Origin of the sequence: Microbulbifer echini, from assembly GCF_041447225.1 — a bacterium.
In the GTDB taxonomy this organism is placed as follows: domain Bacteria; phylum Pseudomonadota; class Gammaproteobacteria; order Pseudomonadales; family Cellvibrionaceae; genus Microbulbifer; species Microbulbifer echini.
The window spans coordinates 1-57,671 of sequence record NZ_JBGMEL010000018.1 but is presented as its reverse complement, the minus strand read 5'-3'; the positions used below and the strand labels follow the sequence as shown (position 1 = coordinate 57,671).

The following is a 57,671-nucleotide window of genomic DNA, read 5'->3' as shown; positions in this document are numbered from 1 at the left end:
ATGGTTCTTTACCCGACTCTACGAAAAGGGGTTGGTTTATAAGAAGAACTCCGCCGTGAACTGGTGCCCGCATGACCAGACCGTACTCGCAAACGAGCAGGTTGAAGATGGAGCCTGCTGGCGCTGCGGCACCACTGTGGAGCGGCGTGAACTGGCCCAGTGGTTTATCAAGATCACCGACTATGCCGAAGAGCTGCTCAACGACTTGGACAAGTTGCCGGAGTGGCCTGAGCAAGTGCGGACCATGCAACGCAATTGGATCGGTAAGAGCCGCGGTGTGGAATTGAGCTTCGCCCTGCCCACAACCGTCGCGGGCATGGACCACTTCGATGTCTATACCACCCGCCCGGACACCCTGATGGGGGTCACATACGTATCCCTCGCTGCTGAGCATCCGATTGCGCTGGAATTAGCCCAGGCTAACCCTGAGCTAAAAGACTTTATTGCAGAATGTAAAAAGCAATCCTTGTCTGAGGCCGATATGGCCACCATGGATAAAAGAGGCATGGATACAGGCCTTAAGGCCATCCACCCCATCAGCGGTGAAGAGGTTTCGGTCTGGGTGGCTAATTATGTGTTGATGGATTACGGTTCTGGCGCAGTGATGGCCGTACCCGCCCACGATCAACGTGACTGGGAGTTTGCTCAGAAATATCAGCTACCTATCACTCAGGTAATAGAGCCTGCGGACGGCCAAGAGATCGACCTGAGCAAAGAGGCCTTTACTGAGAAAGGCAATTTGGTAAATTCAGGGAGCTTCGATGGCCTGGATTTTGATGGGGCCTTTACCGCAATTTCTGAGGTATTGGCAGCGGCCGGCAAGGGCCAGGTAACGACCAATTACCGTCTGCGCGACTGGGGGGTGTCTCGCCAACGTTACTGGGGCGCCCCTATCCCCATGTTCAACCTGGCCGATGGCGGCGAAATCCCAGTGCCCGCTGAGAAACTGCCGGTTTTACTACCGGAAGATGTGGAGCTGGACGGGGTTCAATCGCCGATAAAAGCCGACCCCGAGTGGCGCAAAGACGAACTCAATGGCACGCCGGTAGAACGCGAAACCGACACCTTTGACACCTTCATGGAGTCCAGCTGGTACTACGCGCGCTACACCTGTCCTGATTTCGAAGAGGGGATGCTCGACCCAGATCGCGCCAACTACTGGCTTCCCGTAGACCAGTATGTGGGTGGTATTGAGCACGCTATTTTGCACCTGTTGTACGCACGCTTTTTCCACAAACTGATGCGTGATGAGGGCCTGGTCAACACCGATGAGCCCTTCAAACAGTTGTTATGCCAGGGCATGGTTTTGGCAGAGTCCTTCTTTCGGGAAGAGAGCGGCCACAAAACCTGGATCAACCCAGCCGACGTGGATGTGGAGCGGGATGAGAAGGGCAAAGCCATTAAAGCCATTGAGCGCGCGACCGGTGAAGAGGTAACCGCCGGCGGCGTAGTGAAAATGTCCAAGTCGAAAAACAACGGGATTGACCCCCACGCCGCAGTTAAAGAATACGGTGCTGATACCGTGCGGCTGTTCACCATGTTTGCAGCTCCTCCCGAACAGACTCTGGAATGGCACGAAACAGGTGTAGAGGGCGCCAGCCGCTTCCTGCGCAAACTGTGGAAAACCGTTCATAGCCATGTTGCCGCTGGCTCCTGCGAAGTGGAAATTCATCAGCAGTCACTGAGTGACAAGCAGCAGCAACTGCGTCGCAAGGCCCATGAGACCATCCAGAAAGTCGGAGACGATTACGGTCGTCGACAGACTTTCAACACTGCTATCGCCGCAGTAATGGAGCTTCTCAATGAAGTAAATAAACTGGCTGAGCGGGATAGCGAACAGGGTCTTGCCGTTGAGCGGGAGGCATTACAAGCCGCGGTACTGCTGTTGGCACCGGTTACTCCGCATATCTGCCACCAATTGTGGCGGGTACTGGGTAATTCTGACTCCCTAATTGATGCGCCTTGGCCCGCTGTGGATAAGGAAGCCCTGATCCGTTCAACTATTACCCTGGTAGTACAGGTCAACGGTAAAGTCCGTGCCAAGCTTGAAGCGCCAGCCGATGCTGGCAAAGAGAGCCTGGAAAAACTGGCGCTGGACAATGAAACCGTGCAGAAATTTATCGGCGATACCACAGTACGCAAAGTGATTGTTGTACCGGGCAAGCTGGTAAACATTGTTGCCAAGTAGGCCCCAGCCCACCTGCCGGGAGCACCATGCTCCCGGCTAGCTTCTGCACAAACCCGTTTGCCGGTACAAACAAATCAGGTAGTTTATGAAAATAACCACAAGCCGAATCCTCGTCCTACTAGCCACCCTTACTCTGGCCAGTTGTGGCTGGCACCTGCGCGGAGCACCGAAAAACTTCCCCCCAGGTAGCACTATATATATTTCCAGTGAAAACCCGCGAAGTGACATCGCAGATGAAATCAGCCGGCTCCTGGAAAACGGCGGAGTCCCCGTTGCCGCGTCTCCCATAGAGGCGGACTATCTGCTGACCATTCATAGGGAAACCGAACGAAAACTCACGGTTGCTGTGGATTCTGAAGGGCGAGCTTCTGAGTACGAATTAATTACTAGCGCTATTTACAGTGTTCGTACAAGTAGTGGCGAGGTTCTGTTAAATAAGGCCCAAGCCGATGTCTACCGTTCTCTAGAGTGGGATGTCTCAGAAATTGTCAGTAAGGGCGAAGAGGAGCGACTCCTGCGCGCAGAAATGCGCCGTGAGCTGATCAGCCGGATGATTGATCGCCTGCGCCGTATCGATGTCAACGCCCCTCTGGAAGATAAAAGCTACTAGGCAGCTTGGCTTATGCGTATCAACCCTCAACAACTCTCTCAACAACTCAGGAAAGAGCTAGTAACGGCTTATATCGTTTCTGGCGATGAGCCCCTTCTCGTACAGGAGTGCTGCGATCAAATACGTGCAGCGGCACGGAAAAATGGCTTTGAAGAGCGAGAGATACTGCACGCTGAGCACAATTTCGATTGGGGGTCACTACTTGCCTCTGCCGGAAATATGTCACTCTTTGCAGAAAAAAAACTCATTGAAGTGCGCGCGCCGAGTGGTAAGCCAGGAGATAAAGGGAGCAAGGCCTTACAGGAGTTTGCCGCCCTTGCCAGCCAGGATTTGATACTACTGCTCATTCTGCCCAAGCTAGACAGATCCCAACTCAACAGCAAGTGGGTCAAAACCCTTGAAGGCCAGGGCGTATTGGTCCAGGTTTGGCCGGTAAGTGCTCAGGAAATGCCACACTGGATCAGCCAAAGACTTAGTGCGGCAGGGTTGTCCGCCGAAAAGGAAGCCGTGCGTATTCTCGCCGAGCGAGTGGAAGGCAATTTACTTGCTGCAAGTCAGGAAATTGAGAAGCTAAAATTATTAAACAGCGGCGAAACGATAACCGTTGAGCAGTTAGAGCATAGTGTTACCAGCTCCGCCCGCTATAGTGTCTTTGACCTCATAGACAGGGCGTTGGCTGGAGAGGCCGAGAAGGCTGTCAAAACTTTGCAGGGCTTGCGTGCCGAAGGAATAGAGCCGCCGGTGGTGCTTTGGGCCCTGGCCCGGGAGGTTCGATCCCTCCTGGAAATAACGGAAAAACTCGAACAGGGACAGCCATTGGCACGCTTGGTGCGCATCCAGAAACGTCAACCACTCGTTCAGTCGGCTTTATCCCGCCTCGGGCCCCCAAAGCTGGAAGCACTCTTACTGAAAGCACGAGCTGTTGATTCAGCCATTAAAGGCAACACCACCCATCAATCGCCTTGGATCGGCCTCCTAGAGCTCACACTGAATTTATGCGGGCAGCGGTGTGTTTAGCGCACAAATAAATGATGTGGTGAATTTTTTATCCAATAAAAAAGAACCCTCCCCGAATGGAGAGGGCTCTCATTAAAGAGGCAAGCGTTTCTTAGTTTTGAGAAACTGAAGCCAAATTATTATTGCCAACTTGATGAACACTGGCCATGTTAAAGTTGCCAGTCTGAGTAACAAAGGTGGCATTCTCGCTACCGGACTGCCCCAGGTGAGCGCCGTGTTCAAAGCCATCTTGAGTCATAACTATCAAATTGAATTCACCCAGATCCTGATGAATTTCAGCCAAGTTCAGCTCGCCAGACTGGTCAATATCTACCGTGTTAGCCATACCTTCGGTATAGCCAAAGGCTGAGTTAGCGCTACCAGACTGATCAATCGTTGCCACGTTCAGATCACCAGACTGAGAAAATTCGGTCCAGTTAAGATCACCATTTTGTACCAGGGTCGCAGCGTTACTGCTGCCATACTGATACATATCGCCGATGTTATTGGTTTCATTCTGAGTGACAGTGACAACGTTAGCGTCACCATACTGGCCGGCAACACTGGAGTTACCAGTACCCGTCTGGGCAACCGTGACAATATTACTGGCACCAACCTGAGACATATCCAAATAGTTGTAGTCGCCAGTTTGTACCAGATTTGATGTATTTTCGACGCCTTCCTGATAGACGAAGCCGGCATTTCCATTACCTACCTGACCACCCAGGAAACCATCGGCGGAAGCATACCAAGTACTGCTCCAGACACTGTTTCCATCACCAGACTGCGTGCTGACAAACTGGTTACCGTCACCGTCCTGGTGTAATGCGGCCATATTATCATTACCCTCTTGAACAGCATCGAGAGTGTTATCGTTAGCCTCTGAGTACTGATCTAGGTGCATGACATTTTCACTACCAATCTGCGTAGCGAAAGCAGCGTTTCTGGTACCATCCCACTGGTGAATGACCCCTTGGTTACCCTCTCCCTGCTGAAAAGTATATGCCTGTGAACCATCCTGATTAAACTGGCTGGTTTCAGAATAGTTACGATTACCTACCTGAGTCTGATCAATGTAGTTAGCATCAGCGGTAGACTGATTAGCGGTAGCACGGTTGTCATTACCTTCCTGCCACTGATAGGCAGCATTATTAGTGGACTCGGACACCTGATAAATATCAGCACCATTATCGTTTCCAACCTGTAGTTGATCGCCATAGTTACTATCGGCCATAACCTGTCCAGCACCAACAAGCATTGCAATCGCGGCAGCAAGTGAAAGCTTTTTCATTTATGTTTCTCCCTCAGACTAAGTAAACAAATACAAACAAAAAGAAAACAGCGCGTTAGTGTTGAACTACTTGCACTGCATGGTTGTCACCGAACTGCGCGACAAATCCAAAGAGCCCATCTCCGTTTTGGATGATATTGGCTGAATTTCCATAACCTACTTGATTAATCAGGGCGATATTATTCACCCCATTTTGAACGGCAGTAGCCTGGTTATAGGCTCCAGATTGGGAGATTGCGGCATAATTATACTCTCCCCCCTGCTGGACTAGGGCCTCGTTAGAATACCCATCCTGAACCAAAAAAACCTGGTTGTACTGTCCTGACTGAGAGACTTCGACGAGATTATAATCGCCCGTCTGTACAACCTCCGCCAGCTGGCCCGTAATGGACTCATTCCTCTTTAGTAAAAGATCTAGCTCTCCTTGCGCTGAAGACAGTTCATCATAATCATCTAGATCGCCTGCCCAGGCTGCGGAAGCACAAAAAACAAACAGGAGAAAAAAACAAACACCCGTTTTAATAGTGCCCACTCAAAACCCCCTCAAAAAAATTAAACAAAGATACCGTTTACCGATGGACACTATAGAAACATATGAGAAAGGATTAAATCAGAAGAAAGGGTATATTTTTCAGAAAGAAATGGGGAATAATTAAGACTTTTGTATGAGGGGGAAATATAGCTTGCTTATCTCGAATAAAAACAGCCCCAAATAAACAAGCAACGTAAATTACATGATATTTCACCACAGCACAACAGAAATACAAGACCACTTATACCACCGAAGAAAACAACACAGGAGGTGATTATACGTCACAAAAAGAACACACCCAGAAAACAAACAAAACTGCATCAATAATCAAAGAATTTTTACAGTAGCATCCGAATATTCGCTCAATACAGAAGCCGGGAATTCATTAACATCCTGCAAAGCCCAGAGATTGTTAGTGACACCATTGGCAATAAGATGTATCACTGCCGACTCAATAGCAGAAAGCACACAAAGTTGTGCCGGATCATTTGTCGTCATCCCGGCCTCAATTTCCAGCAACCGCTTATACTCCACAAAAGTATAAACATCACCCTGAACCTGGCGTGAAAGGATTTTTTTACTGGTGAGCACACTATTTAAAACGCGACCTGAGCGAACATCTACAGCACGTAAATTTACAGTCACCTCATCAACACGATACTGCTCAGAAAGGCCGATACCGAAATATCGAGCTCCGGCTCCACCAGTTTTTATGTTTGTATCATAAGCAATTATGCCTCCCTCCAACATAACATTGGCAGACATCAAGGAGGGCAGTTCAAATGGAAGAGGCGATTCCTGCTCTTTATTGGATGCCCTTATTATTTTTCTTTCGGTAAGTAAATTCTGTAATCCCTCCCTCTCCAAGGTGACAAACCACCCTGACTCGTTCAAGACCTGAACGAGCATAGAGGCTGCCCCTTGTGTAACAGCGGTTGAGAAAGAGCTTGAAGGAGCAGGTCTATACTGTCCAGTTTGATCACTGAAGCCATAAACGGCCACTACAATTTTCCCTCTCGGGGATGGCAAATTCAAAAGGTCGGCGTAGGTACTCATCCTATCTGTCAGAGTCGCCTTCTGCTCCCCTGGACCAAACAAAGCCTCCCCCGCACTCTGAAAAAAACTACAACCACCAAAAAATAAAACTGAAAATATGAATATTATTCTAACCACCATCACCGCCACCTCTAAAAAACACCATCCGCTGGCCAATTAAATCAGTTGCCCGGATTAAGACCAACAACCACAATCTCGGAAAGTTCCCCTGTAACAGCATCTGTAATAGTTATGGTTAATGTACCATCCACATCAAGAATATTGACAATGAAGTCATCCGTTACCAAGGTTCCATCATTTCCATTGCCAACATCTGTAAGCAGCTGGGATAACAATCTGGATTCCAGGGTATCCGTAAACCGATCAAGCGAGGACGAATCAGAGTAAGGAGACTTGCCAGCCTTAGGGTCCTTTTTACCATTTTGGGCACTGGCATTATTTAGCAAATAATTACCATTCAGAGGGTTGCCTCCGAAAGACGGATTTACTGGAGTATAAATAAGCTCTGTAGCAAAAGCGGTGCAAGATAGCGCAAAAATAATTAATAAATTTACATACTTCACTAGATTTCCTCCCCAGCCAAATCTAAATTCTGTGAAAACAATTCCTGTAGCCTTTGCTGTCGTACATTATTGTTTATTTGAGAAGCTGCCTGCTCGACTACTTGCCCAAATCGCCTGCGCCCAGGATAAATAACAGTCCTGAACATCTGTTTATTTTCATAAGTCACCCACACAACACTACCCCAGCGTGCCGAAGGTCTTTCATGAACAGTAAGGTTATAATCGAAATCTGTCAGATTTGAGGAGATGTACAGAGAGAGTGCGCGCGCAAATTCCTGACCTATACCACTCACCGTATTATCAATGATCAACCCTGTAAGAATTGAATCTTCACCATCACCAGAATCCAGGGTCTGAGAAACCGTGAAAGAAGACATGAAACATAGAGAAAGTACAAGGCACCTCCCCCAAAGAGAAAAATATTTTGATTTCATCTTACAAATTCTGACTCGCCCAACTACTTGCTTCCAAGCGATTTTTACAGCCTATCTTTCTATAAATTTTATATAGATGACTTTTCACCGTGTGTTCACTGACGCAGAGTACACTAGCAATATCTGCATTAGTCCGACACTCACAGATAAGTTCTAATATCTGCCGCTCCCTCTGTGTGAGGCTTGCGGTTGTATCCATCCATCTTTTGGGGCGTCTGTGCTGCCGAAGAAAATTATGCAAAACATCTCTAGGAAACCAATATTCCCCACAAAATATCCTGCCTAATCTCTCCATAATCACTTTCGCATCACTCTTCGAGGGCATCAGCCCTAGCACCTTTTCCCAATGCAATACAAAATCAAATTCACTTGTATCGTCTACGTTTAGTAAAATGACACTGGGAGCATCAATTGCAGCATGAATATCCCGTAAAAGTTGATCAAGTTCTAACTTAGAGAGATCTGCGCAATCGAGTAAAAGATAATCAGCAACCAAATACTCAAAAGAAACTGAGGGAAGGCGCTGAACAATAGAGCACTTGGTTTGAAATTCCGTTTCAATATGACCTGCAAAAATCGAAGTTTGCAAGTTGATTGAGGATGTTAAGAAAGCTACAGAAGGCCCCTTAAGAGTACTATCTGCCGCAACAATTTTTAAGCGTGCATAGTCCTTATGCAAATTCATCTGGGTTCCCCCAACATACGATCCTTTTTGATTCTACCTGATGACGGCTTCTTACTTTTTTATTCTTTTCATCCTGCGGTATCATTGCTGAGAACTAAATCTATTCGATCAACCCTCATACTGCAACAGGTAGTGATACAGATACCAAAAATTCAATCTTAAGTGTGCCAGCAATCCTTGCAAATGTTACTTTCTCATACAAAGGTATCGCTTTTAACTTGACCTGGAACAATTGTTAGCATCCTTTCGTATAGATTTCAAAGTAACGCAAAATCACCTAGAACAACAATAAATTCGCACTAGTCCGCAAACTTAATTGATATATATCGAGTAAAACCGTATGTTAACTCAGCTCAAATAACGCACACCGACCGAGTAAACACCACCATCTGTCAATTTAAAAAGATTCGGAAAGCAATTTAGTCGAGTCCTCTCAAATAAAGAAATTAATAGCGCCCGGAAAAGCAATATCGCTTTGATTAAAAACTTATTCACCTATGATTTTCTAGTACAGCGTAAGTCCAATCGAACTTACCCATGAAATATCAACATGCCCAAATAGTAATCAGGCGCTTGCTGATTTATGCTTCCATACTGGTACTCTCTAATCATTTATCACAGCCTCAACTTGAGAATACAGTACAAGATAGGCTTTCTAATAAGCAAAAATTCGCCTTAGCCGCAAAGGTTCAAGTCATGAGTGATCATTTACACCCTTCAACACATACAGCTACTCACATAGTCAGTAACCAAGTCTCTCCTCTCTGTGGACACAACCTATATGCCGGTGACCAAGCCTTAATTGATAATACGCATCTCAATGGTGGGCACTGGGCGGAAAATGACTTACAGCGTTACGGTGAAGTCTGCGGAAGACCAGAAATGATTGAGCGGGGTTATGCTGCGAATGAGTTTAAGCCAATATTTGAAAGTCATGATCGTATCGGTAATCGCATTGACTTAGTACGCTATCACCCCTCGTATCACCAGCTTATGCAGCTCGCACTATCAGAAGGGCTCCACAGCTCTCCCTGGACCACTCCTCGTCCCGGGGCCAATGTAACCCGCGCTGCGAAAAACTATCTTCATTGCCAGCTAGAGGCGGGGCACAGTTGTCCCGTTACGATGACCTTTGCCTCAGTACCCTCAATTAAGTTAAATCAGGGAATTGCTGAAGAGTGGATACCCAAGATTCTTAACCGGGGATATGATGGCAGCAATCGCCCATATTTTGAAAAGTCCTCCCTGACCATTGGTATGGGTATGACCGAAAAGCAGGGCGGCTCAGATGTTCGCTCAAATACAAGCACCGCATTATATACAGGTGGTGAGAGCTATGAATTGCTTGGTCATAAATGGTTTATGTCAGCCCCAATGTGTGATGGCTTCCTCGTATTAGCCCAAGCGCCAGGAGGGCTCTCATGTTTCCTGGTGCCCCGCTGGCGGCCTGATGGAAGCAAAAATGCGCTAGAAATTCAAAGACTTAAGATAAAGGCTGGTAATGTATCCAATGCCTCTTCTGAAGTGGAGATGCGAGGTGCTTTAGGTTGGTTATTGGGTGAAGAGGGGCGCGGCGTAAACGCGATCATCAAGATGGTCGCCCTCACACGCTTTGATTGTATGGTTGGCTCATCAGGTGGGCAGCGCCAAGCAGTGGTGCAGGCTATGTATCACACCTCTCAGAGGAAAGCCTTTGGTCAGAAACTGATTGACCAACCTTTAATGAGGAATGTATTGGGCGACCTACAACTGGAAGTTGAGGGCTCAATCGCTCTAACAATGCGTATGGCACGAGCCATGGATCAAGAGGATCAGGAGCACGAACAGATGCTATTACGTCTGGGTGCTGCCGTAGGTAAATATTGGATCTGTAAACGCAGCCCCCATCATGCCTATGAAGCAATGGAGTGCTTGGGAGGTAATGGGGTTATTGAAAACTTTATCACCGCCCGCCTCTACCGCGATGCACCAATTAATGCTATCTGGGAGGGGTCAGGTAACATTCAGGCTCTAGACGTGCTGCGAGCGATTACTAAGACGCCCAGTGTCGTCAACCATTGGTTGGATGAAATGGCATCGAGTGTCGGCGTAGATTCTCGATTTGATAAAGCAATAAATTTACTGAAAAATGAACTTGCAGACCTGGATCAATTTGAATATCGGGCACGTCATATAATCGACCAAATGGCGATTACGATGCAAACCCATCTCCTTCTTCAGGCTGGCAATGAAGCCGTAAGTAATGCTTTTATTCAATCTAGATTGGAAAGTAAGGGGGCACACAGTACCGGCACTCTTCCTAGAAATATTGATATAGAAACACTACTGAAACGCGGGGATCCACTTTCTTTATAATTAAAAATATTTTACGACACTTCCAGAATTAACAACACGGCTACTGCCGTGTTGTTTCTTTGAGCCACCAAAGCAAGTCGCTAAAAGAAACTATAGCGAAAACCAAATTGTCCACGCACTCCATAATATTCTAACTGCTTGGGCCTATTTTCATTACCAATATAATATGTTAGAGGTTCGTTAGTCAGGTTGAGAGCTTCTACAAAGACAACCAGACTGTCACTCAATGTATAATTTGCACTCATATCCAGACTGGTGTAGGCCCCATAGTATTGATCTCCATTTTTACTGGCTCCATGCTCCTCAATATACTCACCCTTATGATTTTGAGCCAAGCGTATGGAGAAAGCACCGTCGTCATAGTAGATAGAGAAATTATGTAACAAATCTGCTTGGCGGGAAATCGGCACAGATTCATCACGTCCTGGGATATGCATTTCTGACTCCATCAAGGTGATATTTGCCGATACCCCAATATTTGAAAGAAATCCAGGCAGAAAATCCAACCTACGCACCAAGTTAAACTCCAAGCCTCTCAGCCATGCATTGCCCCCATTTTCCGGGCTGTAGATATCAACTCCGGAAACCCCGTTATACTCGCCCTCTTTAACATCTTTAAAAATTGGATCGGTGATATCCTTATAGAAAACTCCAGTAGATAACACTCCGAATTCATTGAAATAGTATTCATACATCATATCCAGATTCCAAGAGTAAGTGGGATCAAGATCTGGATTACCACCTATAAATTCATTATCGTGTTCGGCGTAGTAACCTCCTGGATTCAGGTCACCAAAATCCGGCCTGGCAAATGTTCGGGTAACAGCAAACCGGATGTTACTATCTTCCGTAAGCGCATACTTTAGATGTACCGATGGCAGAATGGATAAATACTCTTTCTGGCCATTAAAAGGCACCAGGTAACCATTGTCAGATTCATCGGTGATAAACACCTGGCTATCCACCTCAGTTTGTGTCTGAGTCAGCCGCAACCCAGCTACAAAAGTCGCTCTCTCTGAAAAATCGTAAGTTCCCATACCATAAGCAGCCAGGTGACTTTCAGTTAGCTCAAAATTGCGTCCAAGAGCACCGCCATTTTCCACCAAAGCAGATTCTTCTGATACTAAAATAAATTTATCTCGATTTTCGTTCCAAAATTTTTCCAACTGCGACATTGAAGCCGATTGTGAGAACTGTGAGGCGTAATTAACATCCAGTTCAGATAAGAAATCACTTCTACCAGGCTGGTCAGACAATGTGAAATCAGCAAGAACCGGAGCAGAGCCGTAGTTCACCTCATCCCAGGCGTAAAATTCATCGGAAAATTCTGACACTCGCTCCTTATCCCGATATTTCATTCCGAACTTTAATTCCAACTCACTGGAAAGCTCCGAAGTAAAGTCAAAAGAAACAACTACTTTATCTTTTTCGTTGACATACACTTTATAAAGTTCAACCCAGGATAAATTGGACTGAGCCGGGTCCATCACAAAATGATCGGGAAGATGAGTCGGTATATTTTCTGCTGGATCATAGCCACCATCAATCTGGTTATAGGCCAGTCCATCCTCAGCCAAGCCAATATAACCCACATTCGCTTGGTCAAAGCGCATTACAAAATAAGAGTGATCTTCTTTATTAGGTGTATTCCCGTAGCGGAACTCATTATCATAACTGGCTAAACTCCAATTCAGCTGGTTATCAGCTCCTATAAAGCTTTCCCCACCAACTTCGAAGCCCTGCATACGAGTAATCAGCGTATTGTGTATGTGTTGAAGCTCCATTCTATCCTTATCAAACCTCAGCCTATGCTTATAATGGATTTCTTCATCCTCAAGTGTTCCATATAAACCACGTGCAAAAAGTTTGCCTCCATCGTCAAACCGGTATTCAGTAGCAATATTTAAGCCAAGGGTATCCCTTGTCCCAGTGTAATCTCGTAATTCCAGGCGATATATTCCCACACCTTTACGGCGGGGCTCATAATTATCTGTTGCCCAGTCCCTGCTCCACCCGGTCACATTAGCAAGAAATCCCCACTTACCTTCCTCGCTTCTATCTCCATATAGAATGCTCATGGATTTAATATCACCATCCGCTTTATCCGCATAGCCACCGGAGAGGGATAAATCCAGAGTGCGCTCTTCAGGCGCAGTGCGGGTGACAAAGTTGACATTACCTCCAATAGAGTCTCCTTCCTGATCGGCAGTGAGCGCCTTGGAAACTTCGATACGCTCAATCAATTCCGATGGGAAGAAATCAAAAGCCGTAGCCCTGCTGGTCGTTTCCTCTTCTGCAGATGGCAATCGGTGGCCATTGAGGCTGGAGGAGCTCCACTGGGATGGGAGACCGCGAACAGCTACAAAACGTCCCTCGCCCTGGTCACGTTCAATAGAAACACCTGAAACTCGTTGAACTGCCTCTGCAGCGTTACGATCGGGCAGCTTGCCAATACCATCTGCTGATACCACACTGACAATACGGTTAGATTCCCTCTGTATCTCCAGTGAATGCAACTCAGTATCAAATATGTGGCCTAGCACCACCACTTCTTCTATGCCGTAATCATCCAGAGCTCCCTGCTCACTACTTTCTTGAGCAAACACGTAACTACCCTGCCCAATTAGCAAAGCGATCGCTGCAGGCAATAATTTGACTCGAATCATTCTCCATCCCCTTATCAAATAAAATATGAAGGGCAAACTGTTACCGAAGTAAATTTAACGAGTTTGACCGCACCACAAACTGGACTAGACCAGAATGCTAGTGTGCAGGCATGACGTTTGTATAACAGAAGCATGAATATTTTCACGCCCCCACAGCACGATATATCTTTAGTGAAATCACTTAGTACAGCAGACAAACATTTCTGAATTTAAGAAAGATACGGTCACAAAAGTTTAATCGATAACCTTTAGAATCTGGACTAGACCAGAATATGATTACTGAACAGTATGGAAAATATCAGCAATAGAAAGGCACCCAATTACAGCAAAGATTTTATCAGCGAGCAGCTTCTACTGCTCTTTTCTGGAATCGCTGCCTTTTCTACTTACTTCTGCATGTATGCTTTTCGAAAGCCCTTTGCAGCCGCTTCCTATTCTGATATTCCAGGCTGGGAGTTTATTCTCGACTTCAAAACCGCGCTGATTATTTCCCAACTACTAGGCTATACATTTTCAAAAGTTATCGGGATTAAGGTCGTCTCAGAGTTGCGTCCATTACAGCGAGGCCGGTTACTTCTAGCCCTGGTCCTTGCCAGTCACTTGGCCCTGGTTGCATTCGCAATAACTCCTGCTCCCTATAATGTGGCCATGCTTTTTTTAAATGGCCTTCCCCTGGGAATGGTCTGGGGGTTGGTGTTCAGTTACCTGGAAGGCCGTCGCCTTACTGAAGCGCTAGGCGCTATTTTATGTGTTAGCCTAATCGTCTCTTCAGGAGCCGTAAAAGCGGTAGCTGCTTATCTTCTGCTGGAATGGAAAATTCCAGAACTCTGGATGCCTGCAGCGGCTGGATTACTATTCTTACCTGGCCTGCTGGTATCTACACTTGCACTCAGTAGAACCCCACAACCTAGCCAAGCCGACATTAGTGCACGCAAAAAAAGAACACCAATGACTGATGAGATGCGCAACCGTTTTCTCAATGAAACGCATTTTGGTCTGCTGGCCTTAATATTGACCTATGTATTTCTAACCGCATTTCGCGACTTCACCGATAATTTTGCTGCTGAACTCTGGCAAGCTCTGGGATATGGTGAAACACCTCATATTTTCCTCACCAGTAGTCTACTTGTTGCACTGGTGGTACTTGGCTCCCTGGCTCTACTTATTTTTGTACGAAATAACTATCGTGCATTGCAGCTAAATCAGTTATTTGTAGCGATTGGGGGAGCTACTTGCATTACAGCAACGCTGGTGTTCGAGACGGGCTCTATAACCGGCGCCACCTGGATGATCGCTATAAATGTTGGACTCTATATCGGTTATGTTCCGTTTAACTGCTTATTATTTGAACGTCTAGTCGCCTGTACCAAAAGTCTTGGCAATGCCGGATTCGTTATTTATCTGGCAGATAGTTCAGGCTATATCGGCAGTATTGGAGTCATGCTGTATAAAACATTCGCACAGCCAAATCTAAACTGGTTACAGTTTACCCAGCAGTTTTCCTACGCCACCGGTTTTGCGTGCATTCTGCTAATGCTGTTCTCACTTATCTCCTTCCGCCGCCTACGCCGTAACCATTGTCCACGGTCAGAGCTAGTTACTTCTCCAGTGTAAAAAGGGTTATAAGCAAGATATGAAATTCGATATCGCCATCGTCGGTGCCGGAGTGCTTGGTAGCTTTGCCGCTTACCATGCACTCAAGTCCGGAAAAAAGGTATTGCTCATCGATGCCAGTACTAAATCTCACGGCGCAACGGTACGGAATTTTGGGCAAATAGTGCCATCGGGTATGAATCTGAACTTATGGCGTAACCTGGGGCGGCGATCACTAGAGCTTTATGGCGAGCTGACATCATTAATGCCAGATGCACTTAAGCAACAAGGATCTCTCTATGTAGCTTCTTGTGCAGAAGAGACAAGTATCCTTGAGGAAATGCACGAGATTAATTGTGAAACGGACTACACCTCCAAGCTTCTTACACCCACACAGTGCCGAAAACGTATTGCCCCCCTGGCCCAGGGTTATTGTCACGGTGGTCTCCTCTACCCACAGGAAATGAGTTCAGAAAGTACTCTAATGATGAAATATTTCTGGAAACACCTGGATGATGAGGCCAACCTCCACTTTAAAAAAGCCACTCCGGTAATTGCCGTAGAAGAAGTTCATAGCGGTATTGGGGTTCGCTGCTCAACTGGAGAAATTCATCTCTCAGAGCGCGCACTGATTTGTTGTGGCCACCAACTTAGCCACTTGTTTCCACATTTATTGCAAACGAAAAAAATGCAACTTAGTAAGTTACAAATGTTGCGTACTCAGCCCTTCGAAAAGATCAAGGTTCCAGGAAATTTGTTAACAGCCCTGACTATACGCCGTTATGAGGCCTTCAAAAGCTGTCCCAACTATAAAAATTTACCGAAACCTCAGATCGATCCAGACTATAAAAAACTTGGAATCCACCTGCTATTTCGTCAGTCTGCCGATGGTAGCCTTATCATCGGTGACTCCCATGAGTATTTCTCTGCCCTAGACTCGGGCACGTTGGACTATGAGATCCGACAAGAAATCAACACACTGATAATGGCTGAAGCCAAACGTATCCTCAACCTTCCCCATTACAATATAGCCAGGGCCTGGAATGGCTATTACAGCCAGGAAAATAATCGAGGTATCTTCCTCAAATCGGCTGCTGAGCATATCCATTTAGTGACCGGTATTGGCGGAAAAGGCATGACGACTGGACCCGCATTAATGGAGCGGGTAGTGAAAAATATTTTTGAAGAAAATCCTCTTGAAGAGTGCCTTATCGATGAATATTGATGTTGTGGATGAAATAAGTCAGCTGTTTTTACAGTACGGTCATTTAACACTCGGGGAAAACTGTACACAACTACAACATGCTATCCAGTGTGCAACCCTGGCAGAACACACTGATAGCACTGACGAATTGATTGTGGCTGCATTTCTACACGATATCGGTCATCTCTACGCCATTAAGGAAAACTTACCCGGTATAGATTCCGAGGGCTATTGCAAACATGAACTTATAGGCGCAGCTCTGCTCGAAAAGTGGGGATTTCCCTCTAGTGTCACCATACCCATCGCCTTGCATGTTCAGGCGAAGAGATTCCTTAAGAATACGGATAGTCATTACGAAGCGCAGCTATCCAGAGCCAGCCGAAACACTCTGGTAAAGCAAGGCGAAGGCATGAGCAATCAAGAGCAAATTGGTTTTCTACAAAATCCCTTCGCCAGAGACGCCCTGCTCCTCCGCAAATGGGATGATGCCGGAAAGATTCCAGGAAGAGATATGGCCACTTTTCATCATTGGCTAAAGGTCTGTGCAAAGGTACGCAATAAATAATCTGTCGTTTCAATTCCATATCCATCACCTAAAAGAGAGAACACATGGAATCCCTACAATTAAAAGCAGTTATCCTCGACTGGGCCGGAACACTAGTCGACTTTGGCTCTCGCGCTCCTCTGCAAGCATTTATACAGGTTTTTTCTGATGCGAGGATTTCTGTCAATGAGGCGCAAACCCGCATTCCAATGGGTACCGAGAAGAAAGAGCATATTCGCCGGATGTTACAACAGGAAGCCATTCAAGCTGCCTGGCAAGAAGAGTACGGGCGCTCATCCCAGGAATCCGATATCGACGATTTGTATCGTCAGTTGACCCCAATACAAATTCAGGAAATTGATAAACACAGCCAAATAGTGCCAGGGGCAGACAAATTATTTGTTCGTTTGCGTGAGCGTAATTTACGTATCGGCAGTACCACCGGTTATAGCCGCATGATGATTGAGGGAATGCTGGCAAACGCTCAACAACAGGGCCTGAGGCCCGACTGTGTAGTTGCTGCCGATGAAGCTGTAGGCGCGAGACCCGGACCGGCCGCCGCATTGAAGAACGTTATTGAAATGGAAATCCCCTCCGTCAGCCTATGTGTCAAGGTAGATGACACCGCTGCAGGCATTCACGAAGGGCGAAATGCCGGTATGTGGACCGTTGCAGTGGTGCTTTCCGGAAACGCCTCAGGATTATCCCAGGAAAGCTGGCAGATGCTCTCAGAGGAAGAGAAAAATAGTCACCGTACTAGCGCCTATCAAAAACTGGAGAATAGTGGCGCCCACTACTTGATAGACGATATCAGTAAGCTTGAACCTGTACTGGTCGATATCAATCGTCGGCTGGCCCTTGGACAACGCCCCTGATAGGCTATCAACCTGCAACAATAATTCTTCGGTAGCCCAGGCTAAAGACCAAGTTTAAGAACAAACCCAAGAGAAGTACTGTGTCCTCCAGTTACGATGATATCAAGTCCTATGTTCAATTGTTGATCACTAATAGTCGCCTGGCCGCCAACCAGAAATTACCCGCCGAGCGTGAACTGGCAGAGCAACTGCAAGTCACGCGTATTACCTTGCGCGACGGATTAAACCGCCTTGAGGGAGAGGGGCTGATCTACCGTCAAAATCGGCGTGGCTGGTTTGTTGCCCCAAATCGCTTCGTAATGAATCCAGCCCAAAAGGTCAATTTTAATTCCATGGCTTGGCAACAGGGGTTCAGCCCCACCACCAATGTGCTGGGATTTCGCAAACTGATCGTACGCCGCGCTATTTACTCGGTCTTTAGCTCCAGTAAAAGCACTAAGTATTTTGAGATGCGAAGAGTACGCTACCTAGACCAGCGGGCAGTTATGGTAGAAGAAAGCTATCTTCCCGCAGAGCGCTTTTCTGGATTATCTGACTCCGATTTATCGGGATCGGTTACAGAAATATTAAAAGATCGCTACGCGGTAACTATTACTCATGAGCGCTGTACCATTCAGGTTGCCAACTTGGAATTACAGTGTGCAGAGCCCCTTGGCATTCCCGCTGGCGCCCTAAGCCTGAAAATAATACGACTCCGCTTTGATTCCAGTGAGCATTTGGTCGATTACAATATTGAATACTGGCTACCTCATGCCATAGAAATGGAAGTCGCCACCCAGTAATTCCCTCCCTTACGGTCTTGCTACTTTTTTCTGGCTTTTACCCAAGGGGGTCGGTTAGTTGTTCGCTTTTAATTAACCGTCTTTTCTTTGCAGTATCTCAGTCAAAACCCCTTCATTGGCATTTAACAACCATTGTCTATCCTAATAAATCTGGTCTAGGCCAGATACAATTTAAAATACAGGATATTCGATATGAAGAGGCTCATCTCCTGCCTATTGTGGATCATGCTGGTTTCCAGTACCCAGTACGTTTTTGCCCAGAACAATAAGAAGGTACTTCTTATTGGCGTTGATGGGCTACAGTACGAAAAGCTAAAGGCCTTAGACACCCCCAATTATGACCGATTAATTTTACACAAAGCCTATACCGGTGGCATCAACGGTACCCCCAACCAGCAAGATACTAAAAGTGGACCTGGCTGGTCCACTATTCTTACTGGAGTTTGGGTGGACAAGCACAAAGTTGCCACCAATGACTCTGGCCAAGCAAATGCTATATTTCCAAGTTTATTCAAGCGAATTAAAGAAGCGGACAATAACCTTTGGGTAGGCAGCCTATCGCACTGGAGCCCTATCAATACCAACTTCTTTACCGCTGACCTGGCGCAGGCCGATCTGGTTTTAAGTGGCCTTTCCGATGCGGATGTCACCGCTCGCGGAGTGCAGGAGATTTCTTCTGGCAAAGTAGATTTCCTATTCCTGCACTTGGATGATCCCGATGGTGCCGGTCATAGCTCTTGCTTTGGCGATCGCTATAACGAGAGCATTCACACAAGCGATACTCAGCTGGGTATGCTGCTAGATGCAGTCGAGTCACGTATTGCTCGCGGGGAGGAATGGTTGGTACTCGTAACCACAGATCACGGCCGTGATTCCCGTGGCTGCGGACACGGATCACAAACGACCAGTGAGAAAACTATTTTTATCGGCAGTAACCTGCCATTGAATGCCGAGCACAGTGAATATGTTGAGGATATCCACAATGAAGATTTTGATGGGATTTATGGCCATGCCGCACAAACTTCGATTGCACCAACGGTGCTCCGTTTTATGGATATCGACCTAAAAACGACCTGGAAGCTGGATGGTAATCCACTGATTGGTAGCCCTGGCATACGTAAATTGATATCGACCAATAATACAACGATTCAATGGTATTCAATGGATAGCGGTCCAGTTGAGATTTACCAAAATGATCAGCTTATTGATGTAACGGATGCGAGTTTACAGAGCTGGACCGATCGCACAAAAGCCCAGGGAATCCTCGATTATGTATTTGTGTATAACAATACCCCGGTCGCTCTGCGAAAATCCGCTCTGGACATTATCGCCGGTCTCGATTGGAGCGGTTCGCGTGCTTACTATTTCCGAAGCGACAATCAATATGTACGCTATAAAAAAATCCTGGACAGGGCTTCTAGCGACTATCCACGCACAACGGATAATAACACTTGGCCTGGTTTGGGAGACTATGCCAACCTTATTGTTGCCGCATTTAAAACCAGTAGCGAAAAAGGTTATTTTTTCTTAAATGATGGGCGCTATTTACGCTACGATCTCGATAAAGATCGCGTGGATTCCGGCTACCCAAAGTTGGTTGATAACAACAGCTGGCCGGGTATGGCCACCTACGCCAATAAAATTCGCGCAGCCCTGAAGTGGCCCAATAATAAAGTATATTTCTTTCTCAATGATGGGAATTATTTACGCTATGACTTGGAAGAAGATCAGCTTGACAGCGGTTACCCTCAAGCTGTCAATGACAACACCTGGCCGGGACTCGGCGCCTATGCATCAGAGATTACTGCGGCCCACCAATGGAACTCTATTCGCGCTTATTTCTTCCTGAAAAATCAACGCTATATACGCTATTCCATCACCTCGGATCAGGCGTATAACGGATATCCACGAACAACCGACGATGACACCTGGCCGGGCCTGATGACTCCCTGACTGCCTACCAGGGCAAGCGGCTACCATCCCAAAAAAACAAATTGCCACTATCGGCCGGCGCCAGTTGTTCTACTACATCCACAATACGCCCGGCACTCAGTGCCGGGCTATAGAGTTTACCGGGTGCTAGATTCCCCTGAAAAGGTTTGGAGAGCACTGTATCTGTGGTTCCCGGATGGACTGCCACCACACAACTACTTTCCAGTCGACGCCCCCATTCAATAGACAGGTTTTTTATCAACATATTGAGCGACGCCTTGCTGATACGGTAACTGTACCAGCCGCCCAACTCATTATCGCCGATACTACCGACCTTGGCAGATAGGGATACCCACAGCAGCGGCTGCTTGCGCAGCAACTTCCTATCCAATGCCTGGGCCAGGTGCAAGTGAGTGAGCAAATTGATGCGCATGGATTGTACCAGCCAGTCATCTTCACACTGGGCCAGGGATTTTTCCGGACCATGGAACTTATCGTGTAACAGCCCACAGCAGTTGATTACCCAGTCGGGCGGAGAGGAAAATTCAGAGAGAAAGGCCTCGACCGATTGAATCGAGTGCTCGTCCGCAAGGGATACCGTCAGGTGCCGGCGCTCACCGGCGTGCCCCGGCACCCGATCCACCGCAGCGCGGCTCAACGTGAGCAGCGCTATATCGGGATAGCGCCGAACAATTTCGGCGCCTATTGCGCGGGCCAGGTCGCCTGACGCGCCAGCAAGTAATACCGTCCTTGGTTGATCAAACATACCGGCCTCCATGCCGGATAGCTCGTGGGGTCTATTTTGCCTTTTTGCCGCCGGATTTTTTACCTGTGGCTTCCAGGGTCCCAGGTACTTCCCTGACCACACGCAACATGGGTTCATCGGAGCGGAAAATCAGGCCGTGAATTTCCGTAGTATTCTGCCCCTGCAATAACTGTTGCAGGTACTGCACAATCTGCGCGGAAATCTCCTGACCAGGCACCAGTACAGGAATACCCGGTGGGTAGGGCACAATCTCATCGGCGCTGGTGCGGCCGATCAGGTTCTGCGTCGCATCCACGCCGTTATCCATTAACGGAAGCTCTTCAGTCTCGGCAAAGTAGGCGTCTGCCGGCAGACAGGTAAAGCGGGTAAACTCCGGCAGTCGACGCGGAGTACCCACATGAATACGCTTATGGGTATTGCTCGCCAGTTGCTTGAGCGCATGAATCAGGCGCAACAATTTACTCTCGGTGCTGCCCAGAGTCACCAACACCGTGATGGTATTGTAGGTGGTCTTCTCCACCTGGATACCATACTGGTCGAACAGCTTGATCTGCATCTCATTACCCGAGTAGCCACTGCGGGAGATATCGATGGTCACCTTGGTGGGGTCCAAGCGAATATTGTCGCCGGCAAGTGGCTCGGCAATAAGATCGTCACGGGTTAGGGCGCGGAATACACCGGTTTCATTCACTGCGCGGCGCAGAGTTTCCACCATCTGTAAGCACTGCTTAAGACGCCCATAACCCTCCATCGCCATTTGCTTTCGCGCCACATCGAGGCTGGCGATCATGGCGTATTGCGGGCTGGTGGAGGCGTGCATGTTCAGGTTTTCGCGGAAGCGGAACTCGTCAAAGTCCGGGTCCTGCACATGAATCATACTGGCCTGGGAAAACGCCGATAGCATCTTGTGGGTGCTCTGGGTTACATAGTCGGCGCCACACTCCAGCGCGGTGGGACGCAGCTCAGGGTGGAAGAAACCGTGGGCAAACCAGGCCTCATCAACCAACACCTTAACGCCCCGCTCATGGGCGTAGTCGATGATGGGCTTCAGGTCGTAACGCAGGCCATCATAGGTGCAGGACGTGATGACCAGTAGACGCGCATCGCCGTGCTCATCCAGGGCCGCCTCGATATCGGAGCGCTTCACCGGGCCGTAGATACCGAATTCGGGGTGCAGTACCGACTTCAGGTAAACCGGCTCACAGCGATTCATCACTATCGCGTGGTGGACCGACTTGTGACAGGCCTGGTCGACAATAATCTTGCCACCACCGCCGAGGATCTGCTGAATCACTACCTTGTTAGCAGTGGAAGTGCCGTTGGTCAGGAAAAAAGTGTGGCGCGAACCAAAGGCCTGGGCGGCCAGATCTTGTGCTTCCTGGATCACCGAGTGTGGTTCCAGCAGGCTGTCCAGTATCTGCACCGAGACAGACAAATCCGTATTGAAAACGTGTTCGCCCATAAAGCGGTAGAAATCCCCCACCCAGGGGCTATTGCGCAGGCTGTCCCCTCCGGAGTGGCCCGGTGTGTGCCAGGCATCGCGCGCGGAGAATACGTACTCTTTCAAAGTATCGGCGAAGGGAGTGGAGGCCCGGCGGGCGATAAATGCCTGCACCAGACGGAACATATGGTTGAAGTTGCCCTCACGGCGGTCAAATAGTTCGTCGAAGCGCCTGCGCAGACTGGTCAGTGATTTGACGCCGCTTTTCCCTGCCAGTGGCGTACCACCGGCGACATCGCTTTGCGCCACCAGAAAAATATTGAGTTGAGAGCGAAGTGCATGAATCTGGTCAGCGAGCATATCCGCAGCTTCCAGGCCCTGGGCATCAGTACCCCCATCCACTATAACGGCCTGTAGACGCCCCTCTTCCAGCGCCAGCTGTTCCGCATCTGCGGGGATCACCGCTTCAAAAACCAGGCCGAAGGGATTCTCATGCAAAGCTGCGGTGCTGTTCAGGGCGCTGACCCAGTCTCCCGCCAACTTGCTGTCTGCACTCACCAGCGCCACATGGCATTCCAGCTTCTGTGCGCTGTGTTTCAGGTTGCCCAATTCAGGCATCTTCATGTCCAAACCCATATTCTTATCCACCAGCATAGCCCGCAACTTATCGGGGGCCGCCGCTTTAATTATTCAACTATTTGATTTTATTAACTTTTATTTAGTCCCCCGACAATCGCGGAGGATCTGGAATTCTTGGGTGAAAAACCAGAGGGCAAATACTAATAGAGAGGGCATCGGAATTCCGCGACGACAGCGCTTTTGGCGATATTCGCCAAAAGCAAGCTGACCGACCAGATCTATTGCCAAGGAAGAGTGGAAAGTTAGAACTTTGCGCTGCGCACACTGCCGTCGAATTCGAGGCAGTCCCTGACCCTGTGTCGCTGTACTTCGGGGAGCCGCTCTAGAGGGAAATAGGCTACCTCAGAGTGCTCATTCGACAGGGAGATATGCCTCCTGTCATCAAAGCGAGCGCGAAAAATAAACACATGGGAGTTATAAACTTTGTGGTAATAAACACCACTCAGGTACTCGATACACACCTCACGACCCAGCTCCTCCCGACATTCGCGCCGCAGGGCCTCGTGGATGGTCTCTCCCGGATCGAGAGCACCGCCGGGAAGTCCCCAGCTGCGATTGGCATAGGTGGCCAGCAACTGTAGGACTTCACCCGCATCATTGGTAATTACCGCGTGTGCGCTGAGCCGGTAGCTGTCTTCAAATCCCATCGATCCCATCCCTGACGATCCGATATTGATCTGACGATTCTATCTCTAAATGAGGGCTAGAATCCCTGAGCCAGGGTAAAACCAAAGCCCAGAGTCTGAACAGACTCATCGTAGTCGATCAGACTTTCGCCATAGCCATTAAAATAACGGATGTAACCATCCACCCGGTCGCCCAGGGGGAAACCCCAAGTCAGCTCAACCGCACCGTGATTTTCCGAGCGCAAATTATTGCGCACCATAATCGCCACCGTGTGATCGCCGTCGCGATAGCGCCCACTCAGTTCAAAATGCCCCAGGTAGTGCTCGATATCCGGGTTGTCGTCATCCTCGCGCTCCTCCGGTATGCGATACCAGGGTTTAACACCGAGGGAAAAGTTATCCCGCTCGAACAGAAAGTTCGCGTATACCCGGTTCCAGCTACGCGAGTAGGGTTCGCTGCGCCCATTGGACTGGTGATTAAAAGCGACCTGGTTGGCCACATTCTGCCAGCCAAAGAGGCTCCAATCATTGAGCCAGGTGAAAATCAGCTCCGGCTCGTGGTTGGTTTCACGAAATGGCGAGGAGTTATCAGAGTTATAGGCCTGCCAAAAACTGCGGTTAGTGTAGGCCACACTCATAAATGAAGCGCTCCCCAGAAAACCCCGCCACACAGGTACCTGAACCGATAACTGGAATTGCACCTCTAGGTTATCCAGGTCGGAACCTTTGCCTTCATAATCGGACAGTCCCCCTTTTTCCGGGGATGGATTGTAGGTCAATGGCAGGATGTAATTGGTTTTGTGGGAGGCCAGGGTAAAGGGGTTACTGGCGGCATCGCGAATAGCCTGAGCCCGTCCCCCGAGTAACACTTGATCGGTGGGCAGCTCCTCGGAATAGGCTTCAACCACCGGATCGACTTCAAAAAAATCTTCCTCTATCCCCAGATCCGCCCTTAAGCGATTGGCACAGAGCAGTCGAATATCGCGCAATGTGGTATCGGCGGAGGAGATCAGCAACTGCTCGCGTAAGCATTGTTCCTGCTGCTGCTCAGACTCCTGGTCCAGTTCCTGAATCTCTACCTCTGTATCCCCATCGATACTGGCAAAGGCGACGTTAAACGTTAACTGAGAAGTCACAAAAAGTGTGATCGCCAGTGGCATACCCCATCGGGGACTGGATTTGATAAAAGGCAAAATGGTTCCCCCATAAGCACAAAAGTGACGCAAGCTTACACTGCAGTACTGTAAAAATCCCGCCATATCATTTTCCAGGCACTCTCTTAAAGCCCTGTTACAGCCAGCATCCTAGGATGCCCACTGGGATTGGAAAGTTCAAAAGAGTGAGAAAAAGTACGTATTTTGGAGGTTTTTTTGAAGTGAAAAATTCAACCGGCACCCTTATGTACGAAGCGCCAACGAATAATCATTATTCACAAGGCCGATATAGTAGGGGTGTTCACTTTCAGGGACATAAGTGAACACAACCCAGGGTAAATATTAGAAGAGCAGACTGGTGAGACTGGGCGACCACTCGAGGTCTCTTAGGCGAACTTGCCACAGGCGCCCGGTGCTGGAGGGCCAATCATAACCGACCAACAAACTGCGGTTGTCCACATAGCAGTGGGCATCACGCTCCGCCTCGTCCCCCTGGTAGATATAACCGCTGATATCTGGCCCTAGATCCTGCGCCCGCTGGCTTGCCGAATCTCCCGCCATGACTCGCGCAGTACGATGACTGATCCTCGGAGCCAACAACTTGCCTCGCTGGGAAGGATCAACGATATCAGGAGAGACCACTTCCAGGCCCTCCCGGTGCTTCACCAGTGTTTTCAGTAGAGGCCCCATAAATACCCGCATCAGTGGAAACAGTAGGCGGTTGTCCCCACCTAATCGCAACGCCTGTGGACCGTTGGGTCCGCTCCACTTGGCTTCTATTTCATCGCCTAACCGGGGAGAATGCCCCTCTGCAGGGCATAAATGATAATTGGCACTGACCTCATCGACCTCATCACGCCAATTTAATTGGCACTCACTCACCAAACCGCGGCTTAATACCGCAAAGACCTCTATGCCGAAGCCCTGATCACCCACAAGCCTCTGGCTCACCAGAGAGCGGCGACCCTGAGCATCAAATCCCAGTTGCCAACTGTCTTGGACAGGCATTTCTCGCCCGTCACAACTGTAGTGATAACGCCCTTGTGCAAGGGTTGAATTTAAACGCATTACAGATTTCCTCCCTGCTCACTGCATGCACCAGACCGACGGTTCAGTACCCAAAAAGTATTGCACAAGGAGCATTGCGCACGCCGGCTTTGGCGCCACATTTAGCAAAAAATTGGGGCGCCTATTAAGCGTTTTTAAAATACATTTTTATGAAATTGATGTACCCACTGATCGCGGAGCAGGATAAACAGAAAATTACAGCAGGTAACATTTGCTTGCACAGACAGTGGAAAACGTAAAAATAGAGAAGCCCATATCGGCGGAAGTAAAGATCTAAAAACCTGAAAACATCTTCAAGCCAATCCCAGGTTTGTGATTGACCAGAGTGTAGCCATCACTTCGGCCACTTCGGCCACTTCGGCGCAGCCTGCACAAACGCATTCTTGTGCCGGATTTTTAATCCCCAGCTTATACCCCTACTTGATTAATTGCTGTAGAGAAATGCCAAAGTTATCGCAAACGACGTTCAGCCTGTGAATACCGACAGGAATAACGCAAAAAAGCCAACCGAATCAGTCCGTAGGAATCTTAGGCTTTACGCCCTAGAGTGTAATCCCCAAAGAAATACTGGCTTCCCTTATTAATAAACGGTATTAAATACATAACTTTACTCAATAACCTGATAAAAATGAGTGGCCAATATGCCAACCTTTGCCTACCAGTCCATAAATTCGAGCGCCAGTACCAATCACGGCGTTGGTGCCTCCAACAGCCAACATTTCACTCGTGTGACACATAACCATCAAGCCGCCAATCAGGACTCCTGGCATTTGGTCATGCCTACTGCCGATAGTGTGGAACCTCATGTTCCGATTTATGGCCCGGCCCAACTGGTAGCACAAGCACCGCGGGGGCATATGGCCAGGGGGCAACACAGTAACAGTCAATTTCTCAGTATGATTGAAGGCAAGGCGCGCCAAACCCATCAACACCTCTATCGCTCCTTCGGAAAACCCTGCGATCTATTGGTTTATGGCGAGATGAATGGCTCCAACAGCGAGTGGAGCACCATGCAGCAGCACGCTGGAGGCTTAGTGGGAGCGAGATCTACCGGAATGGCCTGTAACAGTTTTAGTGTACATGCAGCCAATACCTTGCAACACCAGATACTCAATTCCGGTATGGGTTGGATTGCGATTAAGACCGGTAACGTCAATGCTGTATTTGTACATGTTCCCAATAGGATTGCCAGAAATGAAGGGGAGGCAACGCTTTTTTACCAAAACATCAATAATTTCCTCCTCCAACAGGGGCACGGCGGTATCGATCTCGTAATGGGGGATACCAACCAGGGCAGTACCCGTTTTACACCCACTGTACTCAGCCAAGCGACGGGGAATGATTTTCTCGATGCGCACTCCGGTAATGAAGTGACACCATCAGACGCATACCAGCGCAGTTTTTCCGGCACCAATAGCACTGCCAGTAAAAAGTATGATGTGGCCGTTTACAATACGGCGACAATCAAAACCATTAATGTGGACTATATCTCACAAAGCACCGCCGTTAGTGTGAATGGTACAAATATGGCTGCGGCAGTCACTGATCACATGGGTATTTTTATTGATATTACCAAGTGATCTAAAGTGACTTAGGAAATCCGTAATCCGGGATTAACCATCAACAATAATTTCCTCATGGCCGAATCCATTACTGGGCATTCCAGCAAAAAATTCGGCCGAGGAATCGATAATCACACAAACCTTAATGGCGTGAACAATCGCGTTAAGCTACCGCTACCTGCGGAGCTTGTGAAGTAATCCACTTCATGAAGTTACCGGTTTGCTGATTGTCATACACAGCACTGTCATGCAAATCATTAACCACTTGCGCGGCGCGCCAGGCAGAGAGACTCAGCTGCGGCTCGGCAATACCATGACTGGTGCGACCGGTACCGAGGAAATAGAGTCGGCGCCCACTTTCATCACCAGACAGTTTTGCAGCAAAAGCATCATCAAGTAACAAGCGCCCCTCCCCATCCCGCGAGATTCTTTCCTGTAAAGGCGCCAGGCACGGTGGTAGCGCTTCGCACAAGCCAGTACACAAAATTACCACGTCAGCATTAATCCACTCGGCACCGTCAGCATCACCCAACAAATGGTTTTCCAACTGCAACTGGTAGTCGCCGCGGTGAGACATATCCACCAGCTCGCGATTGGGCATCAATGCCACACGTTCAGCATCTTTTTCCAGATGGACAAGGCGATAAAAGAGCTGGTAAAGCTCCTTGAGGGTATCTGGAGAAATTCCATCGGAAGCCAGCTTCTGTTCAGCGACAACCTGCTCACGACGCTGTGGGCTCAGCTGGCGGAAAACATCAACATACTCTGGGGTAAACCAATCATTAGTGAAAGGCGTTTCATCCAGTGGCAAATAATTGCTACGGCGGGAGACCCAAGTGACCTGTTGCGGGCGGCCCCATTGTTTGCCCAGAAGATTAATCACTACTTCTGCTCCCGTCTGCCCACCACCGATAACGGCGACGCGCTTACCACTTACATCCGGATTGCGCAGGGCAATTTCCAGTGCATGGAAGCAATTATCAGACAGCAGTGGACGACTGCACTCAGGGATATTTGGCTTTTTACCCGCAGCGATGCATAGATTCTTGGCAAGAATTTGTTCACGGCCATTCGGCCCATGAACATCCAGCTCAAAGAAATCACCATTATCCACTACGCTTTGCACACGACTGCTCATCTGGATAGAGTCCAAACGGCGCGCAGCCCAAGCCAGATAATCGGCAAACTCACGCCGTGTCACAGTGCGCTGTTCCGCATGGAGGAAATCATAAAAACGTTTGTTTTCCACCAGATACGCGAGAAAGCTACAGGGATTGGTGGGATCTACCGGTGTTACCAAATCCTTAAGGTAGGAGGTCTGCATCATAGCGCCCGGCAGCATTAACCCCGGGTGCCAGGAAAATTCCGCTTTGGCTTCAAAGAAGCGATGACTCAAGGATTTATCCCGCATTAAAGCGGCAACGGCCAAGTTGAAGGGACCGGCTCCGATACCGGCGAGATCTAGGAAATTACTCATGATTAAGCCTCTAAAGCGGCAGCGGTTTTTGGTTGTAGTTGATGTTGTTGTAACTCTTGCTCAGCGAGCCAAAGGGGATTGGCTAAGTCTCCACCGACAATGGGGACCGGGCGCTCGGCGCTATCGTCGTATCCCTGGCGCAGGCGTACGCGATTAATACAAACGCGCTCAATATGGGGGCGGAATAAATCGAATTGTTGAAAACGCTCTGCCATATGGGCGTTATCCTGTTGCGCGGACTCTTGATAACGGCGCAACACCCGAGCCAAAACCCCGTAGAAATCCAATTCCTGCAAGCCGCTCTCAGTCATTAATTGCGCAGACAGATATCGCAGCACTGTGACGAAATGGCCGGTAAACAGATCGTGAATAATATAATTGGCCGGCAATTGGTCGAGCGCTTGCGCAGCTGTTTCCGGCAGGTCGGCACGATCCGGGAAATCCCCTTGGGCTAGGCGCAGGTCTCCCTGGAAATCCTTTAGCAGTACGCGCACTACTTTGTCATCACGCAATACCAGGGTCAGATTCTGCGAGTGTGCCACCAGGCCTATGCCATAGCGGCTGAGGAGGTGATAGAGCGGCACCACTGTGGCGTCAAATAAATGCTCCAGCCATGCTTCCGCTGAAAGGCCAGAAGCTGCAATCAGGGCCGCCGCGACAGATTTACCACTGGCATCTCTCTGCAGCAAGGCAGCCATCAAAAGGTGGCGCTCCCCCTCCGCACACAAGCTCGCCGGACTCTGGCGCCAGGTGGCCCCCAGCAATTCGCGGTAGCGATAAGGAGTACCATCAATCATTTCGTGGTAGGGGTGCGGTACATGCAATCCCGCTACTTCCTGTAAAATCCCGGTGCCACGCATTTGCAACTGCGCATCGCGATCACAAAGTTGCTGCATCCACTCAGACAGCGCGGGGCCACAGCGCATAAACTTCCCTGGAATTCCCCGGTAGCAAGAAGTATTGAGCACCGTTAAGGGCAATTTCACATGCAGGGCGCGCGGGCGCGCCAAATTCGACAGGGTGCGCAGAGAAACCTGAGGCAAATAGTCATCGCCAAATTCACCGAGCAGGACCAAATCGCCGCAACTGATCTGCTGGGCATAGTGCTGGCGAATATGGTGCTGCCACTGCCAGGGATGCACCGGCACTGGCAAAAACGCCTGCCAATCAACCCCTTTTGCATGGCATGCTTCATCCAGCTGCCGCCGTTGCGTTTCATTCAGGCTTTCGGCTAACAATTGTGGCCAATCCCACGCATCGCTATTACCACTGACGGCCAATTCCCGTCTAACTCCCAACCACAGGAGTCGTACGCCCTGAGCAGCCTCTGTGCCATAAGCGTTAAATTCCTGCGCTCCCCAACCGATACGCCCTTTATTCACCATGGCCTTGGGGTGACCGTCGAGCAGGCACTGCAGCTGCTCGTCCGGTAGTGAGGCCAAAGCTGGTGCATCGAGGGACTCACGCTTTTGCAACAGGGCAACATCGGCTACCAGAGTATTGGCGAGCTCGTGCAGCAAGTTGCCCAGGGTGCTACTGGTGGCTTCCAGGTCTTGGCAAGCATCGATAAAAAACTGTGCCGCATCATCAGCGGACGTTACCGTTCCGCCGGCGACCCGCTCGATACTCTGTGCGTCAATCAACAGCCAATCCCAAATTGTTAACTGCCCCTTGAAACGGTAGATAATTCCCGTCGCAAGATTTACAGAAAACTGATTGTTCTGTTCTGCCGTTGCTGTGAGTGCCTGCTCGTAGCAAAGCTCGGCCAGTGACTTGACCAGCAGGGCTCTATTTGCCTGCTTCCAATATTGATCGCCGCTCATACTCCCCCCATATTCCGTAGAAATTCATCCCGTTTGCACATCACCAGAGCCGCACGTTTGTGCGGGAAATCAAATTCTTTAATTTTTTTCCAGCCAAAGGTGCCATTGATATATTTGAGTAGCGCACGGTTATCTGCACGAGGCTCTCCTACCAGGGTTTCGGTGCGTTTATCATCCAAAAACATAAAATGGGAAACACCGTTAAACCAAGCCTGGGCAAAACGCTTGCCCAGAAAGCGCTGATCGCCAACCAACATATGGGCACCTCGATCAAATGACTGACTGTCGTAGTAGGGTGCAATCCGATCTTCAAGAGCCCAGTAAATTTCGAAATAAGCAAAGGGCTCATCGTCAAAACACGCAATCAGCGGATGTTTATGAGGGTCCTGAATTACGGAATCGATAAACTTCCGCTGCTTTTCTGCTTCGCCCTCTTCCTCCCAAAACTGCGCGACACGCTCCTGATTCATCCAATCGGTAAAGCGCGCTAAATCCTTCTGTGGGTCCAGGTGACGCAGACTAAAATCCATCCCCAGTGTGTGAAAATAACGCCGATAGACTTCCCCTTCAGGCGGGTGTGCACGAAGGGGGTGACGTACCCCTTGTTCATTCTCCACCCACTGCAAGGGAAGCTTGCCTCCATTATTACCGCGATACCAAAGCTCTGTGCGCTGATAAAAACCACTGCGGGAGACCCGGCTTACAATGGTATCCACCTGGACAATATCTACCTTTTGCAGAGCAGGATTCAGCGCAAAGAGCCAGTCAAACCAAAGGTCCAAATCCGTGAGTTGAATATCACCGTGCGGTAAAATAAAGCGAGAGGACTCCCTCCCGGGAATATATTCAACTTGAAAATACGCCTCCGCACTTGACTGGCAACGATACCCTCCGGAGGCTATTTGCCATAAGCGACCGTCGGGTAGCTGACCACGCTCCCCTTGGCGATTCTCAAGCACAGCGGTTGAGCTGATCATAATTCTTTCCTTTCAATATTCATCTGCGCGTGGATCAGACGTCGACAACTTCGGATTCTGCTACGGCCTTCAGGGGGTTGGGCATTGTATGGTAGATCGAGAGCGGATCTTCGGTAGTCGTTTCATTCATACCGATAACGGCACACTGAAAATTACCCTTAGCCCATATCTCGTCAGAGTTGAGTAGGTATTCCAGGCAGCTGTGATCGCGACGCTGACCTTCATGCAGTAACTGCAAGCGCTCGCGTAACTGACGCAAAAGCGCCCGCTCAGAAATCAAACCCGCGGCGGAAAGTGCGCAAATCAAACCAAAACAACTGTTAACGATGAGGTAGTAAACAAATAGGCGATTTGCCATCTGCTCATCAATTACATTTTCACTGCTCTGCGCCAGGTTGGGCAGGTACGGCTTGAGCAGCTTTTCGCCGAGACGGCTATAACCGCTGCCCTGGCAGTCTCTGAAAAAACCGGAAACAGGCAAGGCACCGTCGAAGGACAAAATCAGATTTTGTTGGTGAGCACCGAATAAAATACCAAAATCGGCCTGGGCGATGAGTAAAGGTTCGATCACTGCATCGAGGAAAGCGTTAAACCACCGCTTACTCGCCGCTTCAATAGAGATACTCTCCTCCGCCGCAAGGCGTTGAACAAGTTGGGCCGCCCTGCAGGGAGATCCATCCGGGTGATCCTGGGTGAGAGTGGCCAGTAGGCAGGTATTTTCTGCCGACTCTGCCAGGAAAGGGTTTTCCCGGAACATCACCAGGCTTTCAATAATTTGCTCGCCTCGATTATCGGCAAGCATCAGATACGCTGGCTCGGCCAATACCTGAAACCGCGGATAGCGGCTGGAAAATTCCTGGCCCAGCGGCGTATCGCGTACCTTTAGTACCTCTAATCCACGCACCATTTCTTTGGGCTGTAGGGTGCGCACCGAATTCGTCAGCCGCAAACTAAGGGAAAACTTGAGCATATAAGGGCTCTTGCCGCTATAAATAGCACGCAGTGACGAGGTCGCGCGCCAGGATTCGCCGCCCTCACCCAGCTCAATAATTTTTCCGTGCGCAAGTAACTCGGCAACTCTGGGATCTTCACACAACTGGCGCCACTGCCAGGGGTGGGCCGGAATGGCAACAAATCCTTCTGGTGCCTCGGGAGCGCCATCGGCGTTGCGCACGACATCGGCAAACTGCGCCTCACTAATTTGCGCCCCACTGGCTCCGCGTAAATACTGAGGATCCACCCCCAACCACTGCAGGGTAAAGCTATTGCCAAATTCCGGCGCGTATTGCTCGGCATCCGTATCCGTAAAAGGATCGCGACTTTTTGGTGTTGGGTGAATTGAATGACCACATAAAAGAGCCTGTTCCGCCTCGGCAAATGTCAGCGGCTGGCCAAAGAGTTTTTCCGTATCGGCGCTGCGTGCGGCCAATGCCTGGGCCATATTTTTCACACTGGCTGAGACCCGGCGGGTGAATTGCGCCCTGGACTCTGCCGCGGCACCGGGGAAGAATGCGGGCTCTTGTGCAACCAATTGCGCGGCCTCAGCCAGCTCGATCGCCTTACAGGCACCTTCCGCTGTTCGCCATACCATGGGCAAGGCAAATTGGTGCCGGCCACACTCACTGCGATATAAAGCATTTAGCCAAAGTTCAGCACCGGTTGCCGGCAAGGGAATCCCCACCGCAGGCACTCTGATACCTTCTGGGAGCTGCTCGTCAGCCTGTTCGTGCCAGGTACCACTATCGGTCTCTCGCAGCAGTGCGTTGAAGAAGCAGTTGGCTGACATTCTTTCCGCGGCCATATTGACCTGAGTATCCCCAGCGGTCATAACTGAGTTTTGAGCAAAAGCATCGCCATCGACACAGCCGGCTCGAGCCGCATCGGATTGAGGATTATTCATGGTGGTGATTCTTTTTTGAGCTAAATCTAAGTGAGAATGGTTTGCATTTAGTATATGATGCAGGTAAATTCCGCGCACTTCAAGCCCGCCGCTAGAGAAATTGTCTGGCTGTGAACTCTTACACAGGAAAGGTTCACGCTTTTCCTTTGCGGTTTCTTTTATTTATTTGTTGCGGAGCCCCGGATGCGGCCACCTCTGAATTCCCCAAAAAATCACCAGCGTAAAATCAATATGGTGGTGGCCAGCCAGGGCGCCGCCCAGGTAGTGCTGCTCACTCAGATTCCACTGATTGTCGAGCGCTGTGGCCTGAGCCTGGCCAGTATTGGTGGACTGGTGGCCCTAGGCACTTTTTGCCTCATGATTGCCGGACCACTGTGGGGGGAAATGGGGGATAGGATTGGCCGCAAGCCGATATTACTCGCGGGCCTGTGCGGCGCTCTACTCGCCCAGATTCTCTTTGTGGCGCTGCTCGTTGCGATGGCGCTGGGGCACCTAGAGGAAAGTGACGCGCTTTTAGCCCTGGCAATCAGTCGGATTATCTATGGATTAAATGCCGCCGCTATTTATCCCTGTTGCCAGGCTTGGGCCATTGAGTTGGGCGAGCCGGAAAAGCGCTTGTCGATACTTTCAGGACTAAGTGCAGCAGCCAACCTGGGCCGCGGACTCGGACCCTTGCTCGCTTTACCTGCACTGCTGGCCGGGGCACTTTGGCCCTTGGCATGGTTGATATTACTACCACTCACGGCGCTCGTTCTAACCATCGGTCTACCCAGGATCGACAGCGGTAAACCCGATACAAGGCCCGCAGAACATATTTCACTGCCCCCCGGAGCAATGATGCTTTTTGCCACAGCCTTGCTCAGCACCGTCAGTGTCGGTCAACTGCAGGTGATTATGGGCCCTGCTCTCAAGGACCTTTACGGCCTAAGCGCCCTGGGCGCCTCGTCCGCCACCGCGGTCTTGCTGGCCACAGTGGCGATTTGTGGATTCCTGGTTCAGGTAACCCTGGTACGCAAGCTTAAAACCCCGCAGGTGAGTTTTATGTTGGGAGTCGCCTCTCTGTGTATGGGGAGTATCTTGCTCTCCAGCACCCTGGGCAGCCTCTTCGCAGCTGCCGGACTACTGGTATTTGTGGTGGGTATCGCTTTTTTAGTTCCCGGATACAGTGCCCTTTTAAGCCAATCTCAACAGCGCGGCGGCCGCCTGTTTGGGTTGCTGGCCCTGATGCATACCGGCGGCTATACCATTGGCTTTGCCCTCGGCGGCTGGCTGTATGAAAAAGAGCCACAGCAGCCCCTGCTCGGGATGCTAATTAGTGTCTCCTTGATCGCGGTTTGCGCTGTACTCGCCAACCTAATCAGCAGAAAGAAAAGATTACAGCAAGTCCAGTATCGTTGTTAATCGCCGCTTATCTGGAAGACGCTAAACAGGTTATCCGTGAAAGGGAGTGGTGCAGGGCCACTCCCGAAAAACTTAGAGATATCGCTGCCAGAATTCCGCCAGCCCAAATTCCTCATCCAGGGTATAGGGCTTAAATCCCACTTTGCGATAGGCATCCTTTGCCGGGAGGTTTTTTTCCAGTACTTCCATGGTCAGTTTGCAGCACCCTCTTTTTTTCGCCTCTCGCGCCACAAATTCCATCATGGCCGCACAAACACCCTGTCCCCGTGCGCCCTCACGAACAATAACATCATGAATATTGATCAGGGGCATGCAGGCAAAGGTGGAAAAGCCGGTAAGACAGTTAACTAAACCCAAGGCCTGGGTATCGTCGTAAGCGAGCACTGTGAAGGCTCCCGGAAAATCAGCCAGCTTGGGCACCAATTCACTACGGCACTTATCTGGCAGCGGCCCGCCACCACCAAAGGGATGACGGGAGTATTCATCCATCAGTGAGAGGATATCCTCAGCTTGACGGTGATCTGCATAATTTGCCATGACGACGCGCACGTCAGTAGACATCTCCGGGGTTAGCAAGGCCATTATTACTTCTCCGTTTTTTTCCGGTGGGAAAACGCATTATTATCAGAGGCCTTATGTAAACAAATTTTTGATAATTTGACGATTATTTATCCCCGACTTAAATAGTGTGCCATTTTAGCGCTGCTGGTTTGCCCCCAAAAGGAACCTCCCAGGTGGAACTTGACTGTGAACCGAAAAAATTACGCGAGGGGTTCTTTTTCTATTGCGTTATCACTGGATAATTCCCCCTCACCATCGAGTTCAATCGCAACCGATTCCCCCAAATAAGGCAAATAGCCTCGCAAGCGCGTTCGCCGGGCTTGAAGCTGACGCATCCGCAAGCGGTGTCGGTCGGCAAATCCCGAGCGCAAGGAGGTACGCTGTCGCCTGCCGGAACCGGTATTATTTCTCCTCGCCATTATTTTTCTCCATATAAGACTCATCACTAAAAATCAGTCATCATTTAGGTTAGTTCAAACCCCCTTGGCCCGCAGGAATAAACTCGCTATCCTGCCAACATAATGTCCAACTGGTCATATCAGGATACAACGCCATTGCACTCGCTAGATCACCTACTAAAAAATAACCAAGACTGGTCCGAGGCCACCCGTGAGGAAAACCCGGACTTTTTCCTAAAGTTGTCAAAACAACAGTCCCCGGAATACCTATGGATAGGTTGTGCCGACAGCCGTGTGCCTGCCAATGAGATTGTCGGCCTGTTGCCCGGTGAATTGTTTGTACACCGCAACGTTGCCAATGTTGTGGTGCACAGTGACCTCAACTGCCTATCGGTATTGCAATACGCCGTGGAAATTTTGCGGGTGAAACACATTATTGTGTGTGGGCACTACGGCTGTGGCGGTGTACAGGCGGCCCTGCATAACGAGCAACTTGGCCTGATCGACAATTGGCTGCGCCATATCCAAGATGTGCGCGACAAACACCACACCCTGGTCGACCTATTTCAGGAACAGCAGCGCACAGATCTACTGTGCGAGCTCAATGTATTGGAGCAGGTGATTCATATTTGCCAAACCACCATCGTTCGCGACGCCTGGCGCTCAGGACAACCACTCTCGGTCAACGGATGGGTCTACGGACTGAAAGATGGACTGGTACACGACTTGGGTATTTCCATTAGCCACCCGGGAGAAATCGCAAATACCTACCAAAATGCGCTGACCAATATTGCCCAGCGCACCCCCAAATAACAGCGCCCCCCAATAAACTCCTTTATATTTCCCATTGAACAGAATCCAACCCCGAATGCCTTGGCAGTCGGGGCCTTTTTGCGACCCGGGAAACACCATGTCTGAATATCGCCAGTGGGAATGCCAAAACTGCGGCTGGATCTACGATGAGGCCAAAGGATGGCCCGAAGACGGCATCGCTCCAGGCACACGTTGGGAAGACATACCCGAAGAGTGGTGTTGCCCCCAGTGTGGGGCCAGTAAGCGGGATTTCGCCATGCGTGCGCTCCCCATTCAAGAGAAAGACACGACTATCCCTGAGCTTACTTCCCCCCCATCGCTCGAAAAAAATAACTCCACTTTGCGTATCTGGGAGTGCATGGTCTGCGGTTGGATCTACGACGAGGCGAGCGGTTGTCCCGAAGAGGGTATAGCGCCAGGCACCCGCTGGGAGGATATCCCTGAGGATTGGAGCTGCCCGCAGTGCGGGGTAAGTAAAGAAGAATTCGATATGGTGCTAGCCTCTACAGCACCGGTGAGCAGTCACACAGAGCCAGCCCACGCTAAAACCTCGCCAGAAGCATCGGCCCCACTGGTGATCATCGGTACCGGTCTCGCCGGGTACAACCTGGCGCGGGAGTTTCGCCAGCGCGACCGCACTAGCCCCCTACTGCTGATTTCCAAGGATGATGGCGCCTTTTACTCTAAGCCGCTCTTATCGGCATCTCTTTCTCATGGAAAAACAGCCCAGCAGCTAAGCCAAATCAGTGCTGAGGAGATGGCTCGTGAACTGGACGCCGAAATTCTGGTGCATACCCATGTCACAGCAATCGCCCCAAAGACAAAAACACTGAAACTACAACAGGAAACGGGTAATCACTCAGCAGAAATTCACTACGACCGACTGGTACTGGCGAGCGGTGCTCGCTGTCGCAAATTGCCCGCTATCGCCGGCGATGCCCAGGCGAGACTATTCAGAATCAACAATCTGGGAGACTACCACCGCTTCCGCACCGCACTTGTAGGGCATAAGCGAGTTCTACTAATCGGCGCAGGCCTGATTGGCTGTGAATTTGCAAACGACCTAGTACAGGCCGGCTTTGACGTTGAGCTCGTGGATCCTCAGGGTTGGCCTCTGGCCACCCTTCTGCCCGAAGCCGCCGGGCGCGATCTGCAGGAGACACTGACAAACAGCGGTGTGAATTTTCACCTGGGCAGAACCATTTGTTCACTGAAGCACAATCAAACGGGCTTAGACGCCCTGCTCGACAACGATGAAAAGCTGCAAGCCGATATAGCCCTGGCAGCGTTGGGGCTGGAAGCCGATACCTCCTTGGCTGAAACTGCAGGCCTAAACACTAACCGGGGAATTTCCGTTGATCGACTACTACAGAGCAGTGATCCACACATTTTTGCTCTTGGTGACTGCGCAGAGGTAGAGGGTCATCAACTATTTTATGTGGCCCCTCTGATGACCTGTGCCCGCGCATTGGCCAAAACCCTGAGTGGAGAGCCTTGCCCTGTCTACTATGGCGCCATCCCTGTTGCAGTAAAAACTACCCTGCGCCCCACCACCGTGTGCCCGCCGCCCCCAACCGCTGTGGGCAGTTGGAAAATATCCGGCGATTCGGAGGGCCTCTGTGCTGAGTTTCGCAGTCCCAAGGGTGAGTTACTGGGCTTTGCCGTGACTGGCGCCGCAATCGCAAAGAGAGATAGGCTCACTCTAGAGTGCCTTCCGTTAATGAACGCCAAGTCAAAGTAATAACAATATTCGAGCTTCTTTTAATAGCTTGCGAGGCAAAACGCGCAATCAGTACGCTTTTGCCGTAAAATGGCCTGCTAGCACAGTTTTTGTACAAGCAACTATCGTATGACGACAGAAAGAAGCCCTACTATCACACCTTCCGCCCAGCAAAGCCGCCTGTTGCGCGACACCCTAGGGCATTTTGCTACCGGAGTGACCGTTATTACCACCCAGGATGCCGAGGGCCAACCGGCTGGGATGACCGCCAATAGCTTTAATTCTGTATCCCTGGACCCAGCTCTGGTGCTCTGGAGCATCGACAAGCAATCTTTGGGTTACGAGGCTTTTACCACCCGCGAACACTTCGCCATACATGTACTACGCGCCGACCAGCAACATGTTTCCAACCTATTTGCCGGCCGTGGGGTCGATAAATTTGGGCAGATTCACTGGAGTGAGGGCCCGAACGGTATCCCTCGCCTGGATGAGTGCGCAGCCTATTTTCATTGCCGCCGCGCCCAATGTATTGAGGGCGGCGATCACACCATTCTACTTGGTGAGGTTCTTGAGTTTTCCACTAACGGTGGTGAACCTCTGGTGTTCCATCGCGGCCGCTATCGCGCGCTGGCTGGGGAATAAACCTCAACGATAGAGAGCGCAGAGGGACCCCCGAGCGCCTCTTCTTATGCTTACCAACTGATAGAATTCTTTCTCTGTCTGTCAGTCCTTAGCGCCTACAAACTTTGGTAGATCGATCACCCAGTTGCCATAATTCAGCGGCAGGCTCTCAGAAACTTTGCAGGGGAATTAACCGGTAATGAACCCAGGCACTCTCTTTTGTTTTGCCCATCGCGGTTACCAGCTGCACGCTAGCGAAAACACTCTTCAGGCAATACGCCATGCGATAGAGATAGGCGTGGACGGCATTGAAATCGATGTCTGGAATATCGGTGAACAGCTCCTGGTAACACACGATAGACGGCTGGGCAGATTGCTTTGCGGCAGTGAGTTGATTACCGATTTACACCCGCAGGAACTGCGCGAACGCTCTTTGCCCTGTGGCAATACCATACCCACTTTACGTGAGGTACTGGAATTGATCGGCAGCCGCGTCCAACTCAATATAGAAATCAAGGGACCAAATACGACCGGCTTAGTGGCGAGGGAAGTCCGCGCTTTTGTCAGAGATACCGGTACGAGCTTCGATCAATATATAGTTTCCTCTTTTGATCACCAGCAGCTTTACCAGTGTCTGCGACTCATCCCCGAAGTCCGCCGCGGAGTTTTAATTAGCGGCGTCCCCTTAGAGCTGGCCGCCTGTACAACACCTTTACAAGCCTATTCTCTACATACCTGTCTGGATTTCACCAATACCCAGCTGATAGCCGATGCTAAGCGGCGGGGTTTGAAAAACTACGTGTTTACCGTGAATAACTCTGTTGACCTGACGCTGTTAGCCGCTCAGGGGGTAGATGGTGTCTTTACGGATAAACCCCAGATGGTACTGGATTACAATACGCAGATTCTAGCAAGTGATGCTTGCAACTAGATTCCCAGCCAAAAAAGCTGGGAAACTTTAAACACAAACCCGGCTAATGCCGGGTTTGTGTTTAATGAGGGAATCGCTGAATAGCTGGTTAACGGTCGATTACCCTCTAACCACGAATAAAGCACTACAAGAGATTAAAACTCTGCACTTGCACGCAGATACCAAAAACCACCGTTAAAGCCAAAAGGTGAGGTCAAAGCATGGCGTGCTCCTAGAAATTGCAAGGTGCCATCCTGTTCATCATCCGGATACACATCAAAGATGTTTTCCCCACCTATGGCCACTTTATAATTTTCATAGAGGGTAAACGTCGCCTCCAGGTCCACCAATATCTCACTACCATAGCTATAGGTATCCGATGCATCGCCCGGCCCAAAAAGACCACCGGTAGATTCCCAATCACTATAGCGATTCAAGCGTAAGTAACCGCTAAACAGATTGCCGGTATCGAAATCAAAAGTTAGCGTAGTGCGATCACTGGGTACTTGGTTTTCAAGATCGAAAACTCTGGAAGCGTTGATGGTATTGACGGCAATATTACTCACGTCCTGTTGATTGTGATTGTGACGCAGATCGACTACCAATAAATTACCCAATACTTCAAAGTCACTGGTAATAGCTAAGTCAATACCTGACACCTTTGAATCATAGGCATTGACAAAATAGTTAGCATTGCTGTCATTCAATAAGGCAGCATCCTCCACTCCAGCACTCTGCAGTAGCTCGATTTCTTCTGCACCGATTTTATTATTGCGCAATGCAAGGCGTTCCTCGATATCAATGTTGTAGTAATCAACGGTAACACTGGTATTAGTAAACGGAGAGAAAACCGCACCTAGGGTAAAACTTGTAGATTCCTCTGGGCTAAGATCCACCGCACCCAACGCCTTGGCTACTGGATGGCTCACAGGGTAAGTACCATTTGGAATCAGGTTACCGCTAGAGTCTGCAGTCGTAGTGACATTCAAAGTATTTACTTGACCAGGTGTGGGGGCTCGGAAGCCTGTATTCACCGTGCCACGTAGGGCGAAACGATCATTGATATCGTAGCGAGCAGAGAGCTTCCAATTGGATGTAGAGCCAAACTCATCAAATTCTTCAACTCGCACTGCTGCACCAAGTGTTAGCGCATCGGTTACGTCTGCCTCAAGGTCAATGTAAACAGCAATACTTTCACTACTGTAACTACCTACAGCCTCCCTAGGAAACCCCTGGAAACCATCCGAACCCACGCCAAAATAAACTGCGGTAGGACCAACTTCAGTGGAAGAGAAATCACCAGCACCAATTGAATAGGTCTCCTCGCGCCATTCAGCCCCAAAAGCGATATTAAGTGGAGACGCTAAACCAGCGATATCAATAGGCTTAACAAAATCTGCATTGAAGCTCGACTCCTCCTGGGTCAGCGTACCCGGCCTAAAACTTGTGGGTGACAATAATCCGAGACTGGGGTTAATAGAGCCTTCCAGTACATATTCCACTTCGTTCTCAGCAACCCTGGCGCGCAAATCCCAAGCCATACCATTCTGAAACTCTCCACGAGCACCAACTACGGCGGAAATGTCATGTATTTCAGCACCGAACTGCGGATTATAACCACCGGGAAATTGGGTGTAGATAGGGTTGCGTAGCACATAGCCACTGGAACTGGAGTCATCGGCCACCAAATAGTCGGAGGGGTTCAAGCCCTGACCGATAATCGAGTCAATCAATGATTGAGGCGCCGGATCTGGCAAAAAATCACCATCACTATCTTTCTGCAGCGTAGAGCGTGCTTCAAACTGGTACTCAGGGTCTAAAACTGGGCCACGGTAAAAAAAGTCTGAAATGGTTTCGTTCGTTGAGTAACCAACATTTCCATATATTTCAAGATTTTCATTAATATCCAGGCCACTGTTTACAAAGAATTTCAAGGCCTCCACATCTGGATCCCCCCAGCGTTGACCCAAACCATCAAGGGGCACCAGGTCTTGACCAACGACAGAACCTACATCTAACGCATCGGGACGGGCAACCCCTCGCCAGGTTTTGTCGGACTTAGAATATTCCACGGTGGCATTTACAAACCCCCGGTCCAACAGATTAAAACCGGCATTCGCGGCAAAACTATTGCGAGTGCCATCACCCTCAAAATATTCACCGGTTTGCGCCGAGAAACCGAACCCTTCGGCATCATCCTTCAAAATAATGTTCACCACACCAGCGATGGCATCGGAGCCGTACTGAGCCGAGGCGCCGTCACGCAGCACCTCCACCCGCTCAATTGCCATAGATGGCAGAGTGGCAAAGTCCACGGCCTGAGCGCCCTGATTGACCGTACCCAGAGGAGCAAGCTGTAAATTGACTAGGGCCGAGCGGTGTCGCCGCGTGCCATTAACCAGCACCAAGGTTTGATCTGGGGATAGATTGCGTAGAGTCACCGGGCGAATAAATGCCGTACCATCGGCAATGGGAAAGCGCTGAGTGTTAAAGGACGGGGCAATTTTTGCCAGGGAATCGGTCAAGTCAAAGCTGGCCTGATCGGCGAGCTTTTCCCCACCAACAACATCTACCGGTGACAGGGTTTCGGTCGGAGCTACTCCTTCCTTGCGGGTGCCTGTGGTAATAACCTCTTCCATGGCACGATTATCTGCCGCAGAAGCTGAGCTTTCCTGATCCTGGGCAAAGGTTGCCGGTGCACTCAACGTACAGGCGATTGCCAGGGATAAAGGTTTCAGTAAGTGAGTTTGCATGTTGTCCGTCCTCTCTTTCATTATGCATTCGGACAGCACACCACCAGATACCCTGATTAGTGATGCACAATTATTATTCTTAGGCATGCCGGAGATCCGGCCTGCAATTTAGGCACTTGGCACTCGCTCAATTTGTCTTGTGCACGGCTAATTTTGACCACAGGACTCAAGGGACTGATCTTCAACCAAATTGCCTCAACCGATTAGACAACAGTTACCTTAGAAACCAAAATGGATGGCGCTTAATTTTACCTATAAAAACGACTCATATACCGAACTAACAGGCGTTACTGCCAATCGTGTCATTTTCCCGATATCAAAAGTAAAAATGAGTAAACAATAACTTTCTGGATTTATGTGAAACAGGGATTGTCTGGGCAATAAAAACCGACTCGAATCCATGAAATATCGCAGATTCATAAATTCGAGCCGGCATCTTACGGCCAGGCGAAGTAAAGAGATGACTCACCCCGGATACCTTCAACCCGGACGATTAAAGTTACTGAGGAGTGTAAGTGACCTCCAGCTCAAAACTGGAAGTCAGGCGACTGTAACCACGAATCATGATATACGCCTCGCTCTCGTCGCTGGGGACCTGCACACTACAGCTTTCCGTGGAACCACTTTCATAAGGACGACAATCATAATAACGCCAGGTGGGAGCAGCCCCAAAACGTACATATAGATCGGCATCGTTAGTGCCCGTCATATTCGCCACAAAGTTCGTACCCGGCGCCACACTAAACGGCCCATAATTTTCCTCCCCTCCACGCGATACACTGCCTGAGAAGTTTTCGGTCTGCTCTTGGCCAGGATCGGGATCGGGATCTGGGTCCGGATCAGGGCCGGGATCATCACCGATAGCGCCTTTGGCCAGTTCCGCCACATAGGCTGCCGCTAACTTGCCAAATTTCACTGCGTGATTGGCATCTCCACCACTGCTGGCAAGAGTATCGTTGACCGTGTGGATATAGGGATTAGACCCGTTAAAAGTGGCCTCAAAAGGGAAAGAAACCGCATAACCCTGGTCGTGCCAGGAGGCGTGATCGGAGCAGGCATAACCACAATTAGTGGTGCCGACACTGAGACTCCCCTGATAGGTTTGAGCAAGGTCTTTGAGGAAAGCATTCTGTGCGCTATTGGTGTAATCGCCAATAATATAAATATCGCTATTAGAGCCATAATAATTGGTCATATCCAACTGTAGGACACCGACCACATTTTTATTTTGGCTCTTATAATCCGTGGCGATATCGTCGGAACCGCGCAAGCCGACCTCTTCCGCCGCATAGCCCATAAACGCCAGAGTCTTCGCCGGCTTGTAACCTGTTGCCACTATGGCATTGACAACGTCAGTGAGGGTTGCAATTCCCGAGGCGTCATCATCGGCCCCTGGCGCTCTCGTGCCCTCACCCGTACCCCAGCCAACGGTGGAATCTAAATGCGCGCCCAGCACCACAATTTCATCCGGTTCCGTTTGCCCCTGAATCGTGAGAATAACCGAGGGTTGTGCCCAACTATGGCTATAAAGCTGCACTGAGGCATCACTGCGAGAGCTGGTTAATGCCTGCCATTTATCTCGAATCCACTCCGCTCCCTCCACACCTGTTGAAGTGGTGTAGTAACGATTGGTAAAGCTGGAAAGGCTATTAATTGTCGAGCGGATATTTGCTTCAGAAATTTCCGCTTGTAGAGCATTCACCACACTGGCGTTATCGACGGTATAACTGGCAACACTCCTCATCGTGCTAATCAGTGGTGAGAGCTGAGCTTTTTGCGCCTCCTGAAGAGATTCATGCACCATAAAACCACCACAGCGATTGTGGCTGTTATGCATAATCGTAGAAATATCGGATAAATTATCCTCATTCACCTTCAATATGGTTATACCGTTGCGCTCTCCTTGTGCGCTGAGAGACTCCTTAGCCACAAGTGCACTATTTTTTTTCAGGGTTTGATAACCATCGCTGCCGATCGTTATCCACAACTCCTCCGCCAAAGTTATACCAGGCACAGCAAGCAGCCCTAGTAGCGATGTACAAATCATTTTTTTCATTATCTTCTCCACATTGATTTATTCCCCCCCGCGCAAGTCGGCATTTCCCCAATTAACACAGGAGGGCGCTGAAACCTCATGCAAAAATCTTGCACAAACAGCAAAATCGAACGCCGGCAACATTCAAATAACGCACAAACATTGAACTTAAAGACGCAACCTGACTCAGCATGAAATACTGCAAGGCAATTGAAACTATCTTTATTATTCAAATTTTGAAAAAGCAGGGGTGGAAATTTATTTAACTCCAAGCCAAAAACAGACAACAAGCACCACCCAGCAAGCGGTACTTGAATAATTTAGCACCATTCACCAAAAAACAAATAATAATTTTTAAGACTTTAGAGAAGTTAAAAATTACTGAATATAATTCAATCTTTGAAATGGACACCTACCCCCTTCAATAAAAAACCAAACAACAAACACAACCAGAAAACATAAAATTTAAGCCTGATTGATATATTTTAATTATCTGGATTTTAGTAATCACTTAATAGATCAGAAAAACCCCTAGCCTTCAGGGTGGCTTATAGCCGAAACATGGTTTTCCAATATATATAACTACTTCATATATTCATGCCACTATGAATACCCTCTTGGCTGGACCCAAAGATGTATCTAGAAGACCACAAAATCATCTCTGACCCATGCCCCCCTACTAAAGCCATCCAATAAAATGGATTCTATAAAGCTCAAAGAACAGGTAAGAACGCCATTCACCGGCTGCACAGCGCTGTGTCTACTGAAGGTTCAATCGCTATCCCCCTAAAGATATCCACCTCTTGCCACAAGGTAATCCCTTTTTCTCTCCAAATTATTAAGCTCTTAGCCTGTATCTTCAGCTTTCAGTCAGGTTTCCTTCTTTAAACTGTGTTTTTGCCCGGTAATAGGACATGGCAGTGAAGCTACAATATGGAATCCTTCCTTTAATCACCCTAATCCTCCTAAGCGCAGGCTGCGCCACCATGAGTGAAGATGAGTGCCACATGGCTGACTGGCAGGCTTTGGGTTATGAAGACGGCGCCCAAGGGCGGGGGCTGGATTACATGGGCAAACGCCGGGAATCCTGTGCAAAATATGCTATTCAGCTGAACGCCAGTGCTTATCGTGGCGGACGAGACGAGGGCTTGGTGCTTTTTTGTACAGAGCTGCGGGGCTTTTCCGAGGGGCGCGCCGGAGAAAACTACAATGGCGTCTGTCCCGCAGACCTTGAGGGACTCTTTCTGCGTGGTTATGAAACTGGCCGGGATCTTTTTACTGCACAAAGTGCGGTGCAAGAACTTGAGGCTGCCATTCACGACCGAGAATTGGAGCGAGAACACCTCTTGGATGACATGACTGAAATTGGCGCGTTACTCGTGGCTGATGAGGCCACTCGCGAAGAGCGAGTTACCTTACTTGCCGATATCACACGCCTCAAACTACGCCATAGTGAACTGGGGCACGAGATTGAAGATCTGAGATTTGAGCTGGGGCAAAGACACATGGAATACCAAGATCTTGTTGCCAGATCTCCTTACCCTCGGTGAACTAAAGCGCCTTATGCAATAAAGTGAATCATAATCCCGCAACTAGGCTTTGTGGATCATCTACTTCTTCACAGTGCACCCCTGTAGATCGGTGTCATAAATCAGTGGCCGCTTGAATTCTCACGGTAAAAATATTTTTTTCCTGCCCGCTTACCTATAAGGATTTCAGACATAGGGCTATAGGAGTACCCCCTTGTATTTAATCACTGACTTTTCCGCGCATGGCTTTTACCTGGGAACGGCGGTTTTTGCTTTTCAGCCGCCGCTCCTTTGCACCGCGACTGGGTTTTGTCGCAATACGTCGTTTATGTACTTTCGATACATCCTCAATCAGCTGCTGCAATCGTTCCAATCCATCCGCACGATTTTTTTCCTGAGTGCGAAAACGCTGGGCCTTGATAACTATAATACCGTCAGTAGATATTCTCTGGTCCCGCAACTGCAGTAGCCTATATTTAATGTCCTCGGGCAGAGAGGAATTTTTTATATCAAATCGCAAGTGAATCGCACTGGAGACTTTATTTACATTCTGACCGCCCGCCCCTTGGGCGCGCACAGCACTAATCTGCACTTCAGCCAAATTGACCTTATGCCGAGCATTTACCATATTCTTCAATTCCAATAACCAGAAACCACCTACAACAGCAACTTCGTATATATTTTAAAAAAGTCCCCGATGAGTTTGGGGAAAAAATTATTTTACGGTACCTGGGTACCTACCACTCGAGAAAACACTTGCCCTCCCCTGACACAAGCCGCACCATGCACCGAATAAATAAAAAGTTGTAGCGCATTTACCTAAAAACAATCATTCAGTACTATTGCGCCACTTTGTAGCGTGCCTTGAGGCCACTCCAATCCCGGTGTGACCAAGCAGCCAGCCACTTTGCCCGTGACTTATTTTATTGTCTGGGTCAAATCCGCTAGTATTGCCGAACTTCCTTGAGGTACAGGAACAAAAAACAATAAAAGATGCACGCCCAGTTGTTTCCTCTGGATTCCTCCCGATGTCTCCGCGGGTGTGCCATTACCGCGACTAGGAGAAAACCATGCCCAACGCCAAGCGCAGCCTTGCGGCGGCTATTGCACTTGCATCCCTCACCAGCATTTCTGCGACCGCAGAAGATTCAGCCTTTAGTCAAGTTATTGCTTTTGGTGACAGCCTGACCGATGTAGGTAACTACCAAGCTTTCACCAATGGCGGTGACGCGAATGATATTGCTATTAACATCTTATCTCAGAACTTAGGACTAGGTTCTGTCACACCCTCTTGCGCCGGGCTGTCTTTGTGCCTCCCTGAAGTTGACGACACTCTAAGTGATGAGGCGCTGCTAACTTCCGCAAAAGAGCAAGTGGCTAGTGCCCTACCTAATATTGGTACTGGCTGGGCTGTAGGCGGGCATAAAGCTGCAGATGTCCTGCTAAATATTGTTGGCACTCAAAACTATTTGGCCTATTTAGAAGCTAACGGACTGGCCTACGATCCCAGCATGCATAACTTCGCTAGTGCCTTGTTGCCAGATCCCACACGCCAGACCGCGACTGAATTGTATGCGGACTTAGATCAGTTGGGGTTATTACTCCTGGGACCTACTAAGGTTGCCCAGCTCCTTGCAGCCGCAGAGCAATATGAAGCCGCTGGGGACGCAGCAACTGCCGCACAGCTCAAAGCTCAGGCTACTGTTCTAGAGGCAATGATTAAAGCCGCACCGGCTACTATCATTGCAGACTCCGGCACCACCGGTAATCCTCATCCCACAGGGAGGGGGTATCTGGAAACTACTCTTGGAACAGCTGATGCCAACGCCCTTTACTGGGTAAATGGCGGTGGTAATGACCTGCTGAGCGGATTCAAAGGTGTTGCCAAAGGCGAAATAAGCATCGAAGAAGCTACCGTTAGTGCAGGCGTCGCATCAGTCATGCTTGCGAGCGCTGCAGGCGCTCTATCCAACGCAGGAGCTAACTATATTCTGGTATCCAATGTGCCGGATATCAGTAAGACGCCAGTTGTTTATAAGGCAGTTAAAGATGCTGTTGAGTCCAGTGAAAGCGCAGCTCAACTTGAGGCGGCTGTAGCGGCTGGTCTAATGACCCAGGATGAAGCTAACGCAAAACTCACAGCAGCCATTGATGAAGCTTTGCTAAGTGCGAACAAGGCCTCCGAAGGCTTTAATACCAACCTTCTGAACTTGGCCAAAGATATCGATGGCGTACTGATGGTCGACCAGGCCGGTCTGCTTAAAGTGGCTCTGAATAATGCCGGTCAACTCGGCCTATCCACAGAGTTCGATCAAAGCCAGTACTGCTATGACGGCAGCGGCGGTGAGTGCATTGAACATGAAGTATACGGTGTAAATGGCACGGCCCCCGATGCTTCCAAACTAATCTTCAACGATACCGTGCATCCCACCCAGGTTGGTCAGCAGGTTCTCGCCGACTACTACACCGCAATTGTCAATGCCGCCCAGGTGGCCGGTCAGCTGCCGGATATCGGTGCCCAGGCTGCACGCACCCACACTAATAGCCTGGATGAAAACCTGGCCGGTGTACGCTATAGCCAAGCTCAGACCGGTGTATTCGCGGGCAGTGTTTTCGGTGATATCGACTACGACAACAGCTTCGCCGCCGATATGAGCGGTGACAGTAACGCCAATCTGATTGGTATGACCTTCGCCCTGCGCGACAACCTGGAGCTGGGCTTCGCGGTAAGTCGCTCTGATATCGATGTGGATAATGCCCGCTCCGACATCGAGTCCACCTCTACCAACTACAGCCTGTTCGGCCGTTTCCACCACGATATATTCTTCGTGGAAGGTAGTGCGACTCTGACCGACGTGGATTTCGACCAGGTAAACCGTGCCCTGGCCCTCGGCAACAGCTTCACTTCAGAGCTGGAAGGAGATACTTCCGGTGAGAACACCACTCTGAGCCTGACCGCCGGTGCCAATCTGCTCGGCGAATCCAGCTTTCAGTTTGGTCCCTTCGTTGGTGTAACCCGTGCCTCCATGGAAGTTGACGGTTATACCGAAGACGCTATCGAAGGCTTTACTTACACCGACTCAGCTGACGCTGAATACGACCCGATTGGTATGCACTACGGTGACCAGGAACGACGCTACACCACCATGCGCTTTGGTGCCTTCGCCAATAAACGCTGGAATACTGTAAACGCCTTCGCACAAATCTGGTATGAAGATACCAACGGCACCGATGAGGACACCTTGGAAGTGGGCGTTAAGTCCATGGCTGGTAACATGAATGCCATGCCCAGCTACTCCAGTGTGGATCAGGGCATGTTCGATGACGGCATGGGCCTGATTGCCGGTATTCGCTGGCAAGCCGCTGAGTCCATCGCTTTGAGTGCAAACATGACCTCCCGCCCTGCGGCTGAGTCTGCATCAGTGAACGTGACCTACCGCTTCTAATCCGGCGTTAGTGATTCACTCAGTGCCCCCGTAAGGGGGCACATCTCCTCCCCGCCAAACATCTAGCCAAACACAATTCCAACGGGGAAACTAAACACCCATTAACCTTTCTCTTGCTCACATGTTCCAAATAAACACGCCCAACCTCACACTGCGGGAACTGTCAGACGCTGATGCAGAACTGATCCTTCTTCTACTTAACGATGCAGATTTCTTGCGGAATATTGGCGATCGGGGGGTACGCAACCTAAAGCAAGCACGCGACTATATACAAACTGGCCCCATGATCATGTACCGCCAACACCAGTTTGGTCTTTTTAAAGTCGCACTCACCGATGGCACAGGCATTGGTATCTGTGGACTAATTAAACGAGATAGCCTCGATGATGCCGATATTGGTTTTGCTTTTCTGCCCGAGTATCGTGGAAAAGGTTATGCACTGGAGGCCGCCCGCGCTGTAATGGTATTTGCCCGAGAGCAACTAAACTTAAAACGCATCGTTGCTATAACACAACCTGAAAACCTAGCCTCGGTGAAACTTTTGGAAAAAATAGGATTAAAAATAGAGCGCCGTATCACCCTGCCGGGCGAGACTATTGAATTACTCTTGATGGCATGGGAAGCCAGCAGCAGCGCTAATTCCCAAGGGTTATAAACACTCATTCTTATAGCTCCAAGTGCCGATAATTTACTCAACTGGCATGAGAGATCGCTAGTATTTTTCCCTGCCAACCTCGGATAAATCAACAGCCCCAATACCCTACAAAAATTATGGTTTTTCATTGACATGGATAGGGCCTGTACTAGTCTCCAACTTACCAACTAGGAGAAGACAGCCATGATTATCGCGACAGATATGCCAGAAGTCAGCAGATGTGCCGCAACCCAGTGCGCCTATAATGCCAACGATGCCTGCCATGCCCGGGCAATCACTATAGGCGAGGGCTCTGACCCCGATTGCGACACCTTCTTCACAAACTCCAAACATACCCGCAGCTCCCGCACCGCCGGTGTAGGTGCCTGCAAAATGGAAGACTGCAAGTTTAATGACGACTTCGAGTGCTCCGCAGACAGTATTGAGGTTGGACGCAGCGACAGCACAACAAACTGCCTAAGTTATACGCACTAAGCAGGCAAACAGCCCTTAGAAAAAATTTCTCAATAAAAAAGCCCGGCAGTGGTTTACTGGCGGGCTTTTTTATTACGGCGTTTAGATCGCCTTAATCGGCGGCCTGCAAATCCGCCTGTAATTTTTCTGTACTGGCAATATCTCTCGGCTCCCAGATAATACCTGAGGCATCCGCATATTGCTTAAATAGCGGCTGGTAATGTGACTCCAGGACTTTACGCTTTATTTTTAAGGTGGGTGTCAGGAACTCGTTTAATGGGGTCCATTCCTCCTTGCAAATAAAGATTGTGCGAATACGCTCATGCTGCGGCAACCGCTCATTGACCGACTCAAGGACACGTCGCAATTGTTCATTGACTTCGGTGCGCGGCAATTTTTCCGCGGACTCTGATAAAGTCACCAACATCACCGGCTGATCCATACCGTGGCCCAGTATGCAAAGTTGTGCCAGCAGCGTTTCGTTACCAAAATGCCCTTCCAGTAAACTTGGCTGAATAAACTTTCCTTTACTGGTTTTAAAAGTTTCAGAAATGCGGCCAGTAATATGTAAAAGGCCACGCTCATCAATAAAGCCAGAATCCCCGGTATGGTAATACCCATCGCGAATCGCTTCTGCAGTTTTTTCCGGTTCTAGGTAATAACCTTTCATTAAAGCGCCGCTTTTGAACAGAATTTCCCCCTCGCCAGAGATTTTAACTTCACAGCCATGATAGGGCTTACCCACGGTACCCGGCACAGGATCTTCACCCGGCATCACAAAGCAGCCATAAATAAAGTTTTCTGTCATCCCATAGCCATCAGCAATCTGCATCCCCATGCGCTCATACCAGCGCAATAGTTCAATGGAAATGGGAGACGCCCCAGTGACTAACATTCGTGCCTGATCCAGTCCCAACCCTGTGCGCACCTTGTTTTTTAACCAAGTACTCAGGCCAGGGATTCGCAGCAATACATTCTGTAAAGCGGGTGGAATCTTTTCGTCGATCCCCTCCTTGAATTTGGTCCACAATCTGGGCACCGAGAAGAACATAGTGGGCTTGGTGCGCTGCAAGTCCTCCAGGAAAGTATCCAGGGACTCCGGGAAGTGCACCGGGGTGCCGGAGTAGAGGCAGTGAAATTCCACCAGAATACGCTCGGCCGCATGCGCAAGCGGCAAATAAGAGAGAACTCGATCGCTTTCGTTAAAGCCATAGCCGCGAATCATATTGGGCACTACAAAGCTCACTGAAGACCAGCTATGCATCACCCCCTTGGGGTTACCGGTGGTTCCTGAGGTGTACATGATTGTGAAGAGATCATCCGCATCGAAAACCGGCCTTTCCTCATAGCGCTCACTGGTCGCTATGACTGCCTCCAACTCTTCTGCGCAGTGAATTTCACAACGCTGTATCGCTACAGAAGGCAAGGTGTCCGCTACCTCCTGCAGGGCCGCATTGTTATCCGTAGCTCCGCAAAACAGTAGTTTTGATTCGGAGTGTTTTAATACATAAGACATAGAGGAGGCCGATTGGCCCGGATACAAGGGTACACTCACCATTCCGGCGAGCATGATGCCAACATCAACAATAATCCAGTCGGCACAATTTTTACCGTGAATCGCGATACGATCACCGGGCTCAAAACGACTGCGCAAACAACCCGCGATACGCCTGGCTCTGTCCATTACCTCGCGCCAAGTGTAATCCCGCCACTGGCGTCGCTGCATTTGACGAAGAAATACCGTCTCTGGCTCTTCATCTTCTCTTCTGTAGAGAAGCTCCAGTGGCTGCAGGCCCTTCACCTTCTCGTATCGTTCTTCCGGGGTCATCGCTTTCTCTCTCATTATTGTGTTTATTGTGATTTGCTACTGATATACGCGGCTAAAACCCTGTACTTATTGCTATCAGCACAAAAGTACTAGTAAACGCCTTGCGTTTCCGTAAAGCCATTCAACGGACTGTTAGAACTGAACTACCACTCAAGTTCGGCACGGCCAAGCCTCCCCCTAAGGAAGAAGCGCTCTTAGTAGTAAAAAAGCCGCATCAGTCTATGGTTATTATTTAGTTTAAAGTTACTGAATATACTCTTTCAGCGCAATTCCTAGATTGCAATGCCGAATCCAGGAGCCAAAGCAGAGTGTAGACTAACCGGTCTAGGCGTATAATTTGCCATATTCTTTCCCATACCTAACAGGGACAGCAAATATCTTCTGTTGGATCGGTTCAGATTGAAAAATTCATCAATCTGTCACCTGATGAGGTCCAAACCTGATAGCACCGATATCCTAGAAATGCGTTATTCATCATTTCACCGGTACGGGTTGCTGACTTATCAACAGAGCACCTCCCTATCCCCCCCCGCAAGAACCCTTTCGGAGAAGTTCACAAGGCTCAAAAAAAAACCATAATATGCCGCGCTTTAGAAATTCTTTTACAAGAAAGATTCAAATTAGGAAATTCAGTTAAGAACCTTTAATTACCACACTACAGAGATAGAAAAAAATTTACAGGCCAATAGGAATTGAGCAAGGTAAACCTTTCATCCACCCAAAGTAATTACAAAGATAACTATGATACGATAGCTTTTTTGCGCTTACTGCTCTAACTTTCCTGCATTACCAAGCTGTAGCTTTGTACCTGTGTTTAGGCTTGAATATCAGGCGCAGTAACTAGCTAATCTTTAACTTATACTACAGTGCGACCCCATTATCAGCGATTGTATCCAGTTATGCGAGACTAGTACTCGGCATAGTTTACGATTTTTTAAATGATTAAAGAGATCACCGTTAAAGTTACCGGCTATCTCAAATTCTGTTGTAGCACAAATGGCAAAGCCGGCTTCTACCACTTCGGCGCCAATGTACTAGGTCTCGCCATGCATTACCCGGCTAATTTCCTTGTAGGATAACTGATACTTGAGGCGTAGAGGCCGATCATGGTGGTTTTTACTTTGGCGAGTATTCCCTTGGTTTTTCTAGCGTTCTTTCATCAATTCTGGAAGTGGGGCTGGGGTTGTGTAGGAGGCAATAGGCGTTTTCGGCAATGCCTACGGTATCCCCGGTTAGGGCGATCACACTGCCCCTGCTTGCAGCAATACCTTCAATCCAGGTTTCGACATCGGCCTTATGACCTTTGAGGAGGTTATATATTACGGCACCGTCAAGAAAATGACCGCCGGTGCAGTTAATATGCAGATTGACATTGCCGAGTTGTTGAGGTTTCCTATTTAGAGTCGGATTCAGTTGTTTCTACGGAAACTGCAGCGCACTTGATCGGGGTGGTAACTTCATTTTTTTAGCTTTCTCTGCCAAGTAAAAGTTTGCTTAATTACATCGTCTGAATTCTAGCCACCACGGTGAATCGTCTTCTTCGGGCTGGCCCGATTATTTTCTAACAAGGTTTCATCAGCACCGGCTTCGTGGGTTGCATGTAGGGACGTAGACCTTGGTATCGGTACCTTCATTCGGTCTACCGAAACGCCGCTGCCAGGTTTCCCTGATATTCTCTGCATTGGATTTTTACCCAGCCTACAAACTTTCCCTGCCAGATGTCGTTTCTCAAACCTAAGACATGGGAATCGCCGCAATCATAGCAGGCGACCGATAACGCACACAAGAACCCAGCTCATTGATTTATATAGAAAATAGGCTTCTTACTATGCTACGAAAGCATTGACATAATTCTGTAAGGTTTCTCACTGACATGGGCTGTATATATGACAGTTCCAATAAATAGTCCAACAGTCAGAAAAATTAATATCGAATAAAATATAGACATCACGATATTGAGACGCTCTCCAGCCTTAAAACCACTATCAAATACAGCCAATTTGACATCTTATTACGCGATATAAGTACAAGAGATATAGTAAAATCGAAAAGCATGCTAAATAGACCATCAGTTATATATCCCGATTATACTCCTGTGCCTGCAGTTCTTAATTTATGGTACATATTGGTAATAAATTTACCGCCTAAAATAAGAAAAACAGAAATTAAGAGCACAGAGACATAACCATAGTCTACAGTTCCGCTATTTAAAAATTGACTAAGAATAATCCCCACGGATTTCAATGCCCAGTAGACCCCAATGAGAAATACACCAGCGACCACTAACCCCCCCTCAGAAATAGCATCATCCTTCACACTTGAACTTATCTTTTTGTCAGCTATCTTGGGAGCATATATCCAAAGCAGTATACCCATGATTATAGGAATAACTGCCAACCCGACAACAAGGATAACCGGTGCTCCTTCACGGTTGATCCAAGCTCCTGAGGCAAGGAGAAGCGGCAAGGTATTTCCCAAATTATTTAGAGCTAGATATGCCGCAAAATTTTTATTGCCAACTCTGCATATTGTTTCATATAACGTCGCCATGAGCTGGGACTTTGGTTTTACAACAGTAAAGACGCAAAGTTAATTTTATCGTTAAACACAATTAAAAAATCTAAATCAACCGACCACACTTCTTAAGTATATACCTAACCGAGTATGGATAATTTACATGCAAAATTTCCTATTGTGGTCCCACATGAAGAATTGAATAGCTTCATATCCATAACTTATCTTGATTTCACGTAAGTCCGCTTTCGCCAAACACTTGGATGGCTTCAAAGAGCCGCATAACAATTTAATTTTAATACGGTTTGAACACCTCTGACCGGTGCAACTTACGTTTTGCGCGCCAATAGGGACGCACGGGCCACGCACAAGGTAAGCTACCCCGCTACAGATTCGGAGTCGAACTATCCAGCCTTGTATAGCTGTTGTGGCTGAGCCTATAGAGCGGCTAAGTCAACAGCTGACTAATACCGACCTTGGGCATAAACACAAGAGGAGAGTAGCTGATCAATATCTCGGTAATCTGGAGACTCGCAAGACCAACCTAGACCAAAAGCTCGCTCTCTGGGTACCAAATAAACCTCACCACCATCAATGCCAGTATCCGCGGTATAAATCAGCGCAATTACGCCGCCAGCACGCAATTCGGCTGAGGTCAAAGTGCCTTTGGCATATTCCTCTGGCTCCTCAAGACCCGCTTCCCCATTAGATTCCGGTACCCGTCCGTGGAATTGATAGAACTCAGTCACCGCAACTTTAAGTATGGTACCCATGTGCAAGCCTTGAGAGAGATTGGCTGAGCGTAGCGCCTTATTCTGAATCTTGTTGGCCTGAATTAGCATATCTTGGCGAAGCCGCATCAGCTCTTCTTCGCGGCTGATTAATGTCTCACGTTGACGGTTCTGCTCCTGAAGTTCCTGCATTCTTCGCTGGTGAGCTTTTTGTTCTTTATCCCGTTGCTCCTGCGCTTCCGCTGCCTGATGAAGACGCTTTTTCTCCTGAATCTTGCTATAAAAATCAGCCATTAATCCCAAGGCTAGTAACAGCAATGCTAACCCCAATAACCTACCTTTCGACATTCAAAAAACTTCCTTACATCAACCCGACTATCGAGACACCGACATAGACGAAATACTAGCATAACGTTTACGGAAGAGGGGTAATATATTTTGCTACACCCTTCTACCTGTTTCTATTATTCTCTACCTACTGCACAGATATGACATATTCCAAGAAGCCTTGAACGGCCTAAATTCGAAAGTGAATTTCCGTACTCGCAGAAAAAATCACACTTATCACATAGCCCTATAGCCATTTTCATTCTTTTTTCTTCCATGCAATATCTGTCCGGATTTAGAGTATTCTCCAAATTACTTAGTTGTATTCATTCTTCTTCAGTAAATACTTGCACCCCACATAAAACCTTCGGATTAGTTGACCAAGGTTGTGGGCAGTCATCTATTTAAATATAACGCCCCTGGAGGGGCAACCGAACCGTCTAGTCCGAAGGGCCAATGCTGCTGTCACTTACTAAATGATTCTTCGCACATATGGCCAAACCTCCCCAACAGGCATCACGAACTTCCAATATAATTCCTCAGTAAAATCAGAGGCAAATATAGTATTTCAGAAATTGGCTGTAGCGAGCCTACTAAATTCCCTTTAGATATATTGTGACTTACGATAAGCTTAGCCACTGTATGGTCCGCGAAATAGCTAGCGTGATGTAAAAGTATGTTTATATTTCTGGACCCTATCTATCACGTAAGATAGATAGCTATTACTCCAATCCAGATGAATTTCATCATGATATTGGTCTTGCCCACCACTCTAACTATGCGTAGTTTCGTTCATACTCTGCTGGACTTACATAGCCCAATACAGAGTGCCTTCGAACCCTATTGTAGAAAATCTTAATGTATTTAAACACCTCAGATTTTGCTTGCTCTTCGCTTTCGAATGTTCCGGCATAGACCAGCTCGACTTTTAGCCTGCTAAAGAATGATTCCATTGCCGCATTATCCCAACAGTTAGCCTGGCGACTCATACTCGGCTTGCACTTGCTTTCGGACAAGAGATCCTGGTATTTCTATGAACGATATTGCACACCCCTGTCAGAGTGAACTATTAGTCCAGGCTTTATTTTTCGTCGCTCTAGAGCCATTTTCAATGCTCTACGTGTCAATTCATCGGTCATCTGGGAGTCGAATGCCCAACCTACAATACGACGAAAGTACAGATCCATAACTACCGCGAGGTACAACCACCGCTCCAGAACCCAGATATACGTAATGT

47 protein-coding genes (1 of these 47 running past the window's edge) are annotated in these 57,671 nt (G+C 48.9%); 20 read left to right on the top strand and 27 right to left on the bottom strand.

Annotation, left to right across the window (positions count from 1 at the left end; translation table 11 throughout):
- The 3 genes from leuS to holA all read left to right on the top strand — a co-directional run.
- A protein-coding gene (leuS, locus tag ACCI51_RS16205) for a leucine--tRNA ligase (protein ID WP_371844496.1) crosses the window boundary here: on the top strand, positions 1 to 2,188 show its 3' portion. 410 nt of this gene lie to the left of the window's left edge; only the last 2,188 of its 2,598 coding nucleotides appear in the window; its start codon lies beyond the left edge, outside the window; the stop codon is at positions 2,186 to 2,188.
- Positions 2,189 to 2,273: 85 nt separating this feature from the next.
- Complete coding sequence (locus tag ACCI51_RS16200; RefSeq protein WP_299585665.1) at positions 2,274 to 2,798, top strand: LPS-assembly lipoprotein LptE; 525 nt, start codon at positions 2,274 to 2,276, stop codon at positions 2,796 to 2,798.
- A gap of 12 nt (positions 2,799 to 2,810) precedes the next feature.
- Entirely contained in the window at positions 2,811 to 3,815 is a 1,005-nt protein-coding gene (holA, locus tag ACCI51_RS16195; RefSeq protein ID WP_371844495.1) for a DNA polymerase III subunit delta, read from the top strand.
- A 91-nt stretch (positions 3,816 to 3,906) separates the two neighbouring features.
- On the opposite strand, the gene ACCI51_RS16190 is transcribed toward holA, so the two are convergent.
- From ACCI51_RS16190 to ACCI51_RS16165, 6 genes are all read right to left on the bottom strand, one after another.
- Positions 3,907 to 5,085 carry a hypothetical protein gene (locus tag ACCI51_RS16190; RefSeq protein ID WP_299585669.1) on the bottom strand — a complete coding sequence of 393 codons (1,179 nt, stop codon included), beginning with the start codon at positions 5,083 to 5,085 and terminating at the stop codon, positions 3,907 to 3,909.
- Between the two features lie 55 nt (positions 5,086 to 5,140).
- Complete coding sequence (locus tag ACCI51_RS16185) at positions 5,141 to 5,617, bottom strand: hypothetical protein (RefSeq protein ID WP_299585671.1); 477 nt, start codon at positions 5,615 to 5,617, stop codon at positions 5,141 to 5,143.
- 327 nt (positions 5,618 to 5,944) lie between these two features.
- The gene (locus ACCI51_RS16180; RefSeq protein WP_371844494.1) at positions 5,945 to 6,793 is read right to left on the bottom strand and encodes a CsgG/HfaB family protein; all 849 of its coding nucleotides are present in this window, start codon (positions 6,791 to 6,793) and stop codon (positions 5,945 to 5,947) included.
- Between the two features lie 41 nt (positions 6,794 to 6,834).
- Complete coding sequence (locus ACCI51_RS16175; RefSeq protein WP_299585675.1) at positions 6,835 to 7,236, bottom strand: curli assembly protein CsgF; 402 nt, start codon at positions 7,234 to 7,236, stop codon at positions 6,835 to 6,837.
- Positions 7,236 to 7,670 carry a CsgE family curli-type amyloid fiber assembly protein gene (locus ACCI51_RS16170; protein ID WP_371844493.1) on the bottom strand — a complete coding sequence of 145 codons (435 nt, stop codon included), beginning with the start codon at positions 7,668 to 7,670 and terminating at the stop codon, positions 7,236 to 7,238. Before ACCI51_RS16170 ends, ACCI51_RS16175 begins: the two co-directional genes overlap by 1 nt.
- A 1-nt stretch (position 7,671) precedes the next feature.
- Complete coding sequence (locus ACCI51_RS16165; protein ID WP_371844492.1) at positions 7,672 to 8,355, bottom strand: helix-turn-helix transcriptional regulator; 684 nt, start codon at positions 8,353 to 8,355, stop codon at positions 7,672 to 7,674.
- Between the two features lie 537 nt (positions 8,356 to 8,892).
- Here ACCI51_RS16165 and ACCI51_RS16160 point away from each other — a divergent pair.
- On the top strand, positions 8,893 to 10,710 hold the full coding sequence (locus ACCI51_RS16160) for an acyl-CoA dehydrogenase family protein (RefSeq protein ID WP_299585681.1): 1,818 nt from the start codon (positions 8,893 to 8,895) through the stop codon (positions 10,708 to 10,710).
- An 80-nt stretch (positions 10,711 to 10,790) separates the two neighbouring features.
- On the opposite strand, the gene ACCI51_RS16155 is transcribed toward ACCI51_RS16160, so the two are convergent.
- Positions 10,791 to 13,376, bottom strand: a complete 2,586-nt coding sequence (locus ACCI51_RS16155; RefSeq protein ID WP_371844491.1) for a TonB-dependent receptor — start codon at positions 13,374 to 13,376, stop codon at positions 10,791 to 10,793.
- 288 nt (positions 13,377 to 13,664) lie between these two features.
- Between ACCI51_RS16155 and ACCI51_RS16150 the strand changes: the two genes are divergently transcribed.
- The 6 genes from ACCI51_RS16150 to ACCI51_RS16125 all read left to right on the top strand — a co-directional run bounded on the left by ACCI51_RS16150 (position 13,665) and on the right by ACCI51_RS16125 (position 20,327).
- Entirely contained in the window at positions 13,665 to 14,990 is a 1,326-nt protein-coding gene (locus tag ACCI51_RS16150; protein WP_299585685.1) for a DUF5690 family protein, read from the top strand.
- 19 nt (positions 14,991 to 15,009) lie between these two features.
- Positions 15,010 to 16,194, top strand: a complete 1,185-nt coding sequence (locus tag ACCI51_RS16145; protein ID WP_299585687.1) for a TIGR03364 family FAD-dependent oxidoreductase — start codon at positions 15,010 to 15,012, stop codon at positions 16,192 to 16,194.
- Positions 16,184 to 16,738, top strand: a complete 555-nt coding sequence (locus tag ACCI51_RS16140; RefSeq protein WP_299585689.1) for an HD domain-containing protein — start codon at positions 16,184 to 16,186, stop codon at positions 16,736 to 16,738. The genes ACCI51_RS16145 and ACCI51_RS16140 overlap by 11 nt, the downstream gene beginning before the upstream one ends.
- Positions 16,739 to 16,782: 44 nt before the next feature.
- Positions 16,783 to 17,592, top strand: a complete 810-nt coding sequence (gene phnX / locus ACCI51_RS16135; protein WP_299585691.1) for a phosphonoacetaldehyde hydrolase — start codon at positions 16,783 to 16,785, stop codon at positions 17,590 to 17,592.
- Between the two features lie 80 nt (positions 17,593 to 17,672).
- On the top strand, positions 17,673 to 18,374 hold the full coding sequence (locus ACCI51_RS16130) for a UTRA domain-containing protein (protein ID WP_371844489.1): 702 nt from the start codon (positions 17,673 to 17,675) through the stop codon (positions 18,372 to 18,374).
- A gap of 192 nt (positions 18,375 to 18,566) precedes the next feature.
- Positions 18,567 to 20,327: an alkaline phosphatase family protein gene (locus ACCI51_RS16125; protein WP_371844487.1), complete on the top strand. Its 1,761-nt coding sequence runs from the start codon at positions 18,567 to 18,569 to the stop codon at positions 20,325 to 20,327.
- Between the two features lie 4 nt (positions 20,328 to 20,331).
- On the opposite strand, the gene ACCI51_RS16120 is transcribed toward ACCI51_RS16125, so the two are convergent.
- The 5 genes from ACCI51_RS16120 to ACCI51_RS16100 all read right to left on the bottom strand — a co-directional run bounded on the left by ACCI51_RS16120 (position 20,332) and on the right by ACCI51_RS16100 (position 26,000).
- Entirely contained in the window at positions 20,332 to 21,072 is a 741-nt protein-coding gene (locus tag ACCI51_RS16120) for an SDR family oxidoreductase (RefSeq protein WP_371844486.1), read from the bottom strand.
- A 31-nt stretch (positions 21,073 to 21,103) separates the two neighbouring features.
- Entirely contained in the window at positions 21,104 to 23,167 is a 2,064-nt protein-coding gene (locus ACCI51_RS16115) for an aminotransferase class I/II-fold pyridoxal phosphate-dependent enzyme (protein ID WP_371844485.1), read from the bottom strand.
- A 227-nt stretch (positions 23,168 to 23,394) separates the two neighbouring features.
- On the bottom strand, positions 23,395 to 23,799 hold the full coding sequence (locus ACCI51_RS16110; RefSeq protein ID WP_371844484.1) for an NUDIX hydrolase: 405 nt from the start codon (positions 23,797 to 23,799) through the stop codon (positions 23,395 to 23,397).
- Between the two features lie 56 nt (positions 23,800 to 23,855).
- Positions 23,856 to 24,971 (bottom strand): phospholipase A, encoded by a 1,116-nt coding sequence (locus ACCI51_RS16105; protein ID WP_299585704.1) that lies wholly within the window; start codon positions 24,969 to 24,971, stop codon positions 23,856 to 23,858.
- A gap of 303 nt (positions 24,972 to 25,274) precedes the next feature.
- Positions 25,275 to 26,000, bottom strand: a complete 726-nt coding sequence (locus tag ACCI51_RS16100) for a hypothetical protein (protein WP_299585706.1) — start codon at positions 25,998 to 26,000, stop codon at positions 25,275 to 25,277.
- Positions 26,001 to 26,641: 641 nt separating this feature from the next.
- Here ACCI51_RS16100 and ACCI51_RS16095 point away from each other — a divergent pair.
- Positions 26,642 to 27,580, top strand: a complete 939-nt coding sequence (locus tag ACCI51_RS16095) for a hypothetical protein (protein WP_371844483.1) — start codon at positions 26,642 to 26,644, stop codon at positions 27,578 to 27,580.
- Between the two features lie 145 nt (positions 27,581 to 27,725).
- Here ACCI51_RS16095 and ACCI51_RS16090 read toward each other — a convergent pair whose 3' ends face one another.
- Genes ACCI51_RS16090 through ACCI51_RS16075 form a run of 4 tightly spaced genes read right to left on the bottom strand, consistent with a single transcriptional unit; the run spans position 27,726 to position 33,739 of the window.
- Positions 27,726 to 29,039, bottom strand: coding sequence for a lysine N(6)-hydroxylase/L-ornithine N(5)-oxygenase family protein (locus ACCI51_RS16090; protein WP_371844482.1), 1,314 nt, complete (start codon positions 29,037 to 29,039; stop codon positions 27,726 to 27,728).
- Between the two features lie 2 nt (positions 29,040 to 29,041).
- Entirely contained in the window at positions 29,042 to 30,862 is a 1,821-nt protein-coding gene (locus ACCI51_RS16085; RefSeq protein WP_371844481.1) for an IucA/IucC family protein, read from the bottom strand.
- A complete protein-coding gene (locus ACCI51_RS16080; RefSeq protein WP_371844480.1) occupies positions 30,859 to 31,839 on the bottom strand; it encodes a GNAT family N-acetyltransferase in 981 nt (326 codons plus the stop codon). Before ACCI51_RS16080 ends, ACCI51_RS16085 begins: the two co-directional genes overlap by 4 nt.
- A gap of 34 nt (positions 31,840 to 31,873) precedes the next feature.
- Positions 31,874 to 33,739, bottom strand: coding sequence for an IucA/IucC family protein (locus tag ACCI51_RS16075; protein WP_371844479.1), 1,866 nt, complete (start codon positions 33,737 to 33,739; stop codon positions 31,874 to 31,876).
- Between the two features lie 183 nt (positions 33,740 to 33,922).
- Between ACCI51_RS16075 and ACCI51_RS16070 the strand changes: the two genes are divergently transcribed.
- The gene (locus ACCI51_RS16070) at positions 33,923 to 35,140 is read left to right on the top strand and encodes an MFS transporter (RefSeq protein WP_371844478.1); all 1,218 of its coding nucleotides are present in this window, start codon (positions 33,923 to 33,925) and stop codon (positions 35,138 to 35,140) included.
- A gap of 72 nt (positions 35,141 to 35,212) precedes the next feature.
- Here the strand turns inward: ACCI51_RS16070 and ACCI51_RS16065 are convergent, their stop codons facing one another.
- Both ACCI51_RS16065 and ACCI51_RS16060 read right to left on the bottom strand, forming a co-directional pair.
- Positions 35,213 to 35,722: a GNAT family N-acetyltransferase gene (locus tag ACCI51_RS16065; RefSeq protein WP_371844477.1), complete on the bottom strand. Its 510-nt coding sequence runs from the start codon at positions 35,720 to 35,722 to the stop codon at positions 35,213 to 35,215.
- Positions 35,723 to 35,901: 179 nt separating this feature from the next.
- Positions 35,902 to 36,120, bottom strand: coding sequence for a hypothetical protein (locus ACCI51_RS16060; protein ID WP_371844476.1), 219 nt, complete (start codon positions 36,118 to 36,120; stop codon positions 35,902 to 35,904).
- Between the two features lie 135 nt (positions 36,121 to 36,255).
- Here ACCI51_RS16060 and can point away from each other — a divergent pair, with 135 nt between their 5' ends.
- From can to ACCI51_RS16040, 4 genes are all read left to right on the top strand, one after another.
- Complete coding sequence (gene can, locus ACCI51_RS16055) at positions 36,256 to 36,912, top strand: carbonate dehydratase (RefSeq protein WP_371844521.1); 657 nt, start codon at positions 36,256 to 36,258, stop codon at positions 36,910 to 36,912.
- A 97-nt stretch (positions 36,913 to 37,009) separates the two neighbouring features.
- Positions 37,010 to 38,653 carry an FAD-dependent oxidoreductase gene (locus ACCI51_RS16050; RefSeq protein WP_371844475.1) on the top strand — a complete coding sequence of 548 codons (1,644 nt, stop codon included), beginning with the start codon at positions 37,010 to 37,012 and terminating at the stop codon, positions 38,651 to 38,653.
- Positions 38,654 to 38,761: 108 nt separating this feature from the next.
- Positions 38,762 to 39,274, top strand: a complete 513-nt coding sequence (locus ACCI51_RS16045; RefSeq protein ID WP_371844473.1) for a flavin reductase family protein — start codon at positions 38,762 to 38,764, stop codon at positions 39,272 to 39,274.
- A 178-nt stretch (positions 39,275 to 39,452) separates the two neighbouring features.
- Positions 39,453 to 40,184: a glycerophosphodiester phosphodiesterase gene (locus tag ACCI51_RS16040; RefSeq protein WP_371844471.1), complete on the top strand. Its 732-nt coding sequence runs from the start codon at positions 39,453 to 39,455 to the stop codon at positions 40,182 to 40,184.
- A gap of 134 nt (positions 40,185 to 40,318) precedes the next feature.
- Here the strand turns inward: ACCI51_RS16040 and ACCI51_RS16035 are convergent, their stop codons facing one another.
- Together ACCI51_RS16035 and ACCI51_RS16030 are read right to left on the bottom strand one after the other, a co-directional pair.
- Positions 40,319 to 42,916: a TonB-dependent receptor plug domain-containing protein gene (locus ACCI51_RS16035; protein ID WP_371844470.1), complete on the bottom strand. Its 2,598-nt coding sequence runs from the start codon at positions 42,914 to 42,916 to the stop codon at positions 40,319 to 40,321.
- A gap of 499 nt (positions 42,917 to 43,415) precedes the next feature.
- Complete coding sequence (locus ACCI51_RS16030) at positions 43,416 to 44,972, bottom strand: M20/M25/M40 family metallo-hydrolase (protein WP_299585732.1); 1,557 nt, start codon at positions 44,970 to 44,972, stop codon at positions 43,416 to 43,418.
- Positions 44,973 to 45,958: 986 nt separating this feature from the next.
- Here ACCI51_RS16030 and ACCI51_RS16025 point away from each other — a divergent pair.
- The gene (locus ACCI51_RS16025) at positions 45,959 to 46,501 is read left to right on the top strand and encodes a DUF2799 domain-containing protein (protein WP_371844468.1); all 543 of its coding nucleotides are present in this window, start codon (positions 45,959 to 45,961) and stop codon (positions 46,499 to 46,501) included.
- Between the two features lie 199 nt (positions 46,502 to 46,700).
- Here ACCI51_RS16025 and arfB read toward each other — a convergent pair whose 3' ends face one another.
- Positions 46,701 to 47,108: an alternative ribosome rescue aminoacyl-tRNA hydrolase ArfB gene (gene arfB / locus ACCI51_RS16020; protein WP_371844520.1), complete on the bottom strand. Its 408-nt coding sequence runs from the start codon at positions 47,106 to 47,108 to the stop codon at positions 46,701 to 46,703.
- A 442-nt stretch (positions 47,109 to 47,550) separates the two neighbouring features.
- Between arfB and ACCI51_RS16015 the strand changes: the two genes are divergently transcribed.
- The 3 genes from ACCI51_RS16015 to ACCI51_RS16005 all read left to right on the top strand — a co-directional run bounded on the left by ACCI51_RS16015 (position 47,551) and on the right by ACCI51_RS16005 (position 51,055).
- Entirely contained in the window at positions 47,551 to 49,926 is a 2,376-nt protein-coding gene (locus ACCI51_RS16015; protein ID WP_371844466.1) for an autotransporter outer membrane beta-barrel domain-containing protein, read from the top strand.
- 121 nt (positions 49,927 to 50,047) lie between these two features.
- Positions 50,048 to 50,581 (top strand): GNAT family N-acetyltransferase, encoded by a 534-nt coding sequence (locus ACCI51_RS16010; RefSeq protein ID WP_299585740.1) that lies wholly within the window; start codon positions 50,048 to 50,050, stop codon positions 50,579 to 50,581.
- Between the two features lie 183 nt (positions 50,582 to 50,764).
- Positions 50,765 to 51,055 carry a DUF1540 domain-containing protein gene (locus tag ACCI51_RS16005; protein WP_299585742.1) on the top strand — a complete coding sequence of 97 codons (291 nt, stop codon included), beginning with the start codon at positions 50,765 to 50,767 and terminating at the stop codon, positions 51,053 to 51,055.
- A 91-nt stretch (positions 51,056 to 51,146) separates the two neighbouring features.
- On the opposite strand, the gene ACCI51_RS16000 is transcribed toward ACCI51_RS16005, so the two are convergent.
- The 6 genes from ACCI51_RS16000 to ACCI51_RS15975 all read right to left on the bottom strand — a co-directional run bounded on the left by ACCI51_RS16000 (position 51,147) and on the right by ACCI51_RS15975 (position 57,660).
- Positions 51,147 to 52,862, bottom strand: a complete 1,716-nt coding sequence (locus ACCI51_RS16000) for an AMP-binding protein (protein WP_371844465.1) — start codon at positions 52,860 to 52,862, stop codon at positions 51,147 to 51,149.
- A gap of 1,116 nt (positions 52,863 to 53,978) precedes the next feature.
- The gene (locus ACCI51_RS15995) at positions 53,979 to 54,227 is read right to left on the bottom strand and encodes an ATP-dependent Clp protease proteolytic subunit (protein ID WP_371844519.1); all 249 of its coding nucleotides are present in this window, start codon (positions 54,225 to 54,227) and stop codon (positions 53,979 to 53,981) included.
- A 720-nt stretch (positions 54,228 to 54,947) separates the two neighbouring features.
- Positions 54,948 to 55,412 carry a hypothetical protein gene (locus ACCI51_RS15990; RefSeq protein WP_371844464.1) on the bottom strand — a complete coding sequence of 155 codons (465 nt, stop codon included), beginning with the start codon at positions 55,410 to 55,412 and terminating at the stop codon, positions 54,948 to 54,950.
- A gap of 428 nt (positions 55,413 to 55,840) precedes the next feature.
- Complete coding sequence (locus ACCI51_RS15985; RefSeq protein ID WP_371844463.1) at positions 55,841 to 56,455, bottom strand: pilin; 615 nt, start codon at positions 56,453 to 56,455, stop codon at positions 55,841 to 55,843.
- Positions 56,456 to 57,210: 755 nt separating this feature from the next.
- On the bottom strand, positions 57,211 to 57,450 hold the full coding sequence (locus ACCI51_RS15980) for a transposase (protein WP_371844462.1): 240 nt from the start codon (positions 57,448 to 57,450) through the stop codon (positions 57,211 to 57,213).
- Between the two features lie 15 nt (positions 57,451 to 57,465).
- Positions 57,466 to 57,660: a DDE-type integrase/transposase/recombinase gene (locus ACCI51_RS15975; RefSeq protein ID WP_371844518.1), complete on the bottom strand. Its 195-nt coding sequence runs from the start codon at positions 57,658 to 57,660 to the stop codon at positions 57,466 to 57,468.
- Between the last annotated feature and the right edge of the window lie 11 nt (positions 57,661 to 57,671).

Bases quoted from the DNA above. Each gene is read 5' to 3' on its own strand.
- ACCI51_RS16160 (WP_299585681.1), top strand. From the start codon at position 8,893: ATGAAATATCAACATGCCCAAATAGTAATCAGGCGCTTGCTGATTTAT.
- ACCI51_RS16145 (WP_299585687.1), top strand. From the start codon at position 15,010: ATGAAATTCGATATCGCCATCGTCGGTGCCGGAGTGCTTGGTAGCTTT.
- ACCI51_RS16075 (WP_371844479.1), bottom strand. From the start codon at position 33,739: ATGAATAATCCTCAATCCGATGCGGCTCGAGCCGGCTGTGTCGATGGC.
- ACCI51_RS16080 (WP_371844480.1), bottom strand. From the start codon at position 31,839: ATGATCAGCTCAACCGCTGTGCTTGAGAATCGCCAAGGGGAGCGTGGT.
- ACCI51_RS16170 (WP_371844493.1), bottom strand. From the start codon at position 7,670: ATGAAATCAAAATATTTTTCTCTTTGGGGGAGGTGCCTTGTACTTTCT.
- ACCI51_RS16015 (WP_371844466.1), top strand. From the start codon at position 47,551: ATGCCCAACGCCAAGCGCAGCCTTGCGGCGGCTATTGCACTTGCATCC.
- ACCI51_RS16070 (WP_371844478.1), top strand. From the start codon at position 33,923: ATGCGGCCACCTCTGAATTCCCCAAAAAATCACCAGCGTAAAATCAAT.
- ACCI51_RS16125 (WP_371844487.1), top strand. From the start codon at position 18,567: ATGAAGAGGCTCATCTCCTGCCTATTGTGGATCATGCTGGTTTCCAGT.
- ACCI51_RS16060 (WP_371844476.1), bottom strand. From the start codon at position 36,120: ATGGCGAGGAGAAATAATACCGGTTCCGGCAGGCGACAGCGTACCTCC.
- holA (WP_371844495.1), top strand. From the start codon at position 2,811: ATGCGTATCAACCCTCAACAACTCTCTCAACAACTCAGGAAAGAGCTA.
- ACCI51_RS16090 (WP_371844482.1), bottom strand. From the start codon at position 29,039: ATGAGTAATTTCCTAGATCTCGCCGGTATCGGAGCCGGTCCCTTCAAC.
- ACCI51_RS16005 (WP_299585742.1), top strand. From the start codon at position 50,765: ATGATTATCGCGACAGATATGCCAGAAGTCAGCAGATGTGCCGCAACC.
- ACCI51_RS16000 (WP_371844465.1), bottom strand. From the start codon at position 52,862: ATGACCCCGGAAGAACGATACGAGAAGGTGAAGGGCCTGCAGCCACTG.
- ACCI51_RS16010 (WP_299585740.1), top strand. From the start codon at position 50,048: ATGTTCCAAATAAACACGCCCAACCTCACACTGCGGGAACTGTCAGAC.
- ACCI51_RS16155 (WP_371844491.1), bottom strand. From the start codon at position 13,376: ATGATTCGAGTCAAATTATTGCCTGCAGCGATCGCTTTGCTAATTGGG.
- phnX (WP_299585691.1), top strand. From the start codon at position 16,783: ATGGAATCCCTACAATTAAAAGCAGTTATCCTCGACTGGGCCGGAACA.
- ACCI51_RS16085 (WP_371844481.1), bottom strand. From the start codon at position 30,862: ATGAGCGGCGATCAATATTGGAAGCAGGCAAATAGAGCCCTGCTGGTC.
- arfB (WP_371844520.1), bottom strand. From the start codon at position 47,108: ATGGTAAATGCTCGGCATAAGGTCAATTTGGCTGAAGTGCAGATTAGT.
- ACCI51_RS16150 (WP_299585685.1), top strand. From the start codon at position 13,665: ATGGAAAATATCAGCAATAGAAAGGCACCCAATTACAGCAAAGATTTT.
- ACCI51_RS16140 (WP_299585689.1), top strand. From the start codon at position 16,184: ATGAATATTGATGTTGTGGATGAAATAAGTCAGCTGTTTTTACAGTAC.
- ACCI51_RS16180 (WP_371844494.1), bottom strand. From the start codon at position 6,793: ATGGTGGTTAGAATAATATTCATATTTTCAGTTTTATTTTTTGGTGGT.
- ACCI51_RS15985 (WP_371844463.1), bottom strand. From the start codon at position 56,455: ATGTCGAAAGGTAGGTTATTGGGGTTAGCATTGCTGTTACTAGCCTTG.
- ACCI51_RS16065 (WP_371844477.1), bottom strand. From the start codon at position 35,722: ATGGCCTTGCTAACCCCGGAGATGTCTACTGACGTGCGCGTCGTCATG.
- ACCI51_RS16045 (WP_371844473.1), top strand. From the start codon at position 38,762: ATGACGACAGAAAGAAGCCCTACTATCACACCTTCCGCCCAGCAAAGC.
- ACCI51_RS16115 (WP_371844485.1), bottom strand. From the start codon at position 23,167: ATGCTGGTGGATAAGAATATGGGTTTGGACATGAAGATGCCTGAATTG.
- ACCI51_RS15990 (WP_371844464.1), bottom strand. From the start codon at position 55,412: ATGGCGACGTTATATGAAACAATATGCAGAGTTGGCAATAAAAATTTT.
- ACCI51_RS16110 (WP_371844484.1), bottom strand. From the start codon at position 23,799: ATGGGATTTGAAGACAGCTACCGGCTCAGCGCACACGCGGTAATTACC.
- ACCI51_RS16165 (WP_371844492.1), bottom strand. From the start codon at position 8,355: ATGAATTTGCATAAGGACTATGCACGCTTAAAAATTGTTGCGGCAGAT.
- ACCI51_RS16200 (WP_299585665.1), top strand. From the start codon at position 2,274: ATGAAAATAACCACAAGCCGAATCCTCGTCCTACTAGCCACCCTTACT.
- ACCI51_RS16035 (WP_371844470.1), bottom strand. From the start codon at position 42,916: ATGCAAACTCACTTACTGAAACCTTTATCCCTGGCAATCGCCTGTACG.
- ACCI51_RS16190 (WP_299585669.1), bottom strand. From the start codon at position 5,085: ATGAAAAAGCTTTCACTTGCTGCCGCGATTGCAATGCTTGTTGGTGCT.
- ACCI51_RS16120 (WP_371844486.1), bottom strand. From the start codon at position 21,072: ATGTTTGATCAACCAAGGACGGTATTACTTGCTGGCGCGTCAGGCGAC.
- ACCI51_RS16100 (WP_299585706.1), bottom strand. From the start codon at position 26,000: ATGCGTTTAAATTCAACCCTTGCACAAGGGCGTTATCACTACAGTTGT.
- ACCI51_RS16030 (WP_299585732.1), bottom strand. From the start codon at position 44,972: ATGAAAAAAATGATTTGTACATCGCTACTAGGGCTGCTTGCTGTGCCT.
- ACCI51_RS16025 (WP_371844468.1), top strand. From the start codon at position 45,959: ATGGCTGACTGGCAGGCTTTGGGTTATGAAGACGGCGCCCAAGGGCGG.
- ACCI51_RS16040 (WP_371844471.1), top strand. From the start codon at position 39,453: ATGAACCCAGGCACTCTCTTTTGTTTTGCCCATCGCGGTTACCAGCTG.
- ACCI51_RS16050 (WP_371844475.1), top strand. From the start codon at position 37,010: ATGTCTGAATATCGCCAGTGGGAATGCCAAAACTGCGGCTGGATCTAC.
- ACCI51_RS16095 (WP_371844483.1), top strand. From the start codon at position 26,642: ATGCCAACCTTTGCCTACCAGTCCATAAATTCGAGCGCCAGTACCAAT.